General features: G+C 69.4%; 57 protein-coding genes and 4 tRNA genes (1 of these 61 only partly in view). 37 read left to right on the top strand and 24 right to left on the bottom strand.

Translation table 11 applies throughout. The features are described 5' to 3' along the window. The 9 genes from VMD91_00225 to guaA all read left to right on the top strand — a co-directional run. Nucleotides 1–631: phosphoribosylaminoimidazolesuccinocarboxamide synthase (locus tag VMD91_00225; protein ID HTW82474.1), on the top strand; the 631-nt coding region annotated here is incomplete at its 5' end. Next, on the top strand, nt 632–2,932 hold the full coding sequence (gene purL / locus VMD91_00230) for a phosphoribosylformylglycinamidine synthase subunit PurL (protein ID HTW82475.1): 2,301 nt from the start codon (nt 632–634) through the stop codon (nt 2,930–2,932). It abuts the gene before it with no gap. Then, nucleotides 2,929–3,717, top strand: coding sequence for a phosphoribosylformylglycinamidine synthase subunit PurQ (locus VMD91_00235; protein ID HTW82476.1), 789 nt, complete (start codon nt 2,929–2,931; stop codon nt 3,715–3,717). Before purL ends, VMD91_00235 begins: the two co-directional genes overlap by 4 nt. Next, nucleotides 3,714–4,154: a hypothetical protein gene (locus VMD91_00240; protein HTW82477.1), complete on the top strand. Its 441-nt coding sequence runs from the start codon at nt 3,714–3,716 to the stop codon at nt 4,152–4,154. The genes VMD91_00235 and VMD91_00240 overlap by 4 nt, the downstream gene beginning before the upstream one ends. A gap of 56 nt (nt 4,155–4,210) precedes the next feature. Next, nucleotides 4,211–5,236: a formate--phosphoribosylaminoimidazolecarboxamide ligase gene (locus VMD91_00245; GenBank protein HTW82478.1), complete on the top strand. Its 1,026-nt coding sequence runs from the start codon at nt 4,211–4,213 to the stop codon at nt 5,234–5,236. Further along, a complete protein-coding gene (locus VMD91_00250; GenBank protein ID HTW82479.1) occupies nt 5,196–6,323 on the top strand; it encodes a hypothetical protein in 1,128 nt (375 codons plus the stop codon). Before VMD91_00245 ends, VMD91_00250 begins: the two co-directional genes overlap by 41 nt. A gap of 13 nt (nt 6,324–6,336) precedes the next feature. Continuing rightward, nucleotides 6,337–7,473, top strand: a complete 1,137-nt coding sequence (locus VMD91_00255; protein HTW82480.1) for a DUF1297 domain-containing protein — start codon at nt 6,337–6,339, stop codon at nt 7,471–7,473. Further along, nucleotides 7,470–7,742, top strand: a complete 273-nt coding sequence (locus VMD91_00260; protein ID HTW82481.1) for a hypothetical protein — start codon at nt 7,470–7,472, stop codon at nt 7,740–7,742. Before VMD91_00255 ends, VMD91_00260 begins: the two co-directional genes overlap by 4 nt. Next, nucleotides 7,739–9,310, top strand: a complete 1,572-nt coding sequence (gene guaA / locus VMD91_00265) for a glutamine-hydrolyzing GMP synthase (protein ID HTW82482.1) — start codon at nt 7,739–7,741, stop codon at nt 9,308–9,310. Before VMD91_00260 ends, guaA begins: the two co-directional genes overlap by 4 nt. Here guaA and VMD91_00270 read toward each other — a convergent pair. Beyond that, nucleotides 9,273–10,352 (bottom strand): hypothetical protein, encoded by a 1,080-nt coding sequence (locus tag VMD91_00270; GenBank protein ID HTW82483.1) that lies wholly within the window; start codon nt 10,350–10,352, stop codon nt 9,273–9,275. The two genes, guaA and VMD91_00270, sit on opposite strands and share 38 nt — an antisense overlap. Nucleotides 10,353–10,421: 69 nt before the next feature. On the opposite strand from VMD91_00270, the gene VMD91_00275 reads away from it, so the two are divergent. Then, nucleotides 10,422–11,936, top strand: a complete 1,515-nt coding sequence (locus tag VMD91_00275) for a PLP-dependent aminotransferase family protein (protein HTW82484.1) — start codon at nt 10,422–10,424, stop codon at nt 11,934–11,936. Here VMD91_00275 and VMD91_00280 read toward each other — a convergent pair. Beyond that, on the bottom strand, nt 11,925–13,040 hold the full coding sequence (locus VMD91_00280; GenBank protein HTW82485.1) for an FAD-dependent oxidoreductase: 1,116 nt from the start codon (nt 13,038–13,040) through the stop codon (nt 11,925–11,927). The genes VMD91_00275 and VMD91_00280 overlap by 12 nt on opposite strands. Continuing rightward, entirely contained in the window at nt 13,034–13,351 is a 318-nt protein-coding gene (locus VMD91_00285; GenBank protein HTW82486.1) for a carboxypeptidase regulatory-like domain-containing protein, read from the bottom strand. The genes VMD91_00280 and VMD91_00285 overlap by 7 nt, the downstream gene beginning before the upstream one ends. Before the next feature lie 19 nt (nt 13,352–13,370). Here VMD91_00285 and purD point away from each other — a divergent pair, with 19 nt between their 5' ends. Beyond that, nucleotides 13,371–14,645, top strand: coding sequence for a phosphoribosylamine--glycine ligase (purD, locus tag VMD91_00290; GenBank protein HTW82487.1), 1,275 nt, complete (start codon nt 13,371–13,373; stop codon nt 14,643–14,645). Here the strand turns inward: purD and VMD91_00295 are convergent. Then, complete coding sequence (locus VMD91_00295) at nt 14,637–15,557, bottom strand: radical SAM protein (GenBank protein HTW82488.1); 921 nt, start codon at nt 15,555–15,557, stop codon at nt 14,637–14,639. The genes purD and VMD91_00295 overlap by 9 nt on opposite strands. Nucleotides 15,558–15,595: 38 nt before the next feature. Further along, nucleotides 15,596–16,810: a hypothetical protein gene (locus VMD91_00300; GenBank protein ID HTW82489.1), complete on the bottom strand. Its 1,215-nt coding sequence runs from the start codon at nt 16,808–16,810 to the stop codon at nt 15,596–15,598. Nucleotides 16,811–16,886: 76 nt separating this feature from the next. Here VMD91_00300 and VMD91_00305 point away from each other — a divergent pair, with 76 nt between their 5' ends. Then, entirely contained in the window at nt 16,887–17,549 is a 663-nt protein-coding gene (locus VMD91_00305) for a Bax inhibitor-1 family protein (protein HTW82490.1), read from the top strand. Nucleotides 17,550–17,587: 38 nt separating this feature from the next. After that, nucleotides 17,588–19,036 (top strand): amidophosphoribosyltransferase, encoded by a 1,449-nt coding sequence (gene purF, locus VMD91_00310; protein HTW82491.1) that lies wholly within the window; start codon nt 17,588–17,590, stop codon nt 19,034–19,036. A 13-nt stretch (nt 19,037–19,049) separates the two neighbouring features. Here the strand turns inward: purF and VMD91_00315 are convergent, their stop codons facing one another. The 6 genes from VMD91_00315 to VMD91_00340 all read right to left on the bottom strand — a co-directional run bounded on the left by VMD91_00315 (nt 19,050) and on the right by VMD91_00340 (nt 24,589). Continuing rightward, nucleotides 19,050–19,859 carry a glycoside hydrolase family 18 protein gene (locus VMD91_00315; GenBank protein HTW82492.1) on the bottom strand — a complete coding sequence of 270 codons (810 nt, stop codon included), beginning with the start codon at nt 19,857–19,859 and terminating at the stop codon, nt 19,050–19,052. Nucleotides 19,860–19,926: 67 nt separating this feature from the next. Next, nucleotides 19,927–20,487 (bottom strand): isochorismatase family protein, encoded by a 561-nt coding sequence (locus VMD91_00320; GenBank protein HTW82493.1) that lies wholly within the window; start codon nt 20,485–20,487, stop codon nt 19,927–19,929. Nucleotides 20,488–20,490: 3 nt separating this feature from the next. Continuing rightward, the gene (locus VMD91_00325) at nt 20,491–22,179 is read right to left on the bottom strand and encodes an MFS transporter (GenBank protein ID HTW82494.1); all 1,689 of its coding nucleotides are present in this window, start codon (nt 22,177–22,179) and stop codon (nt 20,491–20,493) included. Beyond that, entirely contained in the window at nt 22,176–22,613 is a 438-nt protein-coding gene (locus tag VMD91_00330; GenBank protein ID HTW82495.1) for a MarR family transcriptional regulator, read from the bottom strand. Before VMD91_00330 ends, VMD91_00325 begins: the two co-directional genes overlap by 4 nt. After that, a complete protein-coding gene (locus tag VMD91_00335; GenBank protein HTW82496.1) occupies nt 22,610–22,996 on the bottom strand; it encodes a hypothetical protein in 387 nt (128 codons plus the stop codon). The genes VMD91_00330 and VMD91_00335 overlap by 4 nt, the downstream gene beginning before the upstream one ends. A gap of 69 nt (nt 22,997–23,065) precedes the next feature. Continuing rightward, nucleotides 23,066–24,589 carry a leucyl aminopeptidase gene (locus VMD91_00340; GenBank protein HTW82497.1) on the bottom strand — a complete coding sequence of 508 codons (1,524 nt, stop codon included), beginning with the start codon at nt 24,587–24,589 and terminating at the stop codon, nt 23,066–23,068. A 95-nt stretch (nt 24,590–24,684) separates the two neighbouring features. Between VMD91_00340 and purM the strand changes: the two genes are divergently transcribed. The 3 genes from purM to VMD91_00355 are packed head-to-tail and all read left to right on the top strand — an operon-like array spanning nt 24,685 to nt 27,426. Beyond that, complete coding sequence (gene purM / locus VMD91_00345; GenBank protein HTW82498.1) at nt 24,685–25,722, top strand: phosphoribosylformylglycinamidine cyclo-ligase; 1,038 nt, start codon at nt 24,685–24,687, stop codon at nt 25,720–25,722. 16 nt (nt 25,723–25,738) lie between these two features. Then, a complete protein-coding gene (locus tag VMD91_00350) occupies nt 25,739–26,884 on the top strand; it encodes a GNAT family N-acetyltransferase (GenBank protein ID HTW82499.1) in 1,146 nt (381 codons plus the stop codon). Next, nucleotides 26,881–27,426, top strand: coding sequence for a thioredoxin domain-containing protein (locus tag VMD91_00355; protein HTW82500.1), 546 nt, complete (start codon nt 26,881–26,883; stop codon nt 27,424–27,426). Before VMD91_00350 ends, VMD91_00355 begins: the two co-directional genes overlap by 4 nt. Before the next feature lie 4 nt (nt 27,427–27,430). On the opposite strand, the gene tsaD is transcribed toward VMD91_00355, so the two are convergent. Then, complete coding sequence (gene tsaD, locus VMD91_00360) at nt 27,431–28,432, bottom strand: tRNA (adenosine(37)-N6)-threonylcarbamoyltransferase complex transferase subunit TsaD (protein HTW82501.1); 1,002 nt, start codon at nt 28,430–28,432, stop codon at nt 27,431–27,433. A 17-nt stretch (nt 28,433–28,449) separates the two neighbouring features. Between tsaD and VMD91_00365 the strand changes: the two genes are divergently transcribed. Both VMD91_00365 and VMD91_00370 read left to right on the top strand, forming a co-directional pair. Beyond that, nucleotides 28,450–29,661 carry an MFS transporter gene (locus tag VMD91_00365; GenBank protein ID HTW82502.1) on the top strand — a complete coding sequence of 404 codons (1,212 nt, stop codon included), beginning with the start codon at nt 28,450–28,452 and terminating at the stop codon, nt 29,659–29,661. Next, entirely contained in the window at nt 29,661–31,019 is a 1,359-nt protein-coding gene (locus VMD91_00370) for a sensor domain-containing diguanylate cyclase (protein HTW82503.1), read from the top strand. The genes VMD91_00365 and VMD91_00370 overlap by 1 nt, the downstream gene beginning before the upstream one ends. Here the strand turns inward: VMD91_00370 and thrS are convergent. Next, nucleotides 31,016–32,734, bottom strand: a complete 1,719-nt coding sequence (gene thrS / locus VMD91_00375) for a threonine--tRNA ligase (protein HTW82504.1) — start codon at nt 32,732–32,734, stop codon at nt 31,016–31,018. The genes VMD91_00370 and thrS overlap by 4 nt on opposite strands. Before the next feature lie 86 nt (nt 32,735–32,820). Here thrS and VMD91_00380 point away from each other — a divergent pair, with 86 nt between their 5' ends. Next, a complete protein-coding gene (locus tag VMD91_00380; protein ID HTW82505.1) occupies nt 32,821–33,531 on the top strand; it encodes a VIT1/CCC1 transporter family protein in 711 nt (236 codons plus the stop codon). A gap of 29 nt (nt 33,532–33,560) precedes the next feature. Here VMD91_00380 and VMD91_00385 read toward each other — a convergent pair whose 3' ends face one another. After that, nucleotides 33,561–34,349: a hypothetical protein gene (locus VMD91_00385; GenBank protein HTW82506.1), complete on the bottom strand. Its 789-nt coding sequence runs from the start codon at nt 34,347–34,349 to the stop codon at nt 33,561–33,563. A 137-nt stretch (nt 34,350–34,486) separates the two neighbouring features. After that, nucleotides 34,487–34,561 (bottom strand) — tRNA-Val (locus tag VMD91_00390). 186 nt (nt 34,562–34,747) lie between these two features. Here VMD91_00390 and VMD91_00395 point away from each other — a divergent pair. Together VMD91_00395 and VMD91_00400 are read left to right on the top strand one after the other, a co-directional pair. Further along, the gene (locus VMD91_00395; GenBank protein ID HTW82507.1) at nt 34,748–35,476 is read left to right on the top strand and encodes a hypothetical protein; all 729 of its coding nucleotides are present in this window, start codon (nt 34,748–34,750) and stop codon (nt 35,474–35,476) included. Nucleotides 35,477–35,520: 44 nt separating this feature from the next. Then, a complete protein-coding gene (locus VMD91_00400) occupies nt 35,521–35,937 on the top strand; it encodes a VOC family protein (protein HTW82508.1) in 417 nt (138 codons plus the stop codon). A gap of 16 nt (nt 35,938–35,953) precedes the next feature. On the opposite strand, the gene VMD91_00405 is transcribed toward VMD91_00400, so the two are convergent. Then, nucleotides 35,954–36,319: a hypothetical protein gene (locus VMD91_00405; protein ID HTW82509.1), complete on the bottom strand. Its 366-nt coding sequence runs from the start codon at nt 36,317–36,319 to the stop codon at nt 35,954–35,956. Nucleotides 36,320–36,336: 17 nt separating this feature from the next. Beyond that, a complete protein-coding gene (locus VMD91_00410; protein HTW82510.1) occupies nt 36,337–37,470 on the bottom strand; it encodes a hypothetical protein in 1,134 nt (377 codons plus the stop codon). Nucleotides 37,471–37,549: 79 nt separating this feature from the next. On the opposite strand from VMD91_00410, the gene VMD91_00415 reads away from it, so the two are divergent. Together VMD91_00415 and VMD91_00420 are read left to right on the top strand one after the other, a co-directional pair. Beyond that, nucleotides 37,550–37,624: transfer RNA gene (locus VMD91_00415), tRNA-Val, on the top strand. A 12-nt stretch (nt 37,625–37,636) separates the two neighbouring features. After that, a tRNA-Asp gene (locus VMD91_00420) sits at nt 37,637–37,710 on the top strand. Between the two features lie 694 nt (nt 37,711–38,404). Here VMD91_00420 and VMD91_00425 read toward each other — a convergent pair. Then, the gene (locus VMD91_00425; protein ID HTW82511.1) at nt 38,405–39,292 is read right to left on the bottom strand and encodes a hypothetical protein; all 888 of its coding nucleotides are present in this window, start codon (nt 39,290–39,292) and stop codon (nt 38,405–38,407) included. A 52-nt stretch (nt 39,293–39,344) separates the two neighbouring features. On the opposite strand from VMD91_00425, the gene VMD91_00430 reads away from it, so the two are divergent. From VMD91_00430 to VMD91_00440, 3 genes are all read left to right on the top strand, one after another. After that, a complete protein-coding gene (locus tag VMD91_00430) occupies nt 39,345–40,088 on the top strand; it encodes an ABC transporter ATP-binding protein (GenBank protein ID HTW82512.1) in 744 nt (247 codons plus the stop codon). Beyond that, nucleotides 40,085–40,843, top strand: coding sequence for an ABC transporter permease (locus VMD91_00435; GenBank protein HTW82513.1), 759 nt, complete (start codon nt 40,085–40,087; stop codon nt 40,841–40,843). Before VMD91_00430 ends, VMD91_00435 begins: the two co-directional genes overlap by 4 nt. A 181-nt stretch (nt 40,844–41,024) precedes the next feature. Then, entirely contained in the window at nt 41,025–42,926 is a 1,902-nt protein-coding gene (locus VMD91_00440) for an EAL domain-containing protein (GenBank protein ID HTW82514.1), read from the top strand. Here the strand turns inward: VMD91_00440 and VMD91_00445 are convergent. Then, nucleotides 42,923–43,270: a hypothetical protein gene (locus VMD91_00445; protein HTW82515.1), complete on the bottom strand. Its 348-nt coding sequence runs from the start codon at nt 43,268–43,270 to the stop codon at nt 42,923–42,925. The genes VMD91_00440 and VMD91_00445 overlap by 4 nt on opposite strands. A 180-nt stretch (nt 43,271–43,450) precedes the next feature. Between VMD91_00445 and VMD91_00450 the strand changes: the two genes are divergently transcribed. Together VMD91_00450 and VMD91_00455 are read left to right on the top strand one after the other, a co-directional pair. Next, on the top strand, nt 43,451–43,693 hold the full coding sequence (locus VMD91_00450; protein ID HTW82516.1) for a hypothetical protein: 243 nt from the start codon (nt 43,451–43,453) through the stop codon (nt 43,691–43,693). 55 nt (nt 43,694–43,748) lie between these two features. Further along, nucleotides 43,749–43,824, top strand: a tRNA-Phe gene (locus tag VMD91_00455). A gap of 58 nt (nt 43,825–43,882) precedes the next feature. Here VMD91_00455 and VMD91_00460 read toward each other — a convergent pair. After that, on the bottom strand, nt 43,883–44,284 hold the full coding sequence (locus VMD91_00460; protein ID HTW82517.1) for a hypothetical protein: 402 nt from the start codon (nt 44,282–44,284) through the stop codon (nt 43,883–43,885). A 128-nt stretch (nt 44,285–44,412) separates the two neighbouring features. Between VMD91_00460 and VMD91_00465 the strand changes: the two genes are divergently transcribed. After that, nucleotides 44,413–44,787, top strand: coding sequence for a DUF6496 domain-containing protein (locus tag VMD91_00465; protein ID HTW82518.1), 375 nt, complete (start codon nt 44,413–44,415; stop codon nt 44,785–44,787). Here the strand turns inward: VMD91_00465 and VMD91_00470 are convergent. Then, complete coding sequence (locus VMD91_00470; protein ID HTW82519.1) at nt 44,784–45,560, bottom strand: exodeoxyribonuclease III; 777 nt, start codon at nt 45,558–45,560, stop codon at nt 44,784–44,786. The genes VMD91_00465 and VMD91_00470 overlap by 4 nt on opposite strands. A gap of 72 nt (nt 45,561–45,632) precedes the next feature. Here VMD91_00470 and VMD91_00475 point away from each other — a divergent pair, with 72 nt between their 5' ends. The 3 genes from VMD91_00475 to VMD91_00485 are packed head-to-tail and all read left to right on the top strand — an operon-like array spanning nt 45,633 to nt 48,029. Continuing rightward, nucleotides 45,633–45,986, top strand: a complete 354-nt coding sequence (locus VMD91_00475) for a hypothetical protein (protein ID HTW82520.1) — start codon at nt 45,633–45,635, stop codon at nt 45,984–45,986. Nucleotides 45,987–46,011: 25 nt separating this feature from the next. Beyond that, nucleotides 46,012–47,004 (top strand): non-homologous end-joining DNA ligase, encoded by a 993-nt coding sequence (gene ligD / locus VMD91_00480; GenBank protein HTW82521.1) that lies wholly within the window; start codon nt 46,012–46,014, stop codon nt 47,002–47,004. Beyond that, complete coding sequence (locus VMD91_00485) at nt 47,001–48,029, top strand: ATP-dependent DNA ligase (GenBank protein HTW82522.1); 1,029 nt, start codon at nt 47,001–47,003, stop codon at nt 48,027–48,029. The genes ligD and VMD91_00485 overlap by 4 nt, the downstream gene beginning before the upstream one ends. A 54-nt stretch (nt 48,030–48,083) precedes the next feature. Here VMD91_00485 and VMD91_00490 read toward each other — a convergent pair whose 3' ends face one another. After that, a complete protein-coding gene (locus VMD91_00490) occupies nt 48,084–48,239 on the bottom strand; it encodes a hypothetical protein (protein HTW82523.1) in 156 nt (51 codons plus the stop codon). Between the two features lie 91 nt (nt 48,240–48,330). On the opposite strand from VMD91_00490, the gene VMD91_00495 reads away from it, so the two are divergent. Both VMD91_00495 and VMD91_00500 read left to right on the top strand, forming a co-directional pair. Next, nucleotides 48,331–50,247 carry an EAL domain-containing protein gene (locus tag VMD91_00495; protein HTW82524.1) on the top strand — a complete coding sequence of 639 codons (1,917 nt, stop codon included), beginning with the start codon at nt 48,331–48,333 and terminating at the stop codon, nt 50,245–50,247. 42 nt (nt 50,248–50,289) lie between these two features. Further along, complete coding sequence (locus tag VMD91_00500) at nt 50,290–50,472, top strand: hypothetical protein (GenBank protein HTW82525.1); 183 nt, start codon at nt 50,290–50,292, stop codon at nt 50,470–50,472. Here the strand turns inward: VMD91_00500 and VMD91_00505 are convergent. Next, on the bottom strand, nt 50,469–50,765 hold the full coding sequence (locus VMD91_00505; GenBank protein ID HTW82526.1) for a hypothetical protein: 297 nt from the start codon (nt 50,763–50,765) through the stop codon (nt 50,469–50,471). The genes VMD91_00500 and VMD91_00505 overlap by 4 nt on opposite strands. A gap of 169 nt (nt 50,766–50,934) precedes the next feature. Beyond that, entirely contained in the window at nt 50,935–53,049 is a 2,115-nt protein-coding gene (locus VMD91_00510) for a sodium-translocating pyrophosphatase (protein ID HTW82527.1), read from the bottom strand. Between the two features lie 100 nt (nt 53,050–53,149). On the opposite strand from VMD91_00510, the gene VMD91_00515 reads away from it, so the two are divergent. The 3 genes in view from VMD91_00515 to VMD91_00525 are tightly spaced (at most 45 nt apart) and all read left to right on the top strand, a layout consistent with a single transcriptional unit that may run on beyond the window. After that, entirely contained in the window at nt 53,150–54,394 is a 1,245-nt protein-coding gene (locus VMD91_00515; protein HTW82528.1) for an NAD(P)/FAD-dependent oxidoreductase, read from the top strand. 45 nt (nt 54,395–54,439) lie between these two features. Then, a complete protein-coding gene (locus tag VMD91_00520) occupies nt 54,440–55,270 on the top strand; it encodes a CheR family methyltransferase (GenBank protein HTW82529.1) in 831 nt (276 codons plus the stop codon). Next, nucleotides 55,267–56,259, top strand: the 5' portion of a protein-coding gene (locus tag VMD91_00525; protein ID HTW82530.1) for a chemotaxis response regulator protein-glutamate methylesterase. 144 nt of this gene lie beyond the right edge of the window; only the first 993 of its 1,137 coding nucleotides appear in the window; it begins with the start codon at nt 55,267–55,269; its stop codon lies off the right edge, out of view. Before VMD91_00520 ends, VMD91_00525 begins: the two co-directional genes overlap by 4 nt.

The raw sequence follows: 56,259 nt of genomic DNA on the forward strand, positions 1-56,259 counted from the left end.
TCAGCTGGTCGTCGCCGACGTGGTCGACAACGACGCCTGGCGCGTGTGGCCGCAAGGGCGTGAAGAGCTCATGCTCGACAAGCAGATGTACCGCAATCTCCCGGAGGTGAAGCCCGAAGATCTGGCGGTGATCAAGGCCAATTACGAACACGTCGCGGAGATCGTCGGCACGTTTCCGCAGATGCGGCCGGGGATGGTCGCGCTCCTCGCCGACGGCCCCGAGCACGTCGCGCTCGTCGAGGCGGCTGGCCGCGCGCTCGCGGCGTACGGATTGCCGGTGGTGCGCCACGTCGTCTCGGTCGCCCGGACGCCGGGTTTCGTGCTGCAGCTCCTCGCGCAGCTCGACGCGACGTTCGCGCGGCTGGTCCTGGTCGCGATCGGCGCGGCGGGCGGCGCGCTGCCGGGGATGGCCGGAAACGCGACGGCGAGCCCGGTCCTGGCCGTCGACGCCGCCGATCCGCGCCTCGATCAGGTCGCGCTGGCGTGCGCGAAAGCGTTCGCGCTCGAGGATTCCGTCGTCTTCGGACGCGTCTTGCTGCTGCAGGCCAACGCGCGCAGCGAAGTCCTCGCCGCCGACGCGAAGCTGAACGCGCCGCAGCCCGCTCCGCCGCCCGGCGTCGCGCGAGCGTAGATGACCGCCGTCCTCGACGACGCCGTCGAGCTGGGGCGGCGCGCCGGAGTCGCCCTCTCCGACGACGAGCTGCGGAGCATCGCCGAGCACCTGGGCCGCGTCCCGACCGTGACCGAGCTGTTCGCCTTCGACGCGCAGTGGAGCGAGCATTGCTCGTACAAGTCCTCGCGCGGCTTCTTGCGCAAGCTGCCGACGGACGGTCCGACCGTGCTGCTCGGCGTCGGCGAGGACGCCGGCATCGTCCGGCTCGGCGAGTGGCAAGGCGAGACCTACGGCATCGTGATGGCGCACGAATCGCACAACCACCCCTCGCAGGTCGTCCCGTTCGAAGGCGCCGCGACCGGCATCGGCGGGATCGTGCGGGACGTGCTGTGCATGGGCGCCGAGGTGATCGGCCTCGCGGATCCGCTGCGGTTCGGCCGGCTCGAGAACGCGCACTGCCGCTACGTCGCGCAGTCCGTCGTCGACGGGATCGCCGCCTACGGCAACGCGATCGGCGTCCCCAACCTCGGCGGCGACGTCTTCTTCGACGCTTCGTTCGACGACAACGTGCTGGTCAACGTCGTCGCGCTCGGACTGGTGAAGGAAAACGACGTCATCCACTCGCGCGCGCCGGAAGGCAGCGTCGGGTGGGACATCGTGCTGGTCGGGAAAGCGACGGACCGCAGCGGCTTCGGCGGCGCGTCGTTCTCCTCGCTGACGCTCGACGAAGAGGATGCGCAGGCCAACAAGGGGGCGGTGCAAGTCCCCGACCCGTTCCTCAAGAACGTGCTGATGCGCGCCTCGTACGCGGTCTTCGCGCAGCTGCGCGCGCAGGCGGTCACGGCCGGCTTCAAGGATTTGGGCGCCGGCGGTTTGGCGGGCTGCAGCGCGGAGCTGTGCGCGGCGGGCGGCGTCGGGGCCGAAATCGAGCTCGAGCGCGTCGTGACGGCCCAGCGCGATCTGCCGCCCGAAGTGATCGCGATCGGCGAGACGCAGGAGCGGCTGTGCTGGATCGTACCGCCGTCCTTCACGCCCACGCTGCTCGAGATCTACAACGACGTCTTCGCGCTGCCGCGCATCGCGCGCGGCGCCTGCGCGGCCGTGATCGGCAAGGTGACTGAGACGAACCGGTACGTCGCCCGCTATCGCGGTGAGACGGTGATGGACGTCGATTTGCCGTTTCTCACCGGCGGCATCCGCTGCGAGCGGCCTCACACGCCCCCGCACGTTCCGCACGAGACGGAAGAAGAGCGCGAGCGCACCGCCGCGGCGGCGATCCACGCGCACCCGGCGACGCTCGGCGAGCGGCTGCGCGCGGTGCTCGCGCACCGCGACGTCTGCGCGCGCACGTCGATCTATCAGCGCTACGACGGCGTCGTGCGCGGCTGCACGGCGATCCCGCCGGGCTACGCCGACGCCGGCGTGTTGGTGCCGGTTCCCGGCGCGCCGCTGGGGCTCGCGCTGGCGGTGGGCGGCAACCCGCGCTACGGCGCGATCGATCCCAAGCGCGCGGCGGAGCTGGCGGTCGCCGAGGCGATCGGCCATTGCGCCGCGGTCGGCGCGCGGGCGGCGGGCTTGAGCGACTGCCTGAACTTCGGCGATCCGACCGTGCCCGAGCAGATGGGGCAGTTCGTGGCCGCCGTCGACGGTCTCGCCGACGCGGCGCGCGCGCTGGGCGTCCCGTTCGTGACCGGCAACGTCTCGCTCTACAACCGTTCCGCCAACGGCAATGCGGTCGCGCCTTCGCCGATCGTCGGCTGCGTCGGCACGTTCGACGACGTCTCGGTCAGCGCGACGATGGGGCTCAAGCGGGCCGGCGCCGCGCTCGTCGTCACCGCACCGCTCGAGATCGCGCTCGCCGGTACGGTGATCGCCGAGCTGCTGCAGCTGCGCTCGACGACGCTGCCCTCGTTCCACGCGCACGCCTTCGGCAAGCAGTGCGATCTGGTGATCGAGGCGCTCGAGACGAACCTGATCTCGGCGGCGCACCTGGTGACGGACGGCGGCGTGCTGGCGGCGATCGCGAAGATGGCGTTCGCCTCGCACGACCGGCTCGGGTTCGCGGTCGATCCGACACCGGTCGGCGAGTGGGTCGCGCACGACGTCGCGTACTTCAGCGAGACGCCCGCGTTCATCGTCGAGGTCGACGACGCCGAGGCGTTCGCGCTGTTGGCCGCGCGGTTGGGGGTCTCGACGTACGACGCCGGCACGGTGATCCAAGAGCCCGAGGCGCGCTTGGGTGACGAGCGCATTCCGTTGGCTGAGCTGCGCGAAGCGTGGGAAGCACCGTTGCGCGACTTCTACGGAAGCGCTGCGTGAGCGCGCGCGTCGCGGTGCCGGTCTTCCCCGGTACCAACAGCGAGGACGAGACGGTGCGCGCGCTGCACGCCGTCGGGCTGGACGCCGCGCTCGTGCATTGGAGCCGGCCCGAGGAGCTGGAGCGCTTCGACGCCTTCGTGCTGCCGGGTGGCTTCGCGTACGAGGATCGCGTGCGCGCCGGCGCGGTCGCCGCGCACGATGCGCTGATGCGGCCTGTGATCGCGGCGGCGCAGGCCGGACGGTTCGTGCTCGGGATCTGCAACGGCGCGCAGATCCTGGCCGAGGCGGGTCTGGTGCCCGGCGACGGCCCGGTCGGCCGGCCGACCGCGGCGTTCGCGCCCAATGCCGGCGGCCGGTTCCGAAGCGTCCACGTCCACGTCCGCCTGACCGTCCCGCCCGCGCGGCTGCCGATCCTGGGCGGCCTGACCGCGGGCGCGCTTTTCCCGGCCTGGGCCGCGCACGGCGACGGCCGGCTCGCCGCGCCGCCCGAGGAGCTGGACCGCATCCGCCAGGGCGGCCACCTGGCGTTCGTCTACGCCGACCGCGAGGGGCGGCCGGTCGCGGCCCCCAACGGCTCCGCGCTCGACGCGGCCGCGCTGTGCAACGCGACCGGGACGGTGCTGGCGATCATGCCGCACCCCGAGCGCGACGCGTGGACCTTCCAGCACCTGGGCGCGGAGCGCGCCGCGGTCCACGGCGACACGGCCGCGATCTTGGCGCCGTCGGGCGGGATCGCGTTCTTCGCGGCCTTTGCCCGCGCGCTCGGCGCCGGAGTGGCGGCGTGAGCGCGGTCCGCACCTTCGCCGTCACCCTGACCATCCCGGACAACGAGGCATTCACGGCCTACGAGACGTTGGCGCGACTCGGGATCCCCGTCGGCCGGCTGGTACGGGCGGACGTGTGGCAGTTCGAGACCGACGGCGGCGTCGAGGACCTCGCGACCACGGTCGGCTCGTTCGAGACGATCTTCAACCCGAACAAGCACCGCTTGGTCGAGCGGCCCTCCGATCGTCCCGAGCCCGGCGAGGTATGGATCGCCTCGCGCGACGAAGCCCCGGCGACCCGCGTCGCGGGACGGCCGATCCCCGGCGTCCGCGCGATCCGCCGCCGCACCTCGTGGCGGTTGCTCGACGAATCGGGCGCCGACGTCCCGCCGGACGTACGCGCCCGGGCAGTCGAGACGTTCCTCTGCAATCCCGCGTTCCAGGTAGCAATCTTATGACGATGATGGTCGAGTCGCTGGCTCAGCGTTCCGCTTCGCGCGATGGCGTCGGAGAAATGTACACCGTCGCCACGCTCGGGTCGCACTCGGCGCTGCAGATCCTCAAGGGGGCGCACGACGAGGGCTTCAAGACGCTCGCGATCGCGAACCCGGACACGACGCGGCTGTACGAGTCGTTCGCGTTCATCGACGAGGTGATCAAGATCGAGCAATACAGCGACTTCATGTCGCTGGTGCCCGAGCTCGAGAAGCGCAAGATCATCATCGTCCCGCACGGCTCGTTCGTGGCCTACCTCTCGCTCGACGAGCACAAGAAGATGAACATCCCGTACTTCGGGAACAAGGCCGTGCTCGACTGGGAAGCGAGCCGGGAGCTGCAGCGCGATTGGCTGTTGCGCGCCGGGCTCAAGCTGCCGCGCCAGTTCAAGACCGGCGCCGAGATCGACCGCCCGGTCATCGTCAAGCTGTACGGTGCGCAGGGCGGCAAGGGCTACATGTTCTTGCGCGACACCCGTGACTTCGAGGAGCGCGCCTCGCTGCTCGCGCGGCAGAACTACATCCTGCAAGAGTACATCATCGGCGTTCCGCTCTACATCCACTACTTCTACTCGCCGCTGACCGGCAAGCTCGAGATCATGTCGATGGACCGTCGCTACGAGACGAACGTCGATTCGCTCGGGCGCATCCCGTCGGCTGCGCAGGTCGGCATGGACATCGATCCCTCGTACGTGGTGGTCGGCAACCAGCCGCTCTCGCTGCGCGAGTCGATGTTGGCCGAGGCCTACCGCATGGGCGAGGACGTCGTGCGGGTCAGTCAGGAAATCTGCGGACCGAAGGGTCTTTTCGGCGCGTTCTGTATCGAGACGATCATCACGCCCGACGCGCAGTTCTACATCATGGAGATCTCGGCTCGCATCGTTGCGGGTACGAACCTGTTCATCGATGGCTCACCGTACTCATACCTCAACTACAGCGAACCCATGTCCACCGGACGCCGGATCGCTCGCGAGATCAAGAACGCGCTGCTCTCGAATTCGTTGGATGCGGTTCTGGACGACGGTACGTACGAAACGCCCGCGTGAGCTGGCGGCCGCCCTGACCGCGGCCGTCCTCGCGCTGCTGCCGCTGGTTCCGGCTCGAGCCGCGCTCGAGGTCGATCCGCAGGTGCTCTACCGCCAGATGACAGCGGCCTACACGAAAGGCGCCGCCGGCGGTTGGCACCTGGCCGACGAGCTCGACTACTGCTCGACCGTGCTCGACGCCGGGCGGGCCTACGAGCTGCGCCGCCGCGACGATCCGGAGAACCGCGCGCTCAAAGGCGTCACCGTCGACCTGGCGACGCTGCTGCACTACGATCCGCTGATCAACACCGACGCGGCCGAGTGGTACGTGCGCCTTTCGGCGCAGGCGTTCGTCGACGACCCGCAACGCGGGCCCGCGGCGCAGGCGTTGCTGGCGAAGCTCACCGCCGAGGACGACGATCCCAAGCGGCTCGCTTCCGATGCGGACGCCGACGCGCAGGCGCTGGTGAAAGCGTATCCCGGCGACGTCCAGGCGCTGCTCGGCGCGGTCGAGGCGGACCTGCGCGCGTACAACCTGACCGGCGACGTCGCCTGGCGCGCGCTGGCGCTGCAGCGCACCGCGCAGGCCGATTTCCCGATCGCCTCGGTGCCGCCCGATCTGGGCAAGGTGCTCTTCCCGATGGTCGATGCGGCACGCAACGCCGGGCCCGGCTACAGTCAGGCCGAGCGCGACGCCGCGCGCGTTATCGCTTCGCACCGCGCGTCGGCGCACGGTCTGCCCGTCATCGGCCACGTCCTCTCGCACCAAGCCTACCTGGTCATCACGGCGCCGGCCGACGAATACTTCGGCCACACCAAGCTCTCGCCGATCGGGGTCGAGAACGAGATCACGCGCATCGGCAAATACCTCGATGCGGGCTGGGGCGGCCGGATGACCAAGGAGACGCTGTGGGTCGTCGACTCGCTCGACGACTGGCAGCACCAGTACCCGCGCGACTACGAGCTGCCGCGGCTCTACAAGCTCGTCTACGATACGCTCGGGCGTGAAGACACGGCCGAGGCGAAGGCCGAGCGCGTGCAGGTCCGCCGCACGCTCTTGATCGCCTATCCGAACTCGAGCGAGGCCAGGAGCTTCCTCGCCTCCTAGCGGAAATCGCGGCGTGGCCTTCGATCTGCGCGCGACGCTCGCCAGCTACGACCCCGACCGGCTGACGCTCTGCTCGATCGGCAGCCACTCGGCGCTCGACGTCGCGGCCGGAGCGCGCGCGCAGGGGCTGCGCAACCTGATCGTCACCGAGCGCGGGCGCAACGCGACCTACGACCGCTACTTCGCGCGCCGCCCCGACGGGCCGCCGCGGGGCTGCGTCGACGCGACGCTGGAGTTGGCGAAGTTCGTCGACGTCCTGGACGCGGACGTGCAGACGCGACTGCGGTCGGAGAACGTCGTCTTTCTACCCAACCGCTCGTTCGAGGTCTACCTGCACCAGCGCTACTCGTACGCCGAGATCGAGGAGCGGATGGCGGTCCCGTTCTTCGGCAACCGGCGCCTGCTGCGCGCCGAAGAACGCGACGAGCCCGAGAACCAGTACGCGTTGATGGACCGGGCGGGGATCCGCTATCCGCGCCGCATCGCGTCACCCGACGCGATCGACTCCTTGGTGATGGTGAAGGCGCCGCACGCGCGCGTCTCGTTCGAGCGCGCGTTCTTCCTGGCCCGCAGCGAACGCGAGTACACGGAGACGGTCGAGCGGCTCACGCGCGAGGGGATCGTCGACGCCGACGGCTTGCGCGGCGCGGTGATCGAGGAGTTCGCGCTCGGTCCGACGGTCAACCTCAATTTCTTCTGGTCGCCGGTGCTCGGCGAGCTGGAGCTGATGGGTACCGACACGCGTCGCCAGACGAACAAGGACGGCTTCATCGGGCTGCCCTACCGCCAGGCGCGCGATTTGGCCGACGAGCCGATGCGGATGGAAGAAGCCGGCCACATCGCGACGACGCTGACCGAGTCGATGCTGGAGAAGGCGTTCGATCTGGGCGAACGCTTCGTGCGGGCCGCCAAGGCCGTCGACGGAATCGGCGTCATCGGCCCGTTCGCGCTGCAGTGCGTGATCGTCAGCGGTCCGCCCAAGGACTTCGTCGTCTACGACGTCTCGCTGCGCATCCCGGGCTCGCCCGGCACGCGCTACACCCCGTATTCCGCCTACCGCTGGGGCCGCGACGTCTCCGTGGGCGAACGCATCGCGATGGAGCTGGTCTGGGCCCGCGAGCAGAACCGCCTCCCCGAGGTGCTGACGTGATCGACGAGGAGTTGCACGGCTGGGTCAATCCGCGCAAGTTGGGTTGGGTACTCGACTCGAACGGCGGCACGCGATACAAGGACGGCGATATGCGAGCGGCGGACGTGGACAAGGGCGTGGCCGTCGGCGTCTACGTCGATCCCAAAAAGCATCGAGTCGAGCTCCACCGTCGGGGGACGGAGCCGGTCACGCTGGGCGACGACGTGTTCGAGGTTCCGGACATCCTGCCCGGATTCTCGTTTCCGGTCAGCGAACTCTGGCCCGAATGAGCGTCGTCGAAGTCCGTCCCGCTACTGTCGTCATCCTCGACTTCGGCTCGCAAGTCAGCCAGCTGATCGCGCGCCGCGCGCGCGAGGCCAACGTGTACTCGGAGCTGCTGCCGTACGACACGCCGTGGGAGCGGATCGCGGAACGTAGCCCGGCGGCCATCGTGCTCAGCGGCGGCCCGGAGTCGACGCTCGGCGACGACGCGCTGACCTGCGACCCGCGGGTGTTCACCAGCGGCATCCCGCTGCTGGGCATCTGCTACGGGATGCAGCTCGTCGCCAAGGAGCTGGGCGGCGACCTCGTCCCGCTCGAGCACGCCGAGTTCGGCCCGGCCAAGCTGACGCTGGAACGGCCCGACGCGCCGATCTTCCTGGGCGTTCCGCTCGAGTCGCGGGTCTGGATGTCGCACGGCGACTCGGTGATCGGCGTTCCGCCCGGCTTCACGGCGCTGGCGCACACCGAGCGGTGCGCGATCGCGGCGATGGGCGACGCGGCGCGGCGCGTCTACGGCGTGCAGTTCCACCCCGAAGTCGTGCACACCGAAGCCGGCACCGCCATCCTCGAGAACTTCTTGCACGCCGTCGCGGGGATCGAACCGTCCTGGCGGATGGACTCGTGGGTCGACGATGCGATCGGCACGATTCGCGCGCAAGTCGGCGATGCCAACGTGCTGTGCGCGCTCAGCGGCGGCGTCGACTCCGCCGTCGCGGCGACCCTCGTCTCGCGCGTGATCGGCAAGCAGTTGACCTGCATCTACGTCGACACCGGGCTGATGCGCAAGGACGAGTCGGCCGGCGTGATGCGCGCCTTCCGCGACGTGCTCCACCTCAACGTCGTCCACGTGAACGCCGAAGAGCGGTTCCTCGCGCGGCTGGCCGGCATCGAGGATCCGGAAGAGAAGCGCATCCGCATCGGGCACGAGTTCATCGCCATCTTCGAGGAAGAAGCGAAGAAGATCCCCGACGTGCGCTACCTCGTGCAAGGGACGCTCTATCCCGACGTCATCGAGTCCAAGACACCCGGCTCGAAAGCCGGCCACAAGATCAAATCGCACCACAACGTCGGCGGGCTCCCCGAGCGCATGGCGCTGGGTCTGGTCGAACCGCTGCGCGCGCTGTTCAAGGACGAGGTGCGCGAGGTCGGTCGGGTGCTGGGACTGCCGCACGCAATCGTCGAGCGCCAACCGTTCCCGGGTCCGGGCTTGGCGGTGCGCATCATCGGCGAGGTCAACCGGGAGTCGCTGGCGACCGTGCGCGCGGCCGACGACGTCGTCACGACGGAGATCGACGCGGCCATCGCGGCCGGTCAGCTCTCGCCACGGCCTTGGCAGTACTTCGCCGTGCTCACCCCGGTGCGCAGCGTCGGCGTGATGGGCGACGGCCGCACCTACGCCAACCTGGTCGGCGTGCGCGCCATCACCAGCGAAGACGGCATGACCGCCGACTGGGCGCGCCTGCCGCACGCGCTGCTCGAACGTATCTCGACCCGCATCGTCAACGAGGTCCCCGGCGTCAACCGCGTCGCCTACGACATCACTTCCAAGCCGCCGGCGACCGTCGAGTGGGAGTGACGCGCGTGTAGCGCGTCTTCCAGTTCACTTCCCACGTCTTGCCGCCGTCGGGGGAGAAAGCTTGCTCGGAACGTGCGTGGTTCGCGTCGACGTCCCAGATCGAGAAGCGCACCCAAATCCGGCGGCCGTCGTACGGTTCCTGATCGTAGAAGTCGATGCGGCCGTGATGGAACGTCCCGAAACCCGGGATGCCGAGCGTGCCGACGGACGGTGTCGCGAAGTCGAGGTTCCACTGGCGCGCCTTCGGGTTGTACCAACGCAGCGCGACCAGTTGCTCGGTGCCGGTGGGACCCGTACCGTTCAGCTCGACCAGGTTGGCGCGACCGCCCCACACCTTCGAGATGACGACGTTGCTCGCCAGCGGGACCCACCTCGTCGAACCGGTGAGCGGGCGCAGCAGGCGCGTCGAGCGCGCCGTCCAGGTGCCCAGGTCGAAGTCGAAATCGCGCTGTCGATCGGCGGCGTCGGGGAGCGGCTTGGGCTTCCATGCCAGGCGCGTGAGCTTGGCGATGAAGGCGGCCTTCCACGTCGCGCCGCCGTCGCGCGAGTACGAGATGATATACGAGTGCGAGGTCGGCGTGATGTCGGACCATTCGCCGCGGACGAGGATCGACGCGTCGCCGTCGGTGTCTTGCGCGTAGAGATCGCCGCGGCCGTTCGCGAACGAGCCGACCGTCGGCGTCTCGAGCTCGCCCGACGCGCTGTCGATGTACGACTGGCTCCATTGGTGCGCCCGCGGGTCGTAGAGGAACAGGGTCAGCCCCTCCCAGTGACCGCGCGGCCCGTCGGCTTCGATCTCCTCGAGCGACGCGCGCCCGCACCACACCGGTCGCACGGTCACCGTGCCGTCGAGCGTCATGCGCGGCGAGTTCGCGGCGAACGGCTGCAGGATGCGCGTGATGTGCGTGTGCCACACGCCGATGTTGAAGTCGAAGTCGTGCGACCCGTCGCGGGCCGGCGGCGCGGCCGCCCGCGCGCCCGCGGGGAGTGCGCCGGCGAGGGTGGTGGCGAGAGCGAGTAGGGCGGCGAGGAACGATCGCATGGGCCGATGATGCCGGCCCAGGTGGTTCCGGGAAAAGGGCCACCCGGTCGAAAAAGAACTGGTCCACCTATGGCGTCCACGGGCCAGCACGACCGGACCTTCTTCGAGATCGAGCTCGACCGCGCGACCGCCGGGTCGCGCGACGCCGGCCGCGGCCTGCACCGTCAGTTGCGGGCTGCGATCGCCGACGGGCGGCTCAAGGCCGGTACGAAGCTGCCGCCGACGCGCAAGGCGGCGGCGTACTTCGGTGTCTCGCGCAACACCGCGGTCGACGTCTACGAGCGCCTCCTCAACGAGGGATACCTGGTCGCGCGCCACGGCTCGGGCACCTACGTCGCCGAGACGCTGCCGCTGGCCCCGCCGCCGGCCGTTTCGGGCGAGGGTGCTGCGCCCGAGGGTCGGCTGAACGCGTTCTGGCTGCGCGGGGACGTCAGTGACGCGATGGGCTTTTGGCGCGACCGCGACGAGCCCGCCGGGCGAGCACGGCCCGCGAGCGGCATCGACTTCCGGCCGGCGCTGATCGACGCGCGGCTGTTCCCGCTCGACGAGCTGCGGCGCACCATGGCCCAGCAGCTGCGGCGGCTGGAGCGGAAACCGGCGCGGTTCACCAGCCCGCAGGGCAACCCCGGCAACTACCGCCTGCGCGAGGCGATCACCAGCCACATCGCGCTGACGCGCGCGGTCGTCTGCCGGCCCGACGAGATCGTCGTCACCTCGGGCGCGCAACAGGCGTTCGACCTGCTGGCGCGGATCGTGGTGACGCCGGGCGAGACGGTCGTCGCCGTCGAGGATCCGGGCTACCCGCCGATGCGCGTCGCGTTCGCGGCCGCCGGCGCGCGTATCGTCCCCGTGCCGGTCGACGCGGACGGGCTGATCGTCGAGCAGCTGCCGGCGAACGCCGGCGTCGTGTGCGTCTCGCCCTCGCACCACTTCCCGCTCGGCGTGACGATGTCGGCGCGCCGGCGCCGCGAGCTGATCGCGTTCGCGCGCGCGCACCGGGCGGTGATCGTCGAAGACGACTACGACGGCGAGTTCCGCTACGAGGGCAACCCGCTGCAGGCGCTGCGCAGCGCCGACGCCGCCGAGGTCGTGTTCTACGTCGGCACGTTCTCGAAGTGCATGCTGCCCTCGCTGCGGCTCGGTTTCGTGGTCGCGCCGGCCTGGGCGATGCGCACGCTGGTCGCCGCGAAGAACGCGCTCGACTGGCACTCCTCGACCCCGATCCAGCTGGGCGTCGCCGGCTTCATCGCCGGCGGTCACCTCGCCCGACACGTGCGCAAGATGCGGCGACTGTACCGTGCGCGGCGGGAACGGCTGCTGGCCGGGCTGCGCGCCGACCTTGCCGCCTGGCTCGACCCGCTGCCGTCGTTCTACGGCATGCACGTCGCGGCGCTGGCGCGCACCCCGTGCGACCTCGAGATGGCGACGCACACGTTGGCGCAGGCCGGCGTCCACGTCCACACGCTCCAGCGCTACTACCTCGGCGGGCCCGCCGCGCAGGGTCTGGTGTTCGGCTACGGTGCCGCCGACGTCGACGAGATCGAGCGCGGCTTGACGTCGCTGCGCGCGGCGCTAGGTTCCTGACCCGCGCGTCATCGCGGCGAAGAACGCGGCGTGGTCGGCGACGATCGTTTTCTCGATCACCGGGTCGACGGTCAGGTCGGCGTCCCCGTGCTGAAACGTGCCGCCCAGCACGATGCCGTCGCTGCGCGGGAACATGTAGCGGTTCTCGTGCAGCGTGATGTAGTCGACGGCCGGCTGCGGCGCCAGCACCGAGAGCTGTCCGCGAATCGGTTCGAGCTGGGAGTCGCCGGTCAACGCTTTCGCGCCCAGGCCCGTGCAGTTCATGATCAACGGCTCGTCGAGCGCCATCAGGTCGGCGGCGGAGCCGAACGATCGCACGACGATGCGGCCGCCGCGCAGCATCACGTCGCGCAGCAGCGCGCGCAGGTACCGGTTCGGTTCGATAAGCATCGTGAGCAGGCGCGTCGCGTAGCGGGTCGGAAACGGATGTTCGCCGGGGCCGTAGGTCTGGATTTCAGGATACAGGTCAGGCAACAAGCGCGGGCCCGTCGCGGCGAGGAACCCGCCGTCGGGCGTGTCGCGGCAGTCGTAGTTCTCGATCCAGCGCACGCCGTAGTCCTCACCGAGCAGCGTCTGGTAGCGCGCGTACGCAAGGCGCGCGGCCTGGAAGAACTGCTCGCGGAAGGCGTCGTCGATGCGGTCGGGGTCGAAGAGCGAGGTCGGCGTCCATTGCGCGCCGGACAGGTTCGAGGTGGTCAGCGGCGGCAGCTCGCGGGCGTAGACGGTGACCTCGAAGCCGGCGTCCTGCAGCACGCGCGCGGTCGAGAGACCGATCACGCCGCAGCCGATCACCGCGGCGCGCCGCTTCTCCGTCTGCAGCGCGAGCTCGCGCGCGAGCAGCGCCGTCCCCCACGAGAGCGACATGCCGCCGCCGCCGTGCCCGTAATCGTGCACGATGGTCTTGCCGTCGCTGCCCTCCGCCCGCAGGACGAAGCCGCCGGCGCGGTAGGGCCGCAGTCCGACGGTGGTGCGGGTGACGCGATCGAGCGACACCTCGACCGGGACGAGCCGGCGCGCGCTCAGCGCGAGCGCGCGGCGCGGCGTCGCGAGCGCGGTCGCCGCGAAGGCGGCACCGGTCGCGAGGAAACGGCGCCGCGTCACCATCCGGAACAGTTGTAGTCGAGCGTGGTGCTGCAGGCGACGAAATCGTGCGTCTGGTTCGCGGCCTTGCCGACCACGAGATCGTACGTGCGCGGCGGGACGTCGTCGGACTGCAAGGTGACGCGGTAGTGGCCGGCCGGGACGCCGCGCAGCGTGTACGCGCCGTCCGCGTCGGTCACCGCGTGCAGCGTCTTGGCGCCGACGGCGGTCACCTTCACGTGCGGGAGAGGCTGGCCGGTGGTCTGGTCGGTGACGTGACCGGCGACCAGCGCCAAGCCCAGCGCTAGGGTCGGGAGGGAACGGAGCGCATGCATCGCTACTGAGTGTACCGCAATGCAGATCCTCGTCGTCGGCGGCGGGGCGCGTGAAGACGCGCTCTCGTGGCGCCTGGCCGCGTCGCCGTCGTGCGAGGCCCTCTTCCACGCCCCCGGGAACGCCGGGACGGCCGGCCGCGGGACGAATTGGCCGGACTTGGCACCGACCGATGCGCGCGGGATCGTGCGCCGCGCGCGCGAGGCCGGGATCGATCTGGTCGTGCTCGGGCCCGAGACGGCGATCGCGGCGGGGGTCGGCGACGCGTGCCGCGACGCCGGACTGAAGGTCTTCGGGCCCAACCGCAGCGGCGGCCGGCTCGAGAGCAGCAAGGTGTTCGCGAAGCGGTTCCTCGAGCGGCACAACATCCCGACGGCCCGCTTCGCCGCGGTGCACACGTTGGCGCAGGCCAAACGCGCGCTGGCGAATTGGGAGGGCGGCGCGGTCGTCAAGGCCGACGGTCTGGCGGCCGGCAAAGGCGTCGTAGTCTGCGACGACGCGGCGGCGGCGCTCACGCTGCTGACCGACTGGTACGGCCAGGCCGGCATTCCGGGCGGCGGCAACGACGTCGTGATCGAGCAGAAGCTGGTCGGGCGCGAGCTGAGCGTGTTCGCGATCGCCGACGGCCGCGCGATGGTGCCGGTCGTCGCCGCCTGCGACTACAAACGGGCCGGGGACGACGACAAGGGCCCCAACACCGGCGGAATGGGCGCGTACTCGCCGCCGGCGGGCTTCCCGCCCGACATCCTCGACGTCGTGCGCGAGCAGATCGTCGGGCCGACGCTGCGCGGTCTGCTCGCCGAAGGCGAGGACTACCGCGGCGTGCTCTACTGCGGACTGATGCAGACGGCGGCCGGTCCGTACGTCATCGAGTTCAACGCGCGCTTCGGCGACCCCGAGACGCAGGTGCTCATGCCGCGCGTCAACGGCGACTTCGCGCGCTACCTCGCGTCGGCCGCGGACGGCGTGCTCGAGATCGACGCGGCGACCTGGTCGAGCGACGCCTGCGTCGGCGTCGTCCTCGCGACCTCGCGATACCCGTACGAGAATACGGCCGTCAGCAACTTGCCGGCAGATCTGGCGCTGCCGGACGAGGTCGTCGGCTTCTGGGGCCCCTCGACGCGCGAGGGCGCCACCGTCAGCTCGCCCGGCGGCCGCGTGCTCACCGTCGCCGCGCGCGGCAGCGGCGTCGACGAAGCGCGACGACGTGCGTACGACGCCATCGCCGGCCTGCGCGAACGCTTTCCCCCTGGCACGCCGCTGGCGTATCGCTCGGACATCGCGCGCTTAGGCTAGCAGCGTCAGCTGCTCGCCGCTCGGATCGGGCGCGAGGCGTCGCGGCGCGCGAAACCGGACGCCTTGGCGCGCGACGCGCATGCGCTCGGCGATCATGCGCGGGTAGCTGGCCTCGGCGTACCGCCCGTGCCGGTAGAGTCGGCGATAGCGCTCGACCAAGTCGGGCCGCTGCTCTTCGAGGAAGGCGAAGTACGCATCGCGAGTGACCTCACCGAGGTTGAGCGCGTTGTGCCAGACCTGGTGCGCGCCCGCCGCGGCCGCGGCGCGCACGACCGCGCGCAGCGAGTCGAGCTCGTCGGTGAGGTCGGGCAGCACCGGTGCGACGGCGACGTTGACGCGAATCCCGGCGTCGGCCAGCGCCGCGACGGCGCGCAGGCGCTGCGCCGGCGGCGCGACCGTCGGCTCGATGCGCTTGGCCAACGCGACGTCGAGCGTGGCGATGCTGACGTTGACGCCGACGTCGGCGCGCCGCGCGCAGGCGACCAGCAAGTCGAGGTCGCGCACGATCAGCGGCGAGCGGGTGATGATGTGGAACGGACAGCGCGCGTCGCGCAGCGCCGCCAAGACGCCGCGCATCAGCCGGTAGCGGCCCTCGTGCGCTTGGTACGGGTCGGTCGCCGAGCCGATCGCGATGTGCTCGTTGCGCCAGCTCGGGCGCGCTAAATCGGCGCGCAGCGCGCGCGCCAGATTGACTTTGGCGACGATCCGCGCGCCCCACTCGTGAACGCCGTCGAGCTCGCGGTACGCGTGCGTCGCGCGGGCGTAACAGAAGACGCACTGGTGCGCGCAGCCCTGGTAGGGGTTGAGCGACCAGCGGAACCCCATCCCACGCACCCGGTTGAGCGCGTGCTTCGCGGCGACTTCGGCGACCCGCACCTCGCTCGGCCGCCGGGCGATCGACGGACCCGGCATCGAACATATGTTCGATTACCGCCGGGAGGCCCCTGCGATCAGCCGCCGGTGCGGACGAACACGTTCCAGTACCAGACGCCCCAGGCGCCGACGATCGCCGAGTAGATGATCAGCGCGATGCCCCAGCGCGGCAGGCGGTCCTTGACCGCGATCGCCATCAGCGCGAACAGGTACGGCAAGAAATCCAGCATGTGGCGCATCCCGAACTGCACCCAGCCGTTGAGGTAGTACAAGAACGAGGGGAGCGCGACCAGACCGGTCGTGATCCACAGCGCGACGACGAGCCGGCGCGGTTGGCGCGCGAGGAGCGTCAGCACGAGCGCGGGACTGGTGAACGTCAGCGCGAGTCCTTGCGTGGCCGGCTTCACGTACGGCCACTGCACGTGCTGCAGCCACTCGACCAGTTCCGGGCCGCGGAAGAAGAACGAGTAGATCTGGTAGGGCATGTACGAGATTTGGAACGGCGAGCCGGTCGGCGCGCCCCAGCCGTCCTGGTGGTAGTAGAGCGTGTGGCCGATGTCGTCGATCGTCCCCCACATCAATTCGTCGTAGCCGATGAACGCGACCGCCGCGCAGGCCAGCACGATGCCGAACGAGCGCAGCTGCGCGAAGCGCTGTTCGCGCGTCGGCGTGACGTCGGCGAAGGCGCCGGTCCACAGGCCCCACGCGAACAGCGGAAACGCCGCGACTTCGGGAAAGCGCGCGCCGGCCGCGAGGACGGCGCACAGGCCGACCAGCCAGCCGCGGCGCTTCCCGCACAGCTCGAGCAGCGCGCCCAGCGCGAACGCGAGCGCGGTGAGGTGCGCGAGGAACCACACGTCGCCGAGCTCGGCGCACCACCACACGTCGGTCCCCGCGACCAGGAACAGCGCGAGATAGACCTGCGTCGCGAGATCGCGCACGCCGAGCTTCTCGGCCAGCATCCACGCCAGCGCGACCGAGGCCGCGGCGAACAGGATCGCGACGGTCGTCTGATTCGCGTTGGGTCCCCACACCAGCACCGCGGGGATCATGAAGATCGCCGGGACCGGACCGTCGACCCCGTAGTGGTGACCGTGATAGGCCACCGCGTCCATCCAGCGGCCCGGCCAGTCGATCCACATCCGCCCGTGCAACCATGCATCGGCCACCCGGACATAATTGTTTTGCTGCGTGGAACGGAAGTGCGAGCTCAGCAGGATGACGACGAAGCTGACCGCGGCCGCGACGTAGGCACCGGGCACGCGGCGCACACCAAGCGCCACGGTCTTCAAGCGGGACGCGAGGACCATCGGGGCCTGGAGATTCGAGCGTAACCGGCGACCCGCCTGGCGGGTAGTGGAGGATGTCATGTACCAAACGCAGCCGCGTTTTCGCACGCTGGGACCGCAGGTCAATACGGCCGGCCTGCTGGGCCAGGTCTTCGGGATCACGGGCGTCGGCTTCCTGATCACCGCGATCGCCGCGTATCTGTTCCGCGGCATCTCGCCCGGGGCCGGCCTGATCGCGTTCATCGCGGCCTTCGCCCTGATCTTCGTGATCTCGGCGGTGCGCCGCAACCCGCAGGCGGCGCTGCTCTGGTTCTACGCCTTCACCTTCCTCGAGGGCGTCGGGCTGGCGCCGACCATCCAGCGCTACGTGCTGGCCTTCGGCCCCGACGTGGTGGTCAACGCGGCGGCGACGACGGGTGCGGGCATGCTGGCCCTGGGCTGCGTCGCGTACGCCTTCTCGGTCGACTGGCGGCGGTTCCAGGGGCTCGCGTTCGGATTGCTGCTGGCGCTGATCCTGGTCGGGATCATCTCGGTGTTCACCCACTGGGTCCACCCGACGTTCTACGCCTGGGCGACGCTGGGCGTGTTCACGCTCTACACGCTGATCGACTTCAGTCGCATCCGCGCCGGCGGCGACGGGCTGACCGCGGTCGACCTGGCGGTGTCGATCTATCTCGACGCGCTCAACATCTTCATCGCGCTGCTGCAGATCTTCGGCTCGCGCTCTTCTTCGCGCGACTGAAACCGGGACCGGGGGGCCCGGTTCGTGAACAGTAATACATGGCGCGCGCGTACGACGAGGAAGCGGCCCAACCGGCCGGCGACGTCCTCCACGAAGCGTGCGGCATCGCCGGGGTTTACGCGCCCGGAGACGACGTCGCTCGGTTGACCTACTTTGGCCTCTACGCCCTGCAGCACCGCGGGCAGGAGAGCGCCGGCCTGGCCGTGGGCGACGGCACGCAGATCGACGGCCACCGCGAGATGGGCCTGATCACCGGCGTGTTCAACGAAGAGGTGCTCGGGCGGCTGCGCGGCGACGTCGCGATCGGCCATACCCGTTACTCGACCACCGGCAGCTCGGTGGTCGTCAACGCGCAGCCGTTCGTCGACGAATCGGACCTGGGGCCGTTCGCGTTCGCGCACAACGGGAACCTGACCAACGCCGACGAGCTGGCGCTGTTGCTCCCCGACGAGGCGCGGCTCGAGGCGACCTCCGACTCCGAGATCTTGGCGAAGACGATCGCCTTCGCGCCCGGACAGACCTGGACCGAGAAGATCAAGGCCGCGATGCGGCTGGCCGAAGGCGCGTACTCGGTCGTCCTGTGCACCCGCGACGCCCTGTACGGCTTCCGCGATCCGTGGGGCGTGCGGCCGCTGTGCATCGGGACCTACGGCGAAGCCGGCTACATGCTGGCCTCGGAGTCGTGCGCGCTGGCGACCGTCGGCGCGCACTACTTGCGCGAGATCGCGGCCGGTGAGGTCGTGCTGATCGACGAGGACGGGATTCGCACCGAGCACACCGAGATCGTCAAGCCGCCGGCGCTGTGCATGTTCGAGTACATCTACTTCGCGCGGCCGGACTCGGTGCTCAGCGGCCGTTCGATCTACATGGCGCGCTACGAGATGGGACGCGCGCTGGCGCGCGAGCATCCCGTCGACGCCGACGTGGTGATGGCCGTGCCGGACAGCGCGATCCCGGGCGGGATCGGCTTCGCCGCCGAGAGCGGTCTGCCGTACGTCGAAGGGCTGATCAAGAACCGTTACATCGGCCGCACCTTCATCAGCCCCGACCAGAAGATGCGCAGCCAGGGCGTGCAGCTCAAGTTCAACCCGATCGTCGAGAACCTGCGCGGCCAGCGGGTCGTCGTCGTCGACGACTCGATCGTGCGCGGCACGACGACGCCGCGCATCGTCTCGCTGCTGCGCGACGCCGGCGCGCGCGAGGTGCATTTGCGCATCACCTCGCCGCCGATCGTGCACCCGTGTTACCTCGGCGTCGACATGGCGACGTACGCCGAGCTGATCGCCGCCAACCTGAGCGTCGAACAGATCTGCGAACGCGTCGGCGCCGATTCGCTGGGCTACCTGAGCATCGAGCATCTGGTCAGTGCGACCGGGCGCGATCGCAGCGATTTCTGCCTGGGTTGCCTGACGGGGCGCTACCCGAGCGTCCCGGCCGTCTCGTTGGGCGGCGTTCAGGCCGATCGCCAACCCGCGCTCAAAGCATAAGGGAAAGCGTCAGTCACGTTCGGGGCAAGTTCGCGATGATCGTGTCCGTGAATTTTTGATCGGGCAGCTGCGTACCGGTTTGGACCGGTTGCCCGTTCTGCTTGATCATGCGCTTCTGGAGGTCGTAGGGGAAGGTGTAGAGCATCACGCCGCCTTTCGGCTCGTACTTGGCAAACGTCGCGACGTCGCCGATCGGCGTGAACTTGGAGTTGGCCGGATTCATGCAGCACACGCCGATGACAAGCTTCGACCATCCCCCAATCAGGGCCGCGTACTGCTTGCACCGTGCGATCGTCTGGTCGTATCCCGGATAAGGCGAGTAGTCCATCGTCGTCACATAATCGAGGTACGGCGCGACTTGCTTCAACAGGTCTTGGCATCCGAATAGCCACGCGTCGTAGACGGGAAGCGTGAGGATCGCACTGGGCAGGGCGCTGCGCAGTCGTTGGACGACGAGCCCGAACGAGCTGTCGGCGGACGGCGGTTCGTAGTCGAGATCGACGCCGTCGACCTTCCAGTTCTGGACGGCGTCGACGATCGCGCCGACGAGCGTATCGACCTGGTCGGCGGGAACAGTCCCGAGCCGCGAGCCGAGGACCGAGAGCAAGACCTTCGTCCCGCGCGCGCGCAACTCGTCGATCCATTGCTGGAGCTGCGCTTGCGGGTACACTGCCGTCACGTCGCCGAAGCCCAGCGTGTAGTCGGGCTGGATCCCGATGAACGCGAAGGGGACGATCGTCGCCCGCGCCGGGATCGTATTGGGAGTCGGCAGCGGCGACTGATACTCGCCGATCCAGTAGCAGACGAAAACCTCGTTCGCCATGTCCACACCCTCCGACGGCGGCGATTCGCGCCGTCGGAGCCGCATCCTGCGGAAGGCGAATTAAGCCCTAACCGGCGCGGTCGATCGCGCCGAGCAGCTCGGCGGTGGTCGCGGTTTCGCCCAAGCGCGGGAAGATGCGCTCGACGCTGTTGGCGTGTGCGTCGGGGTTGAGGTCGGTCATCGCGTCGGTCGCCAGCACGACGTGATAGCCGTGCGCGTACGCTTCACGCGCGGTCGACTCGACGCCGATGCTGGTCGCGACGCCGGCCAGGACGATCTGCGTCGCGCCGAGCTTGCGCAGCTCCGCGTCGAGCGCCGTGCCGTGAAAGGCGCCCCAGCTCCGCTTCGTGACCAGCACGTCTTTCGGCTGCGCGTCCAGCTCGGGGACGAGCTCGGCCCAGTCGGGTGCCGGTGCCGCGCTCAAGCGCTGCGCTTGCGTGCGCCCTGACGGTACGGCGGTGACGTTGACGAGCACGACCGGCCAGCCGCGCCGGCGGAACGCGCGCGCCAGCTCGGCGGCGTTGTGGACGACCGGCTCGATCGGGTGCACGGTGGGGTAGGAGACGATCCCTTTTTGCAGGTCGATCACGACCAGTGCGGGCGTCCGGTCGAGCGCGCTGAGCGGCATGTTCTAGATTCCTTCCTCTGCGAATGCGGGGGCGACGTAGCGGCCGCCGCGCAACAACGAGGCGACGGCGGCGAGGACCGACAGCGCGGCGGCGAAGCCGAACGCGATCAGCAAGCCCTGATGGAACGGTGCGGTGATCAGGTGGGGGAAAAACGTCTTGCCGGTCACGATGCGGACGTGCGCGGACGAGAGCGTGCGCAGCGTTCCGCTCGGCGCGAGCAGTTGCTCGACCGGATTGACGCCCAACAGCGCCGCGAACAGCGAGGAGACCGGCGGCAGCGCGGCGACGTGCTGCGCGACCGCGGCCGGCACGCCTTCGCTCTCCAGCCCGTGCGCGAACGCCGTCGGCAGGCTGCCGGCGAGCCCGACGATCATCAGCGAGAAGAAGATGCCGATCGAGAGCAAGCGGCCGGCGTTCATGAACGTCGCGCGCATGCCGGAGGCGACGCCGCGCTCGTCGGCGGGGACGCTGCTCATGATCGCGGCGGTGTTGGGCGCCGCGAACATGCCCATCCCGATGCCGTTCAGCGTGATCAGCAGCGCGAACGCCCAGTACGGGAAGTCGATCGGCAGCCACAGCAGGCCGACGAAGCTCGCGGCCGACACCAGCGCGCCTGCCGTCGCGAACGTGCGCGCGCCGAAGCGATCGGAGAGCATTCCCGAGAGCGGTCCGGCAATCAGGAAGCCGACCGTCAAGGGAAGCAGGTAGATGCCGCCCCACAGCGGCGTCTGGGCGTAGTCGTAGCCGTGCTGCGGCAGCCAAATGCCCTGCAGCCAGATCACCAGCATGAACTGGATGCCGCCGCGCGCGATCGACGCGGCGAGCAGCGCGACGTTGCCGGCCGTGAAGGCGCGGATGCGGAACAGGTCGAGCCGGAACATCGGCTCGGCGACGCTGCGCTCGATGAACGCGAAGGCGATCAGCAGCAACGTGCCGCCGGCGAGCAGCGCCAGCGTCAGCGGACTGGTCCACCCCATGGGATGATCCTTGTACGGATGGATACCGTCGGTGATCCCGATCAGCAGCGCGCTCAAGCCGACGCCGAAGGTGAGGTTTCCCCACCAGTCGATGCGCTCGCGTTGCCGCACGCCGGTGTCGCGCAGCTTGAGATAGGCCCAGATCGTTCCCCAGATGCCGACCGGAACGTTGATCCAGAAGATCGCGCGCCAATCGAACTCGGCCAGCACGCCGCCGAGCACCAGGCCGATGAACATACCGGCGAGTCCGGCGACCTGGTTGATCCCGAGCGCGAAGCCACGACGGTTGGCGGGAAACGCGTCGGTCAGGATCGCGGCGGAGTTCGCGGTCAGCATCGAACCGCCCAGCGCTTGCAGCATGCGCCAGCCGATCAGCCAGTCGGCGCCGCTCGCGCCGCGAAACGGGTCGAACGAGAGCATGATCGACCCGAAGGTGAAGATCACGAACCCCGCGTTGTACATGCGCACGCGGCCGTACATGTCGCCGAGCCGCCCGAGCGTGACGACCAGCACCGACTGCACGAGCAGATAGCCCATGATCATCCACAGCAGGTAGCCGATGTTGCCCGGCGCGAGCGGGTCGAGCTGGATGCCGCGAAAGATCGCCGGCAGCGAGATGATGACGATCGACCCGTCGAGCGCCGACATGAAGACCGCCAGCGTGGTGTTCGACAGCGCCACCCACGCGTAGCGGTCGGTCTTCGTCTCGCTCACAGGTGTTGCGCCAACCGTTCCAGCAGCGGCGCCGCGTCGGCGAGCGTCCGCAACTCGGCGGGCGTGAAGCCGTCCTCTAGTGCGCGCGCCAGTAGAGACACGCGTTCCGAGCGTCGATTGCGCACGACGTCCCGCCCGGCGCCGGTGATGGAGACGACGACGCGCCGGCCGTCGTCCGGGTCCGGCTTGCGAGCGACCAGGCCGCGCGCCTCGAGCGCCGCGAGCGTCGCGCCCATCGACTGGGAGCTGATCTGCTCGAGCTTGGCCAGCTCGGTCACCGTCGTCGGGCCGCAGCGCTCGAGGCGCGAGAGGGCGGAGGTTTCGGGCAGCGTCAGCTCCTCGCTGGCCTGTGCCTGCCGAAGCCGCCGCACGAGCACGCCGAGCCCGACCCGCAGCGCCGCCGCGACATCGCCTGCACTCGGGGGAGATTTCACGATGCTAAGTCTAAACTACGAAGGTCAGACTTTGCAACTGCCTTGAATTGCAGCCGGGGTGACCGGAAGCCCCAAGACTGGCGCTGCACCGACGAGTCGGCGATCAGACGTCCGACGAACGGGAATTGACCGCTGTACAGAGCGAGACCGGTGGAACCGTCGACCAGGTACATCGTCGTCTCAATCGCCTTGGAGACGTCGATCCCAATCGTCTCGCAAGCGACGAGCACGTCGCGCTCGAGCCATTTCGACTCGAATGCCGCAGCGTAGTTCCTGCAACCGCGACACCTGCAACCGTCCCCGGCGAAGTCGAGGTATGCGACCGCTGTCGCAGCGGGGTCATACGCGACGATCTCGCCGTTTGGACCGGTCAGGCGCTGCATGTGCGGACCTCCGGCGCTCTTGGTCCGCTCATCCTGCCGGTCCGTCGTTCGCGTCCTCGAGAAGGCAGGCTAGACCGTGGCCATCTCCTTGGTCACGCCGTTGGTCGAGAAACCGTGGGCGGCGAGATCTTCGGCGAGGGTGACGAAGGCGCGCACCGGCGTGCCGGTCGGGCCTTTGGCCAGGTACGACGACTCGCTGTCGAGATAGGCGGTGCCGGCGATGTCGAGGTGGATCCACGGCCTCTCGGCGACGAACGCCTTGAGGAAGGCGCCGGCGGTTTCCGCGCCGCCGGGACGTCCACCGGTGTTCTTGAGGTCGGCGATGTCGCTCTTGATCTGCTGGTCGAAGTCGGGGAAGAGCGGCAGACGCCAGTAGCGCTCGCCGACGTCGCCGACGAGGCCCAAGAACCGCGCGACGAAACCTTCGTCGTTCGACATCACGCCGCTGGCGGCGTGGCCGAGCGCGACGACGCACGCGCCGGTCAGGGTCGCCGCGTCGACGATCTTGGTCGCGCCCAGCTCGACCGCGTACGCGAGCGCGTCGGCGAGGATCAGGCGACCCTCGGCGTCGGTGTTGAGGACCTCGATCGTCTTGCCGTTCATCGCGCGCAGGATGTCGCCCGGTTTCATCGCGCGCGGACCGGGCAGGTTCTCCGACGACGGAACCACGCCGATGACGTTGATCTTCGGACGCAGCTTCCCGATCGCCCACAGCGCGGCAATGACGCCGGCGCCGCCCGACATGTCGTACTTCATCTCGTGCATGTTCTCGGGCGGCTTGAGCGAGATGCCGCCGGAGTCGAACGTCAATCCCTTGCCGACCAGCGCCAGGGTCTCGTTCGAGGACGGATCGCCTCGGTAGCGCAGGACTGTCAGCGTCGCGGGCTCGTCCGAGCCGCGCGAGACGCCCAGCAGCGCGCCCATCCCCTTCTGGGTCATCCACGCTTCGTCGTAGACGGTGACCTCGAGACCGGCGTCGGCGGCCAGCTCCTTGGCGCGATTGGCCAGGTGCGTGGGCGTCATGTCGTTGCCGGGCGTGAGCGCCATGCGTCGCGCCGCGTTGACGGCTTCGCCGACGATCGAGCCGCGCTCCGCGCCGCGTTTCACCGCGTCGCGTTCGTAGCCGCCGCTCAGGATCGTCACCTCGGTCGTGACGACCGGTTTGTCGGGCTCGGTGCGGTAGAGCGTGCCGTCCAGCGTCCCGGCTTGCGCGCCTTCGGCGACCGCCGAGGCGGCTTGCGCCGCGTCGAGCCCGTTCTCCGGCAGCGCGATCGCGATGCGATCGACGCCGCGCTTGCCCAGATAGCGCACCGCGGTGCCGGCGTACTTGGCCAACGCGCCCGCGGTCAGCTTCGCCTTCTCACCCAGCCCGACCACCAGCACGCGCCCGAACGGCGATCCCTTGGCGTGGATCAGCGACGTTTCGTTCGCTTTGCCGGTGATCTCGCCGGTCAGCACGTCGCTGATCGCGCCACCGAGTGCGCGATCGACCTCGGCCGCAGCGCCGTCGAGCGGGCTGCCCGAGAAGACCGGGACGACGAGCGCGCCGGTCGCGACCGACGCGGCCGCGTCGTGCGAGACGTGGACCTGCATGGAGTTCCTCCAGGGGGACAGAAACGGCCAAACGACCGTGATGGACAACCTGTTTTCGTTTACGCGAATCTTCGTTTTGGCCCTTTGGTTCGACGGTGCTTCTGCGCAGGCTCGACGTGCGTGATGCGTACGCCCGGGCGGGCGTCGACATCGATGCGGGCAACCTGGCGGTACAACGGTACCGCGAGGTGACGTCCGGCTGGAGTCATCCCGACCAGCTTGGGTCGCTCGGCGGATTCAACGGGCTGTTCCGGCTGCCAGGCGACGCCAAGCGCGCGTTGGTCGGATCGACCGACGGCGTCGGCACGAAGCTCTTGATCGCCGCGTCGTTGCGGCGCTACGACACGGTCGGCGCCGATTTGGTCAACCACTGCGTCAACGACATCCTGGTCACGGGCGCCGATCCGCTGTTCTTCCTCGATTACCTGGCCGTCGGCAAGCTCGATCCCGACTTGGCCGCCCTCGTCGTCGCGGGCGTTCACCGCGCGTGCCGCGAGAACGGTTGTGCGTTGCTCGGCGGCGAGACGGCCGAGATGCCCGGCGTCTACCGGCCGGAGCACTTCGATCTGGCCGGCACGATCGTCGGTATCGTCGAGCTGGACGCGATCCCCGATCCCAACCGGGTGGGCGAGGGCGACGCGATCCTCGGCTTGCCCGCCGTCGGGCTGCACACCAACGGCTACAGCTTGGCGCGCTCGCTGATCGGCGAAGACGAATACGGCCAGCCGCTCGGGTCGACGACGTACGGCGACGCGCTGCTCGCGCCGCACCCCTCGTACCTGCACGCGGTGCGCGCGATTCGCGCCGTCGCCGACGTCAAGGCGATGGCGCACGTCACCGGCGGCGGACTGATCGACAACGTGCCGCGCACGCTGCCCGAGCACGTGAAGGCAGTCTTCGAGCAGACGCGATGGGACGTGCCGCCGATCATGGCCGAGCTGGTGCGTCGCGGCGATCTGGGCAGCGAGGAGCGCTATCGCACGCTGAACATGGGTGTGGGCTATACGCTCATCGTGCCGTTCACCGACGTGGACGCGGCGCTGGCGGCCGTACCGGGGACGCGCGTCGTCGGCTTCGTGCAGCCGCGCCGCGACGACGAGCCGCGCGTCGTCGTGCGCCCGGCGCGCAGCTGAGCGAGCCGGAGCCGCGATGCCGGTTACGCTGCTCGCGTCCCTCGACGACGACCGCTTCGGTGCCGACGTGCTGGCGCAGGTGCACGCACGCGCGCAGCGTGCCGGCTTCACGCTGCGGCTCGAGGACGGTCCCGACGAGCGGCTCGCGGCCTGGATCGACGCGGAGTTCCCCGGCACCTGGTGGTCGACCGAGGCGGCAGGCTCGAGCACGTTCATCGCCGAGCGCGGCGAGGAGATCCTCGGCTTCGTCGCGTTCGCCGGGGAGATGGACGCGCACTGTCGCTGGCTGCGCGCCTGGCGGGGGCGCCGCGAGCTCGGCATGGTCGGGCCGGTCGGGATAAGCGCCAGCGAGCGCGGCAGCGGTGCCGGCGCGCTGCTGATCACCGCGGCGCTCGCCGAGCTGCGCGCGCGCGGGTACGAACAGGCGCTCTTCCCCGCCGCCGAGGGCGAACGATTCGTCACCGCCGTCACCCGCTTGACCGACGCGCGCATCGTCGACTCGTTCGCGCGCGGCGACTTCCGCCACCGGTATCGCGCGACGATTCTCGCCTCGGGCGCCGGGACCAACGCGCGCAACGTGCTGCAGCGCGTCGCGGCCGGCGGCTTGCCGCTCGACGTCGACGCGGTGATCTCGGCCCAGCCCGGCGCCGGGTCGCTCGACGCGGCGCGCGAGCACGGCGTGCCGCCGATCGTCGTCGCGTGGGACCGTGCGGCGGAGTCGCGCGCCGCCTACGACGCGCGGCTGGCCGACACCGTCGCGGCGACCGAACCCGACGTCGTGCTCCTACTGGGCTGGATGCACTTGCTGGCGCCCGCGTTCCTCGCGCGTTTCCCCGATACCATCAACGTTCATCCCGCGTTCCTGCCGCTCGATCCGCGGGCCGACGCGCTGGTCGCGCCGGACGGCTCGACGATCCCGGCGCTGCGCGGCGCGCATGCGCTGCGTGACGCGCTCGCGCAAGGCGTGCGCTGGGTCGGAGCGACGTCTCACCGCGTCACCGAGCATACGGATCGCGGCGAGGTGCTGGTCCGCATCCCGGTCGCGGTCGGTGAGACGACCAGCGAACCGGCGCTGCGCGATAAAGTGCGCCCGGCCGAGTTCGTCGCGGTCGAGAGCGGAATTCGCCGCTGGGCCGGCCAGCGGGAAGGAGATGCCGCATGAGCGACGACCAGGCTCATCTCGCCGTCCCGGTCGGTCCCGACGATCACGCGCGCGGTCCCGCCGACGCGCCGGTGACGCTGGTCGAGTACGGCGACTTCGAGTGTCCCTACTGCGGGCGCGCCGAATCGACCGTCCAGGCGCTCGCGCGGCGGTACCCGACCCAGCTGCGGATCGTCTTTCGGAGCTTTCCGCTGCTCCAGCACCGGCACGCCGAGAAAGCCGCCGAGGCCGCCGAGTTCGCGGCCGACCACGGCAAGTTCTGGGAGCTGCACGATCTGCTCTACCAGCACCAGGACGCGCTCGACGAGCCGCACCTGCTCGGCTACGCGCGCGAGCTCGGGCTGGACGCGGACGCGCTGGCGACCGCGCTGCGCGAAGGAACGTACGCGCCGGTCATCGCCGAGGTGAAAGAAGGCGGCGAAGAGAGCGGGATTCCCGGCACGCCGGCGTTCTTCCTCAACGGCCTGCTGTTCGAGGACGATCCCACCGAAGCCAATCTCGCCGGCGCGATCGACTGGCTGCTCGAGCACGGCAGCGCGTAGCGCGCTACGCGAACGCCAAGTTGGGGTCGGCGACGAGCGTCGCCGCGTCGGCGCGCGCATCGACCGCGCGGTGCTCGGCGGCAGCGGCGATCATCGCCGCGTTGTCGGTGCAGAAGCGCCGCTCGGGAATGAACGTCGGGATCCCGCGGCGCGCGCCGAGCGCCGCGAACGCCGCTTGCAGCGCGCCGTTGGCGGCGACGCCGCCGCTGAGCACGAGCGCGCGGTAGTCGCGCTCGTCGAGCGCGCGCGCGACCCGATCGATCAGAACGTCGACGACCGCGGCCTGGAACGAGGCGGCGACGTCGGCGCGCGAGGCGCCGCGGCCGCGCTCGGAGTCCAGGAAGTAGCGCACCGAGGTCTTGAGCCCCGAGAAGCTCATGTCGAGCGTTCCGGGATCGGGTCGGTGACGCGGAAACGCGTACGCCCGCGGATCGCCGGCGCGCGCCAAGGCCTCGAGCGCCGGGCCGCCGGGAAACGGAAGGTCGAGCAGTCGCGCGGTCTTGTCGAAGGCTTCGCCAGCGGCGTCGTCGCGCGTCTTGCCCAGCACGCGCATGGTGGTGGGCCCTTCGACGGCGACGAGCTGCGAGTGACCGCCGGAGACGAGCAGCGCGAGAAACGGGTACGCCGGCGGCTCGTCGCGCTCGAGAAACGCCGCGAAGATGTGGCCGTGCAAATGGTTGACGGCGTACAGCGGTAGACCGGTCGCGAACGCGAGCGCTTTGGCCGAAGCGACGCCGACGACCAGGCTCCCGATCAGCCCCGGGCCGGCGGTCACGGCGATGCCGTCGAGATCGCCCAGGTCGACGCCGGCGCGGCCGAGCGCGTCGTCGACCGCCGCCGAAAGCAGCGCCGTGTGACGGCGTGAGGCGATCTCGGGGACGATCCCGCCGTACTTGGCGTGAAAGGCGTCCTGGTTGGTCGAGACGTTCGAGAGGACGCGCACGCCGTCGCGGACGACGGCGGTCGCCGTGTCGTCGCAGGACGTCTCGATCCCCAGCAGCAGCACCTCCGAGAAAACCCGTCGTGGCCCGGCACCGGTTGCGCTACCATGCGCAGGTGCGGCTCGACCCCCGATATCTGGCGCTGAGCGTCTGCGGCGGAACGGCGTTTCTCGACATGTACGCGACGCAACCGCTGTTGCCGAGCCTGCGCCAGACGTTCGGCGCCGACGAAGCAGCGGTCGGCGCGACGATCTCGGCGCTGACCTTCGCCTGCGCGCTGGCGGCGCCGTTCGTCGGGCCGCTGGCCGACGCGCTGGGCCGCAAGCGCGTCATCGTGGGCGCGATCTTCGTCCTGGCGCTGGTCACCTTCGCGGCCGCCGGCGCGCGCTCGCTGCACGCGCTGGTCCTGTGGCGTTTCGCGCAAGGGCTGTGCATGCCGGCGGTCTTCGCCGTCACGCTCGCCTACATCGCCGAGGAGTTCCCGCCGCAGGTCGGCGGGCGCGCCATCGGCGCGTACATCGCCGGCAACGTGCTGGGCGGCTTCCTGGGCCGGTGGATCGCGGCGCTCGTGACGGCGCGCTGGGACTGGCAGGCCGCGTTCGTGGTGCTGGGCGCCCTCAACGTCGGCGGCGGCGTGCTGGTGCTGCTCGCGCTGCCCGGCGCGCGTCACTTTCGCCGCCAGTCGTCGGCGATCGACGCGGTGCGCGCGATGGGGCGCTTCGCGCGTCACCCCACGCTGCTGGCGACCTATGTCGTCGGCGGCAGCGTGCTGTTCACGCTGACGGCGGCATTCACGTTCGCGACCTTCTATCTGGCCGCGCCGCCGTTCGCGCTGCCGACCTTCGCGCTCGGGAACGTCTTCGCCGTCTACCTGCTGGGCGTCGTCGCGACGCCGTTCGCCGGCCGGCTGATCGACCGGCTCGGCCACCGTGCGACGCTGTTGATCGCGCTGGCAACCAGCGCCGCCGGGATCGTGCTCACGCTGATTCCGCGCCTGCCGGTGGTCGTGCTCGGTCTCGGGCTGGTCTCGACCGGCGTCTTCGCCGCGCAGGCGGCCTCGCAGGGCTACATCGGCGTGGTGGCGCGCGAGCGCCGCTCGACGGCGGCCGCCCTCTACCTGACCGTCTACTACACGGCCGGCGCCTTGGGCGCCCTGGTCCCGGCGCTGTTCTGGGCGCGCGGGGGCTGGCCGGCGACGGTGGCGCTGATCGTGGCGGTGCAGCTGGTCACGGCCGTGGTCGCCGCGCTGGGCTGGCGCGGGGGCGGGGGAGCGGACGCCGAAGCGTTCGGGTGATGCTGAGCATCGCGAGCGAACCCGTCGACGGACGGCAGCGCGTCGTCGCGATCGCGGTGATCTTCGGGCTCGCCGCGATCAGCATCGTCGCGCTCCCGTACGCCGCCGTGCCGGCGCCGCGCGCGCCCGGCTTGCAGCCGGCGCTGCTGGGGATCGCGTTCTTCGGCTACTTCATCACCGGCTATCTGCTGCTCAGCCAGTTCCAGGCCAGCCGGCTGGTCGGGACCGCGATCCTGGGCTGCGCGTACTTGGGGGCGGGGCTGATCGCGTGCTCGTACGTGCTCACCTTCCCCGGCCTCTTCCCGTTCACGATTCAGCCGGGTGCGTCGTACTGGTTATGGGCCGTCTGGCACGTCGAGTTCGCGCTGGCGGTGCTGGCGGCGCTGATCGCCGATCGCGCCAAGTGGAGCGTCCCGGATCGCGCAACCGCCGCGCGCTGGACGCTGCCGATGCTGCTGGTAACGCTGGCGATCGTCGCGTTCCTGGTCGGCATCGTCGTCGCCAACGCCGGACCGCTCTCGAGCAACGTGCAGGGCGAGGTCTACCGCACGCTCGCGCGCGCCGCGGCCGGCGAAGTGATCGTGCTGACGAACGTCGTCGTGCTGGCGCTGGCCGTCGCCTGGACGCAAGGGCGCACGGTCTTGCAGACCTGGCTGATCGTCGCGCTCGCCGCCGCGGTGCTCGACGTGCAGGTCACGCTGACCGCCGGCGAGCGCTACACCGTCGGCTGGTATCTCGCGCGCTTGCTGGTGATCGTCTCGTCGACGGCGGTCCTCTCGGCGTACTTGCGGCAGATGCACGTACTGTTCGCGAAGCTGAGCGATCTCTCGATGGTCGACGGGTTGACCGGCTTGCCGAACCGGCGCTTCTTCGAAGAGCGGCTCGACGCCGCGATCCGCAGCGCGCACCGCACGCACCGGCCGCTGGCGCTGCTGCTCGCCGACGTGGACGGCTTCAAGCAGTTCAACGACACCTACGGGCACCTGGCCGGCGATGAGGCGCTCAAAGCGGTGGCGTCGGCCATGCGCGCGGCGACGCTGCGGCCCGGCGACGTGGTCGCGCGCTGGGGCGGTGAGGAGTTCGTCGCGGTCCTGCCGGAGACCGATCGCGACGGTGCCTGCATGGTGGCCGAACGCTTGCGCTCGTCGGTCGAGTCGCTGTTGATCGCCCACCGCCGCGCGCCGACGCCGCACGGCGTCGTCACGCTGTGCGTCGGGGTCGCGATGCTCGGAGAGAGCGACGCCGGCGTCGACGCGCTGACGGCGCGTGCCGACGCCGCGCTCTACCGGGCCAAGCGCGACGGCCGCAACGCGGTGGCCGTCGAGCTCGCCCCGGACGACGCGTCGCTTCCCGTCTAGCGGCGGGAGTCGACGCGCGCGGCCAACTCGTCGGCGAAGGCGTCGACGGTGACCGTGCGCTTCTCTTCGGTGCCGCGCTCGTTGACGTTGACGGTGCCCTCGGCGAGCTCGCTCTTGCCGACGACCAGGATGTAGGGCACCTTCTGCGTCTTCCAATGGCGGATCTTGTAGCCGAGCTTCTCGTTCGAGGCGTCGGCGTCGGCGCGGAAGCCGCGCGCGCGCAGCCGGTCGCGCACGTCGTACGCGTAGTCGAGCTGGTGCTCGGAGATCGGAACGACGACGGCCTGCGTCGGCGCGATCCAGGCCGGAAAGGCGCCCGCGAAGTGCTCGATCAGCACGCCGAAGAAGCGCTCCATCGAGCCGGCCAGCGCGCGGTGGATCATCACCGGCCGGTGGTCGGCGCCGTCCGAGCCGCGGTACTTGAGGTCGAAGCGCTCGGGCAGGACGAAGTCGACCTGCACCGTGCCCAGCTGCCATTTGCGGCCGATCGCGTCGTGCAGGTTGATGTCGAGCTTGGGCCCGTAGAACGCGCCGCCGCCCTCGTCGATCCCGTAGGGCAGGTTGTGCGACTCGAGCGCGTTGCGGATCGCTGCCTCGGCGAGCGGGTCGGTCGGTCCGCGGTCCGCGCGCGTGCTCAGGAAATACTCGAAGTCGGTGAACTGGAACGCTTCCATCAGCCGCAGCGCCTCGTCGAGCGTCTGCTCGAACTCGCCTTGCAGCTGCTCGGGCGTGCAGAAGAGGTGCGCATCGTCCTGGGTGAAGCCGCGTACGCGGGTCAGGCCGTGCAGCGTTCCGCTGCGCTCGAAGCGGTAGACGGTGCCGAACTCGCTGTAGCGCAGCGGCAGATCGCGGTACGAGCGACCTTCGCTGCGATAGATCAGGATGTGGCCCGGACAGTTCATCGGTTTGAGCCGGAAACGCTGGCCCTCGACTTCGATCGGCCCGAACATGCCGTCCGCGAAGTGCTCGAGGTGTCCGGAGGTCGCGTAGAGGTTCTCGTGCACGATGTGCGGCGTCACCACCGGCAAGTAGCCGCGCTCGCGTAGGCCGTCGCGGATGAACTGCTCGACGATGCCGCGCATCAGCGCGCCCTTGGGGTGCCAGAACACCAGGCCCCCACCGGCCAGCTCGTCGACGTGGTACAGATCGAGCTCGGCCCCCAGCTTGCGATGATCGCGCTTCGCCGCTTCTTCGAGGAACACCAAATAGTCGTCGAGCTCTTGCTGCGTCGTGAACGCGGTGCCGTAGATGCGCTGCAGCATCGGGTTGTGCTCGTCGCCGCGCCAATAGGCGCCGGCGACCGACATCAGCTTGAGCGCACCGATCGCACCGGTGCTCTCGGCATGTCCGCCGCGGCACAGGTCGGTGAAGCCGCCGATCGTGTAGAGCGTGATCGGCTCGTCGGCCGGAATCTCGCTGGCGATCTCGACCTTGTAAGGGTTGTCGCGGAACGCCGCGATCGCTTCCTCACGCGTGACCCGCCGCCCGGTCATCGGGTAGTCGGCCGCGACGATCTCGCGCATGCGCCCTTCGAGCTTCTCCAGGTCCTCCGGCGTGAACGGCGTGCCGCGGTCGAAATCGTAGTAGAAGCCGTTTTCGATCGCGGGGCCGATGGTCGGCTTGGCCTCGGGAAACAGGTCCTGCACGGCGTACGCCAGCACGTGCGCGGCGGTGTGGCGGAGATGCGCGATGTCGACGGTACTGGTTGTGGTCACGCGCGTTCCTTCGCCGCGCGCCTTCGGCGTGCCTCACGGCACGGTGTGGCGTGACGAAACGAGCAGGAGCCGCTAGACTCCTGGCGATGAGCGCCGCGATCGATCCACATCCCGAGAGCCACGGCGACGAGGTCCAAGCCCAGACGCTGCGCGACCTGGTGCTGGGGATGGCCGACGGGCTGACCGTCCCGTTCGCGCTGGCGGCCGGAGTGACCGGCGCGGTCGCCGCGAGCGGGATCGTGCTGACCGCGGGCCTGGCCGAGATCGTGGCCGGGGCGATCTCGATGGGACTGGGCGGCTACCTGGCCGCGCGTACCGACGCGCAGCATTACGCGCGCGAGTACCAGCGCGAGGTCACCGAGACGATCGAGATCCCCGGCGAGGAGCGGGCCGAGGTCGCCGCGATCCTGCACGGCTACGGCTTACGCGAACCGGTGCTCTCGCGAGCGGTCGACCAGATCGCGCAGGACCAGCGGCGCTGGGTCGATTTCATGATGCGCAACGAGCTCGGGCTCGAACGGCCCGACGAGCGCGCGGCGCCGCGCAGCGCGGTGCTGGTCGGCGGCGGCTACGTGCTGGGCGGCATCTTCCCGTTGGCGCCGTACGCGCTCGTCGTCGACGCGCACCAGGCGCTGTTGTGGTCGATCGGCTGCACGTCGATCGCGCTGCTCGTGTTCGGTGCGGTGCGCGCGCGGATCCTCAACGCCCGCGTGCTGCTCGGCGCGCTGCAGACCTGGGCCATCGGCGCGCTCGCCGCGGGTGCCGCGTACGGGTTGGCGCGCGCCGTCATGCGTTAGGGCGCGCGCCGACCACGTTCGCGTCCCGCCTATCGGCGGAAGAGTCCGGCGCTCAGGCCGCGCGCGCTGCCGGGGAAGGCCTGCCGGTTCAAGCCCAGCAGGGACTTCACGGTGTCGAACATCGTGAGCCCCTCGAGCTTGCGCGCGATGCTGGTCTGGCCGATCGACGCGTACGTCGCGGTCGAGACCAGGGTGAAGCTCTCGTTCGGCCCGGTCCAGCCGGTGATGCCGCAGCCGGGGACGTACGAGACCGCGATTTCGAGGTTCGAGTAGGCGTACTGCACGACGGCACCGGTCGCCGGCGTCGGGCAAACGCTCGCGCCCGGGACGGTGCCGACCGAGGTGACCGTCGCGGTGACGCCGGCGTACGGCGACCACGTCTGGCCGGCGGTCAGCGTCGTGGGAACCAGCAGCGGATTGCCGGGAACGACGTAGGTGCCGCCGGCCGACGCCTCGATGCCGACGTTGTAGCCGCTCGCGCTGGACGTCACGCCCATATCGGCCGCCGAGTAGTCGTAGAAGTTGGCCTCGCTCGTGAGCAGCGTGGCTTCGGTGCCGGAGCTGACCCCGAGGACGAAGGCCTCGTAGCCGTCGATCAGATCCGGCTCGGCGTAGAGCGTGAGCGTGTCGGCCTCGCCACTGGCTTCGCCCTGATAGTTCCAGCCGCGCGAAGGCGCGTAGGCCAGCATGTCGCCGGTCACGCTGGCCGGAGTCGGCGTCGCGGTGGGTGGGGGCGCCGTACCGCCACCTCCCCCGCCGCCGCCGCTGCACGCAGCGAGGCCGACGACGAGACAAAATCCAACAAGGAGCCGCTTCATCCTAATGCGTCCCTTTCCAAGGTGGCTCAGTTGTGCTACAGACGTACCAGCACCAACTCAGGATTCCTTGGCAGCGGCCTCCACGTTTTTTTGACCTATGAAGAAGACCTCACAATATTGTGAGGTCTTCTTGGTCGTGGTGGGCGGCAGAAGGATTGAACTTCTGACCTCCACAGTGTCAATGTGGCGCTCTCCCACTGAGCTAGCCGCCCGTTCGAAACGACAGTCTACCGGAACAGACGCGGTGCGTCAAACCGCGCGGCGATTCCTCGCGTGACCCCGCGCACCATGTATCGGAACGGTTAAGGGACGCCATCCCCGGCGCCGACCAGAGGAGCAGGCGGGTGGTGAACCCCGCCCTTTTCGCCCCTTCTGCTGGACAAGCCGGGAGTCTTCAGATGTTCGAACGCACCCCCGCCACGCGCGCGCTGGCGGCGGCCGTGGCCGCTGCGGCGGTGCTGGCCGCCTGCTCCGGAGGCGGCGGCAGCGCGCCGATCTCGACGATCACGCCGGCCGGGCCGCAATCGGCCGTCCGCGCGGCGGCCGACGCCGACTGGAAGGGCGGCGGCGGCGCCTCGCCCGCCCCGAGCGTCATCAGCGCGAGCCCGAGCAGCCTCGAGTTCACCGCGCCGGAGGCGGCGGCCGGAACCGCGCAGACGGTGACGGTCACCGTCAACGACTCCGTCATCGACTCGGTCACCGCGTCGATCGCCGGCACCGGCAACTGCCCGACCGTCTCGCCCGCCACGCTCACCCCGCCGGCCAGCGCGCACCACAAGCACCACTCGCTGTTGTGGACGCTGATCTGGGACGTCTTCTGGTGGATCGACTGGCACAAGGACAATAGCGGTCACGACGAAGGGCCGTGGACGGCGAACCTGACGGTGACGCCTGCCGGCGCCGGCCCCGCCTCGTGCACGATCACGTTGACGGGCACGAACAGCGACGCCAAGGAGCATGCCTGCGATCCGACGCTGACGATCCCGGTTACCGTCGACGCGCCGGCCAGCCCCAGCCCCAGCCCGACGCCGAGTCCGACGCCGAGCCCCACCCCGACGCCGACGGCTACGCCGACCGCGGCCGCGACGCCGACGCCGACGCCCACCCCGATCTCCCGCGGCGGCTGACGCCGTCCGGCAGGGTCTGACGGGCGCGTAGCGCAGCGAATCGGATGACCTCGCTGCGCTACGAGTCCGTCGCCCCGGTGCTGATCGTCGAAACGGTCGAGCCGACGCGCGACTTCTTCCGCGATCGGCTCGGCTTCTCGCAAGTCGCCGAGGTGCCGCACGAGGGACACCTCGGCTTCGCGATGCTCGAAAAAGACGGCGTCACCGTGATGGTGCAGTCGCACGCCAGCGTGATCGCCGACGTCGGCCACGACGCGGCCCGCGCCGTCAACGCGACGATGTCGGGCCGTGGTGCGGCGACGTTGTTCGTGACCGTCAACGAGATCGAGCTGCTCGTCCCCGCCGTCGCCGACGCGGACGTGCTCGTACCGTTGCGCAAGACGTTCTACGGCATGCACGAGATCACGATCCGCGAACCGGGCGGGCACGCGATCACGTTCGCCTCACGGTTGGCGACGTGATCGCGCGCGGGTCGAATCAGCCCTTTTGCTGCTTGACCATCATCTGGTGGCGGTTGAGGACCTCGATCCGGTCAGCGTGCCGCTGGCCTAGGAACTTCTGGTCGTAGTAGACCTTGATGAGCTGGTCGCGATGCAGCGCGCTCATCTGGTACGTGGTCTTGCCGTCTTCGGAGAAGATCTGGTCGAAGTGCGGCACCAGCAGGAAGCTCAGCTCCTTGCCGGTTTTGTCGTCGATGACCTTGACGTTGGTCGTCGAGATGTGGACGAGGCTGCCCTCGACCCAGGCTGAGCCGACAGGGCCCGCGATCGCGGGGGCCGGCATCGAGAAGCTTGCGACGAGTGGGAGTGCCGCGAGACCTGCGGCGAGCAGAAAAGTACGCATGGCGCCGTTGTACCCGGCTAGGCTGCTTTCTTTGCACCGGTCCGGCGCTTCTTTTTCCGGACCGCCTTGACGGAAGCGGTCAGGGCCTCGGCGAGGGGCCGGGCCTCGTCGGCGATGATCCGCTCGACCAGGCCGACGACGGCGCACTCCTCGTCGTGCAGGTCGTGCGCCGCGGCCTTGGCGACGGCGCGCGCCGCCAGCTCCAGGGCACCGTTCGCGACGAAGCGGTCGATGATACCGGGAAAGATGTAGGACTTGCGGCAGACGGCCGGCGTGTTCCCCAAGCGCTCGGCGACGGCCGCCACCACCTCGGCGACCTGCTTTTTGCGGCCGGTCGCGCTGGCTTCGGGCTCGTGGATCGCCGCCAGCTGCAGTGCGCAGGAGAGCGTCGCCTGCCACGTGCGATAGTCTTTGGCGGTGAAATCCTCGCCCGAGGCCGCGCGCAGATAGGCGTTGACGTCCTCCGAGCGGACCTCGTGCGGCGCGCCGTCTTCGCCGACGTACTCGAAAAGGTGTTGGCCGGGCAGGTCCTGCACGGCGGCGACGATGCGCGCGACGCGCCGATCGTGCACCGTCACGTCGTGCATCTTGCCGCTCTTGCCGCGGAAGTGGAAGCGGATCATCGCACCGTGCACGCGCACGTGCTCTTCGTGCAGCGTCGTCAGCCCGAACGAGTCGTTTTCCCGCTCGTACTCTTCGTTGCCGACGCGGATCGAGGTCTCTTCGAGCAGCCGCACCAGCGTCGCGAGGACCCGCTCGCGCGGCAAACCGCGCAGCGCGAGATCGCGTGCGACCGCGGCACGGATCGTCGGCAACGCCTTGGCGAAAGCCAGCATGCGGTCGAACTTCGTCTCGTCGCGCACCGCGCGCCAGCGCTTGTGGTAGCGGTATTGCTTGCGTCCGCGCGCGTCGCGACCGGTCGCCTGGAGGTGGCCGTCGGCCAGCGGGGAGATCCAGACGTCTTGGTAGGCGGGCGGGATCGCCAGGGCGCGGATCCGCGCCAGCGTGGCGGCGTCGCGCACGGGGCGCCCCTGCGGATCGACGTACCGGAAGGCGCGGCCCTGCCGCACGCGCCGAATGCCCGGCTGAGCGTCCGTCGTGTAGCGGAGCCCGGCTGCCTTGGCCGCCTGCGGGCCGTCGGTCGCTTCCATGACGCGATTCTACCCCAACGACCCTGGACAGGAATCGCCCACCCCGCTACAATAACCCGGTTCGTCCGTCGAGCGCCGTGGGCGCGTAGCTCAGTGGGAGAGCATCCGCTTCACACGCGGGGGGTCGTTGGTTCAATCCCAACCGTGCCCACCATGACCACTCGATGGCGTTGTAGCTCAGTTGGTTAGAGCGCCGCCCTGTCACGGCGGAGGTCGTGGGTTCGAGCCCCATCAACGTCGATTCTGGAAAAAGCCCCGTGAACCACGGGGCTTTTTCTTTGCCCGTCGTGCGAGATGCGCCGCCAGAAGGTCCCGGCTGCGGCCAAGCTCACCATAATTGGCCCCTTGGGGCTAACGCGGCTTTGCTTCGCGGTTAGAGACGAACATGCCGACTGCCATTAAGGTCGCGATGCCCAATAAGTCCGGCCACTTCCCAGCGCGTAACCAGCCTGTAAGCTCCCCCACGACTCCCGCCATAGCAGCGGCGACGAGCCCGCGACAACAGCGACGACTACCCGAACACGACGCGTGCGTGGCGGCTGCGTCATGGCCACCCAGACGGCAGACCATACGGACTGGGGTTTGGATATAGGCTGAAGATCCGGCATTCCGAGCTACTGTGCGACGACGGTTATGCTGACGGTATCGCTAACTGCGTCAAAGTCGCCGGACAGGCAATAGCCGTCGCTGTTCAGTCTCCTGCGTGTGCTGCGGCGTATCAGTCACGCCGCGATCCCCCCCTCTCGCGGTAAAAGAGGAAAAAACCAATCGCCATTCCGATTCCCATACTTGAGGCTCCCGACCACCGTCCATTGAACCAGCCTAATAGTCCTCCCGCGATCCCCGCGACGGCAGCGACGACTAGCCGACCACGAAGCGTACGTGGCGGACGCGTCATGGCCGACCATATAGGCTGAAGATTCGGCATTCCGAACTACTGTGCGATGACGGTTATGGTGACGGTATCGCTAACTGCGTCAAAGTCGCCGGATAGGTAATAGCCGTCGCTGTTCAGTTCGCTTCCTGTACTTACCGTAACGTCAACGCTATTCCAGGCGCCAGTACCGTCATTCGCGTCCGAGTTCCAAAAACTGAAAGTTGCACCCACCGCTCCGCCGAATATTTGCTGCCCCCACCCTTCGCCGATTGTAGCAGCGACGACTACTCCGATCGGATTGGCGGTTAAGGCTCCTCCGATGGCGGTACCGACAACGGTGCCCACCGTTCCGCCCCACCAACTCCAAAATCCGCTGCCGGGCTGTGCGGGAACGTACGTCGGGGGCTTCACGAGAAACGGAGGTGGCGTGGCGCCGGACACCGCTCGCACGATGGCGGCGAGCCACGCCGAAGCCTGCGCTCCGTGGAAAGAGGTAACCTGTGACGAGGTGAACGCAGCAAGCTGTGTCGGCGTCACCGTTCCGATTTGCGCCGGCGTCAAGCCATAGATTTCTGCGGCGGTGAGCGCCTGTATCTCCGCGATTGTGAGCCCCGCGAGGCTGCCACCTACGCCACCGCCGGTGCCGCAATCGCCGGGCGCGCAAACAATGTCAGCGCCGGAAGTGTGAAGGCGGCTAGCGGGCAGACGATTGGATGGGACAAACTGCGCACCACCGGCGCCGCACCCCGCTAAGGCCACGGTGCCTAGTCCGATGAGGAAGCTCTTCCGCGAGTCCACGTGATGAGCGGTCTTGTTCATGGCAAATACACCCCTATTCAGCCTTGAAAGACGAGGAGGCGCCGCGCTTAGCTGTCGTTCAGAAAGAGTCCTTCTTTTGCTCCACAGCGACCCGAAGACGCACGCGGCGAACGCGTCGATCAGCAAAGCGGGCGCCGCTCCAAGGGGCGGCGTTCGCTTTTCCGAACGCCGAACTGCCGTGGCATCCATCGCGATCGAGCACCTCACGAAACGGTATCCCAACGGCACCCTCGCGTTGGACGACGTCAACCTCAGCATCGCGGAGCACGAGTTCGTCGCCATCGTCGGACCCAGCGGCTGCGGCAAGAGCACTTTGCTGCGCATCCTGGCCGGCCTGGACGCGGCCAGCGAGGGACACGTCCGCGTCGCCGGCCCGCCGCCGCGCGCCGACCAGCTGCCCAGCGCGACCGTCTTCCAAGAGCAATCGCTCTTCCCGTGGATGCGGGTGGGCGAGAACGTCGCGTTCGCGTTCGACGCGCTGCCGGTGCCCCGCGCGCAGGTGCAGGCGCGCGTGCGCGAAGTCTTGGAACTCGTCGGCCTGGCGGACTACGAGCGCGCGTGGCCATATCAGCTCTCCGGCGGGATGAAGCAGCGCGCGGCGGTGGCGCGCGCGTTCGCCGTCCAGGCGCCGGTGCTGTTCATGGACGAACCGTTCGGTGCGCTCGACGAGCAGACGCGGGTCGGGATGGCCGATCAGCTGATGCGCCTGTGGGAGCGCGCGCCGAGAACCGTCGTCTTCGTGACCCACGGCATTGAAGAAGCGGTGACGCTGGCCGACCGCGTCGTCGTGCTCAGCACGCGTCCGGGCCGCGTCAAGGCCGTGCTGCCGATCGACTTTCCTCGACCGCGCGACGCGGTGGCGCTGCGCGCCGCGCCGGGCTTCGGCGAGCTGGTCGTGCGCATCTGGGAGCTGTTGCGGTGAACGCGCTCGAACGCGCGCTGCGGATCGCGGCGCCGCTCTCGCTGGTCGCGCTCTGGCAGCTGCTGGTCTCGACGCGCGTGCTCAATCCGGGCCTGTTTCCGCCGCCCAGCGCGATCTTCGCCAGCTTCGTGGCCTATGCGGCCGGCGGCGAGCTGTGGACCAACGCGGCCTGGACGCTCTCGCGCGTGCTGATCGGCCTGGTCCTGGGCGGCGTGCCAGGGACGCTGATCGGTTTGTGGATGGGGACGAACCGGTGGGCGCGCGCGTACTTCGGGCCGGTCATCGCGCTGCTCTACCCGGTGCCGAAGATCGCGATTCTGCCGCTGCTCTACTTCGTCTTCGGTGCCGGCGAAGGCGCGCGCTGGGCGGCGGTGGCCATCGGCGTCTTCTTTCTGATGGCGATCAACACCGAAGCCGGCGTGCGGCAGATCGAGACCATCTACCTGGACGTCGCTCGCGCCTACCGCACGCGTCGCCGGACGGTGTTCTTGCGCATCTTGTTGCCCGGCGCGCTGCCGAACATCTACGCCGGCCTCAAGCTGAGCGTGGGCATCGCGATCGTGCTGACGGTGGCGGCCGAGTTTCAGCTCACGCAGACGGGCCTCGGCTTCGCGATCTTCAACGCCGGACAGCTGCTGCTGGTCGACCGTCTCTACGCGGCGCTGGTCGCGGTTTCACTGCTCGGTTTTGGGCTCTCGGTGCTGGTCGATGGCTGCGAACGGCTCGCTTTGCCATGGCGCCGGCGGCGGACCTAAATCACGATCGCTTGACCTGCTAGGAGTCCTTCAAGGCGAAGGGTTGTTCGCTTGGCGAAGGCTCACGCCCGTGGAACCGGACGGTAGAACGACTGCCCGCAAGCATCTGCGTGCCGTCATCGTCGCTGCCGCGCCGGAGGAGTCGGCTCGCTGGGCGGATGCAGCGCGCGAAGACGTCTCTTTGAGCGCTCACCACGCCCTCGGTTTACACGAGGCGCTGCGTATCGTCGCGGAGCGCGAGCTCGACGTCGCGATCATCGCGCCGCACGTCGCCGACGGCTCGTACCGCGACCTCTTGCGGCGGCTGCAAGTCGCGCGCGAAGACCTTCCGGTCGTCCTGGTGGGCGACCTCGAACCCGACGCGATGCACGACGCGTTCGCGCTCGGCGCGGCGGACATCGTGGCGCAACCCGAGCTGCTGCGGCTGGGCCAAGCGTTGGTGCGCGCGGTGCGCGACGGCACCTTGTCGGCGCAGTTGCGCAACGCGCGCGCGCAGAACGCGTTGCTCGACGAGACGCTGCGGCGCACGCGCGAGGACGTCGTCGTCGTCGGCATCGAGGGCGGCGAGTCGACGGTCGTCTACGCGACCCGCCACGACTTGATCGGACGCCCCATCACCGAGCTGCCGTTCGTGCGCGACGGCGAAGAAGCCGAGGAGCTTTCGGCGGCCGTCGCCGGCTGCCGTTCGACGCGCTTGACCTTCGCCTCGGGCGCGATCGCGGTCGAACCGCTGGCGGCGCCGCCGCACGACCGCCACTACGTCGCGATCGTCCACGAGCGCGGCGGCCGGGTCGCGCTCGAGGAACGCGACCCCGTCACCGGGTTGCCGCAGCGTTCGACCTTCGAGCGCCTCGCGCAGCGCGTCTTGGCGGAAGCGGATCGCGAAGGCGTCTCGGTCGCGGTGCTGTTCCTCGACGTCGACCGCTTCCACGTCGTCAACGAGCTGGCCGGCCACCGGACCGGCGATCGCGTCCTGCGCGAGATCGCGACCCGCTTGCGCGAGGCGCTGCCCGCCGCGCACGTCGCTCGCTTCGGCGGAGACGAGTTCGTCGTGCTGCGGCTCGAGGACGAGCCCGGCATCGCGCGTTCCGCCACGCAGGCGGCGGCCGGCGCGTTCGCCGCGCCGTTCATCGTCGCCGACAAGCCGGTCTATCTGACGGCCAGCATCGGCGTCGCGCTGGCGCCCGACGACGCCACCGACGTCGCCGGTTTGATCGGCACCGCCGAGGCCGCGGTCTTCGAGGCCAAGCGGCTCGGCCGCAACACGGTGCGCTGGTACCGTTCCAGCGGCGGCTCGGCATCGCTCGAGCGGGTTGCCATGCGGCGCGACTTGCAAGGCGCGATCGAACGCGGCGAGTTCGACGTCTACTATCAGCCGATCTACGACATCGGCACGCACGTCATCCAAGGCGTCGAGGCGCTGGTGCGCTGGCGCCACCCGCTGCACGGGATGATCCAGCCCGACCGGTTCATCCCGGTCGCCGAAGAGTGCGGTTTGATCGAGGAGCTCGGAGCCTGGGTGCTCGAGCAGTCGATTGCGCAGGTGCGAACGTGGGCCGATGCGGGCATTCCCGGGATCCGGGTGAGCGTCAACGTCTCCGCGCGGCAGCTCGAGAGCAACGCGTTTCCCGGTCTGGTGCGCATTCTGCTCGAACGCTATCAAGTCGCCGCGCAGTACCTGGAGATCGAGATCACCGAGTCGTCGATCATGCGCGACGTCGGTGCGGCGGCGCGTTTGCTGCGCCGGCTGCGCGAGCTGGGCGTTCGCGTCGCGATCGACGACTTCGGCACCGGCTACACCTCGCTCGCGTTCCTCAAGCGCTTTCCGATCGATCAGCTCAAGATCGACCGCTCGTTCGTCGTCGACGTCACCGCGGGCGCGTTCGACGGCGCGGTCATCCGCGCGGTGACGACGCTGGCGCGTGCGCTGGGCGTGCAGACCGTCGCCGAGGGCGTCGAGCTGCCCGAACAGGTCGAGCGGTTACGCGCGCTCGACTGCGATTTCGTGCAGGGCTTTCTGTTCAGCGAGCCGATGCCGGCCGCCGCCTGTACCGTGCTGCTCGCGGCGGGGCGCGCCGGCTAGAGCGTCGCGCGGCGCACGATCGCCGCGCTCCAGAGCGAGAGCAACAGCACCAGCGCGCCGAGCGCGACCGAGACGGGGTGGTGCGTCGGAATACCGTTGGCCCACAGCGGCGCACACAGCAGCCACAGTCCCAGGGCCGCGCCGAACAGCTCGGCGCGCACGCTGCTCGGGCGCGACATCGCCCACAGCGTGCTGGAGAGGATCAGCGCGCCGACGATCCAGGCGTTGACGGTGCTGCTCAGGCTGGCGGCGTCGCCGTCGTACCAGGGGATGACGATGACGGCGATCGCGACGACGAGCTTGCAGACGTCCTGCAGGCGTGCCTCGTCAGGCTCCCGCCGCACCGACGCGCTTTGAAACCCGTGAATCATCGCCACCTCCGGTCGCTCGGCGACCTGCCTTATCCCGAGTGTACCTCAGGAAATTGCCAGAATCCAGTCCGCCGGCCGGAAACGGCTGCCAAGCTCGCCCGAATAGGCCAAGGCAAGCGTTCGATCGAACGTGCCGGTATGAAGAAGAGCGTGGTGCTTCTCATGGTCCTCGCGGCGGAGCTTCCCGTCGCCGCGGCCGCCGCCACCAACGGCGCGGTCGCGATCACGATCCCTCTCCCCGTCCAGGCGCAGCTGACCTTCGGTCAGCGTCCGGTGGCGTTCTTCCGCTCGCCCACGACGCTGTGCTTCGCGAAAGGGGTGCAGCGCTCACTCACCTTGGCGACCGCGATCCAACCGAAGCAACTCACCGGGGTTCCGGTCTGCCCGCCGCGCTGACGCGCGAACGGAGGGGATGCAACTGGGGCGGTTGAATCGTGGTCGGTCGCCCCAGGCCGAGATAGCTCAGTTGGTAGAGCACGGGTCTGAAAAACCCGGTGTCGCCAGTTCGATTCTGGCTCTCGGCACCATGTGAAGAAGCCCGGAACCGTGACGGTGTCCGGGCTTTTCGTCATTCGTCGGAGCGGCTCAGATGTGCGTCGAGGGTCCGGCGGACGTGAAGTAGGTGATGTCGATGCCCGGGCGCAGGACCGTCGCCTTGATGACGCCGTCGCGGAACGTGCCGGTGATCTCCTCGGTGCGCGCGGCGCCGCCGATGTCGAGCCAGAGCTTGTCGCCTTGCACGGAACCGCTGACGGCCTGGATGTTGCCCTCGTCGGCGAGTCGGTAGGTCCCCTGGATGATGCCGTTCGGGAAGACCGTCATCGAGAGGACGCCGTCGAACTCACCGGCGTGGTTCTCGATCGTCTCGCGCGTCCGTAAGAGGTAGTGCGTGGCCGCGCCCGGCTGGGCCGACACGGCCAGCGGCAGGGCGAGCGACGCCAGCAGCGCGGCGGCGAGGGCGACGGGGCGGCGGAAGCGTGCGATCATGGTGTTCTCCGATCTCTTCCTTTCCGGTACCGCACCACGCTCAACGTACGCTGGGATTGCTTCGTCTCCGAGGCGCCTGGCGAGCCTCGGCTGTGGGTAAGCCTGCGAGCAAAGGAGGGCATGTGCCGATGGCAACCCGCAAGAAGACCACCCGCAAGAAGACCTCCGCTCGAAAGAAGACGGCGTCGCGCAAGACGACGGCGTCGCGCAAGAAGACGACGACCCGCAAGAAAACGACGACCCGCAAGAAGACGACCGGCCGCAAGAAGACCTCGGCGCGCAAGAAGAGCACCAGTCGCCGCAAGTACAGTCCGGCGTCGGGCGAGTACGTGCGTAAAGAGATGGACGAGTACAAGAAAGGCTCCGCGCGCAGCGGCCGCGGCGGGAAGGGCGGCAAGGTGCGCAGCCGCAAACAGGCGATCGCGATCGGGCTCTCCGAAGCGCGCCGGGCCGGCAAGAAAGTCCCCTCGCGCGCCGGCGCGCGCAAGCGCAAGAAGAGCTAGCCCAACTCGTATTCGATCGTCACCGGCGCGTGGTCGGAGAACCGCTCGTCGCGGTAGATCCCGGCCGCGCGCACGCCGGCGGCGACGTCGGGGGTGACCAGCTGGTAGTCGATGCGCCAGCCCAGATTGTTCTCCCAGGCGCCTTTCCAGCCCGACCACCAGGTGAACTGACGCTTCTCTTTGTTGACGACGCGGAACGCGTCGACCCAACCGACGCGATCGATCACGTCGTCCATCCAGGCGCGCTCTTGCGGGAGAAAGCCGGTCGTGTTCGCGCAGCGCGCGGGATTGAACACGTCGATGTCTTGGTGCGCAATGTTGTAGTCGCCGCAGATCAGGAACGGACGGCCCTCGTTCTTCATCTGCGCGAGGTTGGCGATGAAGCGGTCGAGGAAGTACTCTTTCACCGCTTGGCGCGCGGGTCCGGTCGTCCCCGACGGGACGTAGAGCGAGGCGATCGAGAACTCGGCGAAGTCCATCCGCACGAAACGGCCCTCGGCGTCCATGTCGGGCATGCCCAAGCCGCGCACGATGCGTTCCGGTTTGCGCTTGGCGTAGAGCGCGACGCCGCTGTAGCCTTTCTTCTCGGCGTCCACGAACGCCGAGTTGTACGCGGTCAGGTCCATCGCTTCGGGCGGCAGCTGGTGCTCCTGCGCCTTGGTCTCCTGGAGGCAGACCACGTCGGGATCCTGGGCGGCCATCCAGCGGAAGAAGCCCTTGCGGGCGGCGGCACGGATGCCGTTCAGATTGCAGGTGATGACCTTCAGGCGCACCGGCGGAGCCTTCGCGGGCCGCTTCGAACCTCCGGCGGCGGGTGAAGCGAGCGCTCAATAGAACGCTACTACATGAAGCGAATCGGAACGCCGCTCGCCGCACTCGCCGCTGCGCTCGCATCGTGTCCGCCGGCGCTTGCCGCCACGCACATGACCGTCAACCTGACGCTCATGGCGCCGACGCAGGCGATGTTCGTGTTCCGCGGCTCCCCGACCACCGTGCCGAACGAGGGCGGGCTGAACGTGACCGTGAGCGGCAACGTCGTGACGGTGTCGGCGCCCGGCGGCGGCCGCCTGCCGCCGTTCTTCACCGTCGGGATTCAGCCGAACGGCTGTCTCCTGAGCGCCACCCAAAGCTCGGCGGGCCGCACCGTGCCGCTGCCGCTGTCCGATATCGCGCGCGTCCCGAAGTGTCCGCGGCGGTAGACCCGTTGTGCGGTAAGCTTCCCGTGTGAGTGCGCCCCGCTTCGATCCCGGCCGCATCGCGATCCCGCGGGATCGCGACGGTGCCCTGCTGCGCTTCGAGGGGCGTGAGGTCGCGCTGAGCAACCTGCGCAAGCCCTTCTGGCCGGAGCTGGGGATCACCAAGGGCGATCTCTTGCAGTACTATGCCGACGTCGCGCCGTTCTTGGTGCCGTACTTGAACGACCGGGCCGAGGTGATGAAGCGCTACCCCGACGGCGCCGGCGGCGACTACTTCTACATGAAGCGTACGCCGCCGGGTGCCCCGCCGTGGCTGCGCACCTGCGCGATCGAGCACGGCTCGGGCAGCGTGATCGCGTTCCCCGTCGTCGAGGACGTCGCCGGGCTGTTGTGGCTGGTGAACTTGGGCTGCATCGACCTCAACGAGTGGTACGCGCGCTGCGACGACATCGACCGCCCGGACTACCTGCACTTCGACCTCGATCCGGTCGAAGGCACGCCCTTCGCGACGGTGCGCGAGGTCGCGCTGCACGTGCACGCGGCGCTCGGCGAGCTCGGCATCCCGTGCTACGCGAAGACCTCGGGCTCCTCGGGTATGCACGTCTACGTGCCGATCGTGCGCGGCCCCGTGCAAAAGGAAGTCTGGACGTTCGCCAAGGCCTTCGCGCAGACGTTGGAGCGGATGCACCCGGACGTCGTGACGGCCGAGTACCGCATCGCGCGCCGTCCCGCCGGTCGCGTGCTGGTCGACTACAACCAGAACGCGTGGGGCAAGACGTTGGCGTCGGTCTACTCGGTGCGGCCCACGCCGGTCGCCTCGATCTCGACGCCGGTCGGCTGGGACGAGGTCGCGGCCGGCATCGAGATCGCCGACTTCACGCTGGCGACGATCCGCGCGCGGCTGGCGAGCGTCGGCGACCTGTGGGCGCCGGTCGGAGCAGCCGAGGGTCGCGTCGATCTCGGCCGCTTTCTCGACCCCGGCGCGAAGCCGCGCGCGAAACGCAAAGCGAGCGCGCGATGATCGCCGTCGACTACCCGCCGATGGAGATGCGCGCCGTGGAGCGCCTGCCGGACGGAGACGGTTGGCTCTACGAGCCGAAGTGGGACGGCTTTCGTTGCGTCGCGCACCGCGACGGACGCGAGGTCGCGCTGACCTCGAAGGCGGGGCAGCCGCTGGCGCGCTACTTTCCCGAGATCGTCGACGCGCTGCGCGCGCTCGACGCCGATCGTTTCTCGCTCGACGGCGAGCTGGTCGTGTGGGCCGGCGGCGGGTTGTCGTTCGACGCGCTACAGCAGCGCATCCACCCCGCCGCGAGCCGCGTCGCGATGCTGGCGGAGGCGACGCCGGCGATCTATCTCGCCTTCGACCTGTTGCGTCTGGACGGCACGGACTGGAACGACCAGCCGATCGAGCGCCGGCGCCCGGCGCTCGAAGCGCTGGCCGAGCAGTTCCGCGCGCCGCGGCTGCGCTTGAGTCCGGCGACCCGTTCGCGCGCGGTCGCGGACGGATGGCTCTCGGGTGCCGGCGGCGCGATCGACGGCGTGGTCGCCAAACGACTCGGCGTTCCGTACGCCAGCGGCCGGCGTGACGCCGCGGTCAAGGTGAAGAAGATGCGCACCGCCGACTGCGTCATCGGCGGGTACCGCTATGCGAAGGGATCGACGACGCGCGTCGGGTCGCTGTTGCTCGGGCTGTACGACGACGACGGTCTGCTCGACTACGTCGGGTTTTGCAGCGCGTTTTCGAACGCCGAACGCGAAGCGCTGGTGGCGCGGCTGCGCCCGCACGTAGGCGAGCCGGGCTTCACCGGCGGCGCGCCCGACACCGCGCCGAGCCGCTGGGACCGTGGCGAGGATCGCGACAAGTCGTACGTCAAGCTCAAGCCCGAGCTCGTCCTCGAGGTCGAGTTCGACCTGGTGACGGGCGGCCGGATTCGGCACGGAACGCGCCCGGTGCGCTGGCGAACGGATAAATCGCCGGCGACGTGCACGCGTGAGCAGCTGGAGACCCTCGACACGTTCAGCGCGTCGATCATCCAGGGTTGAGCCAGCCACCCCGCGAGGGCGGCAGCGGGCCGGGCCGAGCCGACGGCGTTTCGATCAGGCGGCGACCCGCGGGGCCGGCATCAGCTCCAGCTCTCGGGCGAGGTCGATCTCGATCTGGCAATCCAAGCAGCGCACCCGCAGCCCCAGCCCGGCTTCGGCCGGCTGGTCGTGATCGGCGCCGCAGTCGGGGCATTCGAACCACACGTCCATGTCGGCAGGTTACGCGCCCGGAATGCCACCAGGTTGGCAGAGTCAGCGAGGGACCGCGCCGTCTCACGCCGATACCATGAACAAAATGTCGGTGGAGCGGCGCTTCGAACGCGTCCTCGAGATCACGCGGGACATCCTACGCCTGCGCGAGCTGGATCTTGCCTTGGAGTCGATCGCCCGCGGGGTGACCGACTTGTTCGGCTTTCGTTACGTCACCATCGTCATCGCCGACGGCACGCAGACCGGCGAGATGACCCGCCGCGTCATGCTCGGCTACCCCGACGGCGTCAAGCGCGAGCGCAAGAACGAACGGGTCTCCAAAGCCGACATCCTCTCGGCGCTGGCCCCGCACTTCGAGGTGTTCGAGAACGCGTTCTACATCCCGGCCGAGCGCGAGTTCCACTGGGACCGCGCCGTCTACGCCGGTGAGACCGACCGCGACTCGCCGCGCAGCGCCGCCGACGCCTGGCACGAGCGCGACGCGATCTGCCTGGTGCTGCGCGACTCCGACGGCGAGATGATCGGATACCTGAGCCCGGACGGGCCGGCCGACGGCAAGGTGCCCAGCCGCGATACGCTGCGCGGCCTGCAGCTGTTCGTCAACCTGATGGGCCTGGCGCTGGCCAACGCGCAGGCGCACCGCGCCGAGGTCGAGCGGCGGCGGCTGCTCGAGGCGAACCAAGCGCGGCTGCGGCACGAGGCGACGCACGACCCGCTGACCGGTCTGCCCAACCGCACCTTCTTCCAAGAGCGCTTGGCGGCGACGCTCGAGCACGCGCGCGCCCGGCCCGACCGCGTCTACGCCGTGCTGTTCGTCGACCTCGACGAGTTCAAGTCGATCAACGACTCGCTCGGACACATCGCCGGCGACGCGCTTCTGATGGCCGTCGCCGACCGCATGCGCGCCACGGTCGCGGCCGACGACTTCATCGCGCGCATCGGCGGCGACGAGTTCGCGCTCTTGCTCGCGCATCGCCACGACCTGGGACAGGTCGAGGACGCGGTCGAGACGATCCAGGACGCGCTGGTCGCCCCGATGCTGATCGAAGGCCGCGCCGTCTACAACACGGCCTCGATCGGCATCGCGATCATCGAAGCGAGCGACGAGCGCATCGAGGGCGTGCTGCGCAACGCCGATACCGCGATGTACTACGCGAAGTCGCTGGGCCGCGGCCGCCACGCGTTCTTCGACCACCACATGCACTACGAGGCGACCCGCCGTCTCGCGCTCACCAGCGACCTGCGCGCGGCGATCGAAGCCGAGCAGTTCACCGTCGAGTACCAGCCGATCGTGCGGCTTTCCGACACGCGCCTGATGGGCTTCGAAGCGCTGGTGCGCTGGCACAACCCGGCGACCGGGGAGGTCATGCCCGGCGAGTTCATCCCGCTGGCGGAAGACGTCGGCCTGGTCGTCCCGATCGGGCGTTACGTCTTCGTCGACGCCTGCCGCCGGCTGGCCGAATGGCGCCGGCGCGCACCGCTGCTCGACTTGCGCATGCACGTCAACCTCTCGGTGCAGGAAGTCCTCGAGCCGGACCTGGACGCGTTCGTCGCGCGCAACCTGCGCCGCTTCGGCCTCTCCTCGGACGACCTGGTGCTCGAGATCACCGAGACGGCCGTCATCCGCTCGAACACGCTCTCGCTCGGCTCGATGGCGCGCTTGCGCGCGACCGGCGTGCACCTGTGCATCGACGACTTCGGCACCGGTTACTCCTCGCTGCGCTACCTGCACCAGCTGCCGTTCGACGCGATGAAGATCGACCGTTCGTTCGTCGAGAGCACCGAGGGCGGCTTGGGCAGCGCGCCGATCGTGCGGATGCTGATCCAGTTGGCGAAGTCGTACGGAATCGACGTCGTCGCCGAAGGCGTCGAGACGGCGCGCCAAGCGGAAGAGCTGGTCGCGCTGGAGTGCGAGTTCGCGCAGGGGTTCCATTTCTACCGGCCGATGAGCGCGGATGCGGTCTGCGCGCTGCTCGACGCGACCCTGGCGGGCTCGATCGCCGGCTGAGAGCAAGTGAGCGGCTCTGCGTTTTGGGGAATACGGTCGACGATGACCCCTACGGAACGCGACGGCGATGCCGCTGAGGCCACCTTCGTAAGCGTCGATCAACGGTTGGCGGACCAACTGCGCGCGATTCAGCGCGCGTTGGACGAACGGCGCGACGCCGAAGGCAATTGGGGCGTCGACGACGCGGGGTGGCTGCGCGAGGCGGGTTTCCGCTCCCCACGCTAGGCCGGCGCTAAGTCCGCGTTCTCGCTCAGGAACCGTTCCAGCCGCATGAGCGCCGCGTTCTCCGCGCCGGCGGCGGCGTGTAGGACCACCGCCCGCACCGCGCGCCAGCAGCGGCCCCAGGCCGCGTCCTCGCGGTCGACCAGGGCCGCTCGGGCGGCCAGCGCGGCCCGGCGCAGGCGCCGCTCGCAGCAGGCACCGCGGCCGCTTCCCAAGGTCGCGATCAGGTCGCGCACCAGCGTCCGGTAGGCCCGTAGGCGCTCGGCGAGCTCGCCGAGCCGTGCTTCCTCGCTCACGTGATTAAAGATATATCGAGATACATCAAGAGTCAATCGCCCGGCCGAAAAAAAGAAGACGCCCCGTCCCCCGATATAGGGGCCGAGGCGTCTCGCGGTTTCGCCCGCGGTTTCTCCGGCGGATCGGCCTCCGGCCGAACGCGACGGCTTCGGCCGAAGGCCGAAGCCACTAGTGGACCAGGAAGCCCACCAGTAAGAGCGCGACGATGTTGAGGACCTTGATCATCGGGTTGATGGCCGGCCCGGCGGTGTCCTTATACGGGTCGCCGATCGTGTCGCCGGTGACGGCGGCCGCGTGCGCCGGCGAGCCTTTGCCGCCGTAGTGCCCGTCCTCGATGTACTTCTTGGCGTTGTCCCACGCGCCGCCGCCGACCGTCATCTCGATGGCCTTGAAGAAGCCGACGACGATCGCGCCGACCAGCACGCCGCCCATGATCTTGGCGCCGCCGTTGTCGGGCAGGAAGTACGAGGCGATGACGATCAGGATCGGCACGCCGACCGGGATCAGCGCCGGCACGATCATCTCGCGCAGCGCGGCCCGGGTGACGATGTCGACCGTGGTCGCGTAGTTCGGCTTCTGCGTGCCGTCCATGATGCCGGGCATCTCGCGGAATTGGCGGCGCACCTCTTCGACGACGCCACCGGCCGCGCGGCCGACCGAGTCCATCGAGAGCGACGCGAACAGCTCGACGATCAGACCGCCGATCAGCAGGCCCGCGAGCACCAGCGGATCCTGCAGCCCGAAGGTGATCGGGTTGCTCGCGCAGGTCAGCGCGCTGTTGGCCTTGCACGCCGAGCTGAGCTCTTGCAGGAACGAGGCGAACAGCACGACCGCCGCCAGCACGGCGGAGCCGATCGCGTAGCCCTTGGTGACGGCCTTCGTCGTGTTGCCGACCGCGTCGAGCGGATCGGTCACGTTGCGCACGTCTTCGGGCATTTCGGCCATCTCGGCGATGCCGCCGGCGTTGTCGGTGATCGGACCGAACGAGTCGATCGCGACGACGATACCGGCCATCGAGAGCATCGCCATGACCGCGATGCCGACGCCGTACAAGCCGGCGACGCCGTAGGCGACCAGGATCGCCACGACCAGGGTGAGCGCCGGCAGCGCCGTGCCCTGCATCGAGACCGCCAGGCCGGCGATGACGTTGGTCGCGTGACCGGTGACCGACGCGGCGGCGATCCGCTTGACCGGCGGGAACGTCGTGCCGGTGTAGATCTCGGTGATGTAGGTGATCAAGCCGGTCACGGCCAGACCGATGATCGCGCACACGAAGATACCGACGTAGGTGATCGTTTGCGTGCCGATGGTGACGCCGGCGCCGAACTCGCTCTGCGCGGCGAAGAAGAAGCCGATCGCGCTGAGCACGCCGGCCACGACCATGCCGAGATAGAGCGAGTTCATGATCGAGCTCTTGGTGACGTTGCCGACGCCGACGAAGAACGTGCCGATCACCGAGGCGACGATCGAGAGCGCGCCGATGATGAGCGGGAACGTCGTCGCGCCTGGTACCGTGCCGAGCACGAGGTGGCCGAGCAGCATGGCCGCCGTCGTCGTGACGACGTACGTCTCGAACAGGTCGGCCGCCATACCGGCGCAGTCCCCGACGTTGTCGCCGACGTTGTCGGCGATGACGGCCGGGTTGCGCGGATCGTCTTCGGGAATGCCGGCTTCGACTTTCCCGACCAGGTCGGCGCCGACGTCGGCGGCCTTGGTGAAGATGCCGCCGCCCAGACGGGCGAACACCGAGATCAGCGAACACCCGAAGGCGAGCCCGATCAGCGAAGCCAGTGACTTCGCTTCATCGCCGCCGTTGATGTTCAGCACGATCGCGTAGTAACCGCTGACCGCGAGCAGGCCCAGTCCGACCACGAGCAAGCCGGTGACGGCGCCACCCTTGAAGGCGAGGTTGAGCGCGGGGCGCAGGCCGCCGCGAGCCGCCTCGGCCGTGCGCACGTTGGCGCGCACCGAGACGAGCATGCCGATGAAACCGGCCGCGCCCGAGAGGATCGCACCGATGAGGAAGCCGATGGCGGCTTGCCAGCCGAGCGGCGGCGCGAAGCCGATGACGAGCGCCAGCACGATCGCGACGATGCCGACGGTCGTGTATTGGCGGCGCAGGAAGGCCATCGCGCCTTCTTGGATCGCAACTGCGATCGCTTGCATGGTCTGGTTTCCGGCGGGCTGCCGGAGTACCCAGCTGATCAGGAAGGCCCCGTAGAGGATGGCCAGGACGCCGGCGATGAGACCCGCGTCGATCCCGACCTGTGTTGTCAGAGTCAACGATCTGTCCTTTTACGACACAAAGAAAGGGCCCGACCGCGGTCAGGCGCTTCGAACAGACCTGCGTTTAGCGTTGCCGGGTAGGTGTCCTCCGAATAGAGTGCGGACGGGCATCCGGCGCCCGGGCGCGAACGAGGCCGAGCAGATGGAGTCGACCGAGTTTCTCGTCGTCGGATGCGGGCCCGCGGGTGGGACCGCGGCACGGGAAGCGGCCCGGCGCGGCGTGGCCACGGTCGTGCTCGAACGGGACCCGGTCGTCGGCGCGAAGCGGGTCTGCGCGGCCGGCCTGCGGCCCGGATTTTGCGAGGAGTTCGACCTGCCGCGCTCGATCGTGCACCTCGACCCGGGGACGATCACGCTCACGACGGCCCGGCGCACCTACGCGTTCGGGGTCGGTCCGGCGCACACGACGACCCGCGAGGAGCTCGACGGCACGATCGGCGAGCTGGCACGCGCGGAGGGCGCGGAGATCCGTACCCGGGCGCTGTTTCGCGGCCTGCGCCGCGAACGCGAGGGGACGGTGGTCGAATACGCCGACACGGCCGCCGGCGAACGCCGGACGATCCGCGCCCGCAGCGTGTTCCTGGCCCAGGGCTCGAGCGCGCGGCTCGACGCCGTCGACGCCCGCTTCGGCTATCCGGGCTGGGCGGCCGGCTTGATCACCTGCCTGCAGTACCGCGTCTATCCCGTACGGCCGGCGGTCCCCGAGACCTACCAGACGCTCGAGATGCACTACTACGTCTCGCCGCGCTCCGGGCACAACGTGATCGCCTGGATGTTCCCCAAGCGCGATCACCTCTCGATCGGCCTGGGCATCCAGGCCAAGCTGCCCGGGACCGCCCTGCGGGCCGAGCTCGACGCGTTCCTGATGACCGTCGAGCAGCGGCTCTTCGCGGGCGTCCCCTACACGTTGCGCGAGGAAGGCAACCTCCTGTACGGAGGCGCGCCGCGGCCGGCGATCGGCGCCGAGGGCGTCATGGTCGGCGGGACCGCGGCCGGCCTGGTCGACGCCACGACCGGCGAGGGAATCTACGAGGCGGCTCAGACCGGGCGGCTGGCCGCCGAGGCGGCCGCCGGGGCGCGGGCGGGCCGGCCGGCCGATCCGGCGCGCTGGTACGAGCGATCCGTCCGGCGTGCCTTCTACCGCCGCCTTCGCCACCGCCACCGGCTGATGACGATGCTCGAGCGCAAGCCGGCTCGGTTCGATGTGCTGTTCGAGCAGCTCGCGTCAAATCCACGCTTCGCCGACCTGCTCCAGCGCGAACGCAGCGCTTTCGGGCCGATGGAATGGATGTATCTGTACGCACAGGCCGCGAAGTTCGGCCTGCGGGCGCTGCAGGTCTAGACCCGACGCCTTTCTATGCTGCGTTTCAGGTAGGACGACGCCCGCGTGCAGGACATCTCGGACCAGGAGTTCGTGGCGATTCGCGATTTGATTCGCGAGCGTTTCGGGCTGTGGTACGACGACCAAAAGCGGTTCTTGCTGCTCAGCCGGCTGCAGACGCGGCTGGCCAAGCGCGGCTTCCAAACCTACGGCCAATACGTCGACTTCCTGCGCTTCGACCTCAAACGCGAGGACGAGTGGAGAGACCTCGCGTCGGCGCTCTCGAACAACGAGACGTACTTCTTTCGCGAGGCCGCGCAGCTCAAGGCCCTGGCCGGCTCGATCCTCGACGAGTTCCTGACCCGCTCGCCGCGGGTGCGGCTGTGGTCGTCCGCCAGCTCCTCCGGTGAGGAGCCCTACTCGCTGGCGATGACGCTGCTGGGGACGGGCAAGATCGCGGATTCCAACCTCCAGATCCGGGCCACCGACATCTCGCCGCGCGTGCTCGACATGGCCGCGCGCGGCTTTTACCGCACCCTCTCGTTCCGCGCCACCGAGCCGTCCGTGATCCAGCGCTGGTTCCACCCCCAGGACGATGGGTTCGTGATCGACGAGCGAATCAAACGGATCGTCTCGTTCGGACGGCTGAACCTGATGGAGGGCGCGGCGGTCGCGGCCGAAGGGCCCTTCGACGCGATCTTCTGCCGGAACGTGCTCATCTATTTCGACAAGGCGACGCAGAAACGGGTCGTCGAGTCCTTCGCCAAAGCCCTGCGCCCCGGAGGCTATTTGTTCTTGGGTCACGCCGAGTCGCTCTTCCACCTGACCGATCTGTACGAGCCGATCATCGGCCCGGAAGCGATCGTCTATCGCCTGCGCGCCGCGGTGCCGGCATGAGCCAGCGCATCATCACGGTCGTCATCACCGACGACTCGGCGTTCATGCGCCGCGCGATCCAGAAGATGTTGGAGAAGGAATCCGACATCCAGGTCGTGGGGACCGCGGCCAGCGGCGAGGAGGGCATCGAGATGATCGAGCGCCTCAAGCCGGACGTGTGCACGATGGACGTCGAGATGCCCGGGATGGGCGGCCTCGAGGCGGCGCGCACGGTGATCGCGCGGCGCGGACCGCCGATCATCATGGTCAGCGCGCTCACGCGCGAAGGCGCCGAGACGACCCTGCGCGCGCTCGAGATCGGCGCCGTCGACTTCATCCCCAAGCCCGATTCGGCGCTGATCGACATCGTCAACGTGCAGCGCGAGCTGGTGGAGAAAGTTCGCCTGTTCGGTTCGCGCGGCGCGTATCTGCGCGCGATGCAAGGACAGCGCCCGACGCCCGATCGCACGATCGAGCAGCGCCCCGAACCCAAGTCCGCGCCGGCGCGCGTCGTTCCCCCGCCGCCGGTCGTGCCGCCGCGCCCGCGTCCGGGCGGCCGCGCGGGCGGCTTCGCGTGCGTCGCCATCGGCACGTCGACCGGCGGCCCGGTCGCGCTCTCGCAGATCTTGCCGCGGCTGCCGGCGGATTTCCCCATCCCGATCGTCGTCGTGCAGCACATGCCGCCCGGCTTCACCAAGCCGCTCGCCGAGCGGCTCGACTCGGCCAGCAAGATCCACGTCGTCGAAGGCACCAACGGGATGGCGCTCGGCGCCGGCACGGCGATCGTCGCGCCGGCCGGCAAGCAGCTGCGGTTGACGCGTTCGCTCGGCTCGGTGGTCGTGACGCTCTCCGACGACGCGAGCAAATCGTTGCACGTGCCGAGCGTGGACGTCATGGCGGCCTCCGTCGGCGAGACGTACGGGGCCGGCGCGCTGGGCGTGATCCTGACCGGGATGGGACACGACGGCGTCGAGGGGCTGCGCGTCATCAAGGAGCGCGGCGGGTTCGTC

Origin of the sequence: Candidatus Sulfotelmatobacter sp. (assembly GCA_035504415.1) — a bacterium.
Classification (GTDB): Bacteria; Vulcanimicrobiota; Vulcanimicrobiia; order Vulcanimicrobiales; family Vulcanimicrobiaceae; genus Vulcanimicrobium.

Excerpts from the sequence above, each read along its gene's own strand:
- VMD91_00245 (HTW82478.1), top strand. The coding sequence starts at position 4,211 with ATGTACACCGTCGCCACGCTCGGGTCGCACTCGGCGCTGCAGATCCTC.
- VMD91_00355 (HTW82500.1), top strand. The coding sequence starts at position 26,881 with ATGAGCGACGACCAGGCTCATCTCGCCGTCCCGGTCGGTCCCGACGAT.
- VMD91_00350 (HTW82499.1), top strand. The coding sequence starts at position 25,739 with ATGCCGGTTACGCTGCTCGCGTCCCTCGACGACGACCGCTTCGGTGCC.
- purL (HTW82475.1), top strand. The coding sequence starts at position 632 with ATGACCGCCGTCCTCGACGACGCCGTCGAGCTGGGGCGGCGCGCCGGA.
- VMD91_00335 (HTW82496.1), bottom strand. The coding sequence starts at position 22,996 with ATGCAGCGCCTGACCGGTCCAAACGGCGAGATCGTCGCGTATGACCCC.
- VMD91_00280 (HTW82485.1), bottom strand. The coding sequence starts at position 13,040 with ATGGTGACGCGGCGCCGTTTCCTCGCGACCGGTGCCGCCTTCGCGGCG.
- VMD91_00370 (HTW82503.1), top strand. The coding sequence starts at position 29,661 with ATGCTGAGCATCGCGAGCGAACCCGTCGACGGACGGCAGCGCGTCGTC.
- VMD91_00410 (HTW82510.1), bottom strand. The coding sequence starts at position 37,470 with ATGGAAGCGACCGACGGCCCGCAGGCGGCCAAGGCAGCCGGGCTCCGC.
- VMD91_00315 (HTW82492.1), bottom strand. The coding sequence starts at position 19,859 with ATGGCGAACGAGGTTTTCGTCTGCTACTGGATCGGCGAGTATCAGTCG.
- VMD91_00270 (HTW82483.1), bottom strand. The coding sequence starts at position 10,352 with ATGCGATCGTTCCTCGCCGCCCTACTCGCTCTCGCCACCACCCTCGCC.
- VMD91_00380 (HTW82505.1), top strand. The coding sequence starts at position 32,821 with ATGAGCGCCGCGATCGATCCACATCCCGAGAGCCACGGCGACGAGGTC.
- VMD91_00395 (HTW82507.1), top strand. The coding sequence starts at position 34,748 with ATGTTCGAACGCACCCCCGCCACGCGCGCGCTGGCGGCGGCCGTGGCC.
- VMD91_00340 (HTW82497.1), bottom strand. The coding sequence starts at position 24,589 with ATGCAGGTCCACGTCTCGCACGACGCGGCCGCGTCGGTCGCGACCGGC.
- VMD91_00250 (HTW82479.1), top strand. The coding sequence starts at position 5,196 with ATGCGGTTCTGGACGACGGTACGTACGAAACGCCCGCGTGAGCTGGCG.
- guaA (HTW82482.1), top strand. The coding sequence starts at position 7,739 with ATGAGCGTCGTCGAAGTCCGTCCCGCTACTGTCGTCATCCTCGACTTC.
- purD (HTW82487.1), top strand. The coding sequence starts at position 13,371 with ATGCAGATCCTCGTCGTCGGCGGCGGGGCGCGTGAAGACGCGCTCTCG.
- VMD91_00460 (HTW82517.1), bottom strand. The coding sequence starts at position 44,284 with ATGATCGCACGCTTCCGCCGCCCCGTCGCCCTCGCCGCCGCGCTGCTG.
- VMD91_00285 (HTW82486.1), bottom strand. The coding sequence starts at position 13,351 with ATGCATGCGCTCCGTTCCCTCCCGACCCTAGCGCTGGGCTTGGCGCTG.
- VMD91_00490 (HTW82523.1), bottom strand. The coding sequence starts at position 48,239 with ATGGACGTGTGGTTCGAATGCCCCGACTGCGGCGCCGATCACGACCAG.
- VMD91_00500 (HTW82525.1), top strand. The coding sequence starts at position 50,290 with ATGACCCCTACGGAACGCGACGGCGATGCCGCTGAGGCCACCTTCGTA.
- VMD91_00385 (HTW82506.1), bottom strand. The coding sequence starts at position 34,349 with ATGAAGCGGCTCCTTGTTGGATTTTGTCTCGTCGTCGGCCTCGCTGCG.
- VMD91_00275 (HTW82484.1), top strand. The coding sequence starts at position 10,422 with ATGGCGTCCACGGGCCAGCACGACCGGACCTTCTTCGAGATCGAGCTC.
- VMD91_00400 (HTW82508.1), top strand. The coding sequence starts at position 35,521 with ATGACCTCGCTGCGCTACGAGTCCGTCGCCCCGGTGCTGATCGTCGAA.
- VMD91_00405 (HTW82509.1), bottom strand. The coding sequence starts at position 36,319 with ATGCGTACTTTTCTGCTCGCCGCAGGTCTCGCGGCACTCCCACTCGTC.
- VMD91_00305 (HTW82490.1), top strand. The coding sequence starts at position 16,887 with ATGTACCAAACGCAGCCGCGTTTTCGCACGCTGGGACCGCAGGTCAAT.
- purF (HTW82491.1), top strand. The coding sequence starts at position 17,588 with ATGGCGCGCGCGTACGACGAGGAAGCGGCCCAACCGGCCGGCGACGTC.
- VMD91_00485 (HTW82522.1), top strand. The coding sequence starts at position 47,001 with ATGATCGCCGTCGACTACCCGCCGATGGAGATGCGCGCCGTGGAGCGC.
- VMD91_00320 (HTW82493.1), bottom strand. The coding sequence starts at position 20,487 with ATGCCGCTCAGCGCGCTCGACCGGACGCCCGCACTGGTCGTGATCGAC.
- VMD91_00465 (HTW82518.1), top strand. The coding sequence starts at position 44,413 with ATGGCAACCCGCAAGAAGACCACCCGCAAGAAGACCTCCGCTCGAAAG.
- VMD91_00295 (HTW82488.1), bottom strand. The coding sequence starts at position 15,557 with ATGCCGGGTCCGTCGATCGCCCGGCGGCCGAGCGAGGTGCGGGTCGCC.
- VMD91_00475 (HTW82520.1), top strand. The coding sequence starts at position 45,633 with ATGAAGCGAATCGGAACGCCGCTCGCCGCACTCGCCGCTGCGCTCGCA.